Below are 57671 nucleotides of genomic sequence, written 5' to 3'. Positions count from 1 at the left end.
GTACCGCGAGAGTGACCTGGATTTCCTGCAGCGCGTGCTCGCCGAAGAAGGCCTGGGCTGGCGTCTGTACGCCGATGAGGAAGCGCCATGCGGCAATGGCATGGAGATCTTCGCCGACAGCGTCGCGCTGCCGGAAGATGCCACCAGCGCGGCTGCAGGCGTGCGGTTCCATCGCAGTGACGCCACCGAATCCAGTGACAGCGTGCAGGCCATTGGCCTGCGTCGGCGCCTGGCCAGTACTTCGATCAGCCTGCAGAGCGATGATTACCGCCAGGTACGCGCACTGGTGGCACAGTCGCCGATGGAGGGCGGAGGTGGCCAATCGTCGCGCGAAGATTACGATGCGGTAGGTGCCTACGCCTTCAGCGACAGTACCGCCGGTGCGCGCCAGGCCCGCCTGCAGGCGCAGGCGCGCGAATCCCACAGCCGTGGCTGGCAGGGGTCGGGTACGGTTCGCGGCTTCCAGTCCGGACAATGGCTGCGGCTGCAGCAGGCCCCCGGTGCGACACCGCCTGAGCTGCTGCTGGTGGCCGTCGAACATGCCGGCATCAACAATCTCCCTACCGATCTGCGACGAAGCCTCGATGACGCGCTGGGCGTGGCGCCGATCGATCCGGCCGACGCTGCGCTCTGGCAGCAGGCCGAAGCAACCGGGTATGGCAACCGTTTCGACGCGGTGGATCGCACCCTGCCGTGGCGCCCGCTGCTGCGGGACGGTAGTGGCGCACGGCTGAATCCGCGCCCGACCGTGCCGGGTTACCAGACCGCTGTCGTGGTTGCCGGCGACGGAGGCGCCAGCAAGGACCTGCACGCAGACAGCCATGGCCGCGTGCGCGTGCGTTTCCACTTCCAGGAAGGCGAGGGCGGCGGAGCCAACGACAGCGCATGGTTGCGCGTGGCACAGCGCTATGCCGGACCCGGCGTGGGCAGCCAGTTCCTGCCGCGCATCGGCCAGGAAGTGCTGGTGGGCTTCCTCGACGGCGATATCGATCGGCCACTGGTGCTGGGCACCCTGTACAACGGACGTGGCGAGGCGGGCGTGGCACCGACGCCAGCCGGCGGAAGCGGCCAGAGCGACGTATCGCTGTATGGCCAGGCTGCAGACATGCGCGGCAGCGCGCAGGCCAACCTCAGTGGCGGCCAGGCGCCGGCCTGGCATGCTGCCGGCATGGGGGACCAGGCGCATCGGCAGGGCGGTGCGCTGTGGGGTATCCGCTCGCGCGAGTGGGAAGGCGGGCAGGGCGCCAACCATCTGCTGTTCGATGACTCGAACCAGCAACTGCGCGCGCAGCTGGCCAGCAGCCAGCAGGTGTCACAACTGACCCTGGGGCACCTGCGTCACCAGGCAGACAATTATGTCGGCAGCCTGCGTGGCACCGGTTTTGAACTGCGCAGCGACGCGTGGGGCGCGGTGCGCGCCACGGCCGGTGCCTGGTTCACGGCGTACGGGCATCGGTCGACGGCACCTGCGGGCGAGGCAGTGCAGCCCGCTGCCTTGCTCACGCAGTTGCAGGCATTGGGCGAACGCTTCACCCAGGCCGCGCGTACGCACCTGACCAGCCCGTTGGCGATGCAGGAGGGCGCGCGCGCGCCAAAGCGCTCGGAGCTGGTTCCCGATCAGTCGCCGGTTCCCGCGCTGCTGGCGAGCGTACGCACCACCACGGGCGGTGATGGATTCGATATCGGCAAGAGTGGTGCGACCGAGCGCAAGTCGGATGCTGGGCAGGATCGCGTGCCGCATTCGGGTGATCCACTGCTTGGACTGGCCGCACCGCAGGGACTGGTGCAGGTGGCAGGCCAGGGAGTGCACTGGGGGAGCGGTGAAGGCCTGCTGTTGGCCAGTGGCGGTCATAGCGACACGGTTACCATGGGGCAGACCCGTCTGCATGCGGGGCAGGCGATCGGCGTGCTTGCGTCCGTGGTTGAGGGCGCAGCGGCCGCACCCACCGCGCTTGACGTCGTGGCCGGCACTGAAATGCTCGATATCCAGTCCCAGGCGGATGGGGTGCGCGTGCAGTCGCGTGGCGCTCTGCGCGGGGCCAGCGCGCAGGCGCCGGTGGAACTCGCCGCGGCCAATACGATCCACGTGGCGACGTCCGGGGGGGCCAGCCTGACCATTGCCGGTGGCAACATCACCATCGCCTGTCCGGGCACGATCAAGGTGCATGCGGGCAGCAAGTCATTCGTCGGCCCGGCGCAGCAGGGCTATCCGCTTCCCCAGTTCCCGCGCAGCAGCTGTAAGAGCTGCATTCTCGACGCCATGCGCCAGGGCACGCCGGGAGTGCTGGTGTGAATCGTTACGCCGTGATCGACAGCGCGCAGCGGTCGCACTTCCATGAGCGGCTGGAGCGTCTTGGCGCGCGCTATCGCTCGCTGTTCGAAGGCACGGCCGAGGCCGGCCTGCTGGATATTGCTCCCTTGCTGGTGGCTTGGACGGACAGGGGCGTGCACGCGCAGCTGGATGCGGAGATCCTGCAGATGGGGGCGCAAAGGCCGGGCGTGACCCTGCTGTGGAGTGCACTGGAACTGGACGATCTCGCGAAGCGGTTGCGTGCTTTCCATCTGGTGAAGGTGCCCGAGAAGGGCGGTCGTGAGATGCTGTTGCGCTGGTACGACACCCGTATCCTGCCTGCACTGCTGGATCTGTTGTTGCCTGCGCAGCGTGCCGCCCTGCTGGAGGGCGTGCAGCGCCTGCAGTACTTCGATCGCTACGGCGATCTGCAGGAATGGCCGCTGGCCGAGATGCTGGCCGGAATGGATGATGCCGGCCTGCCTGCGCTTCCGCCATTGCGCCTGGACGAAGACCAGTACACGCGCCTGCTGGACGCGTGCGAGCCGGATGTGGCCATTGCCCAGCTTCGCAGGGTCATCCCCGATGAGATCAAGCGGGTGCCGTATCGATCGCTGTACCCGTTCGTCGTCGACCTTATGCAGGATACGATCGCCCACGGTGTGAACCAGGTGGACGATCACGTGCAGTACCTGTTGCTGGCGTTGTACACCTCCGGCGCGTGCCGCGGCCATCCTGCCGTGCAGGCGCGTTTCGCGCAGCCTGCCGGGAGCTGTGAGGTGCCGTTCGCGGACTGGGCATCAGCGCTGCCGGAAGATATCTGGACGACGGGCGTCCCGCTGTGGGACCACACCGCCTCGCCTTTGCAGGCCGAGCCTGCACCCTCGTGGACGTGAAGGAAGAATCATGCGTTTGATGCGGACCCATCTGCTGGCGGCCCTGGCGTTGCTGCTCCTGTTGCCGGCATTGGCGGCCTGCAGGGGACGGACGGCCTCCACGCCGGTGGCGGTGCTCGGGTACAACCATACGGATGCCTACATTGCGCAGTTCCTCGTGAATGGCGGCAGTGGCGGGTCGGCCGATTCCCACTCGGAAGGCGGAACTGTCTGCTGCGTCGTGCTGCCTGATCGATGGACGCCGGACATGAAGGTGGAGATCGAATGGACCACGGATCTCGAAACGTTCCAGAAGAAGACCGTTGCGATTCCGAAGTACAACCAGCTCGGAAACCTGGCCGTCCATTTCCTGCGCAATGGCGAGATCAAGGTCTTCGTCACCAATCTTGTGCTCGGTCATCCCGACTATCCATTGACCGGCCCCGAGGCGCCCTTGCGCGAGGGCGAGAATCCAGTCTGGGAGCACCTTCGGCGCCCGCTTGAAAAGTGATCACGGGGCCCGGTCGCTCACCGGGCATCCGATCCGAATGCTTGGCGTGGGTGACAAGGACAACGATCCCGGCGGGGACCAGCAGCGAATCCAGGAGACAAGGACATGAGTGGACGCACGGCAACCGGCGCGCAACCAATGCCGGCAGATGGACGCAGAGCGCTGAGCGGCGCCGAAGCGCAGCAGCGGGCGCGGGCCATGGCGTGCATGCGCGAGAAGGGCTCCGAATGCCAGGGCCAGGTGCACGTAGGCATCTACTTCGACGGCACCGGCAACAACCGCGAGTGGGAAGGGACCTTTGTAACCGGCAAGACGCGCTCCCCCAAGACCCAGCTGGCCCGCAACGGTCACAGCAATGTGGCGCGCCTGTACGACGCCGCCCTGAAGGAGCGTGGCAACGGCTTCTTCAGCATCTACGTCCCCGGCGTCGGCACGCCATTCGCCGACGTCGGCGATACCAACCAGGATGGTGATACGCTGGGAGGCGGCGCCGCGCGTTATGGTGCGGACCGCATCCACTGGGCCATCCTGCAGGTCATCAATTCGGTACATCAGTACCTGAACGGTGGTGACCTGATCCAGCCCAACGAAGCCAAAGTATTGGTCGCCTCAATGAGCGAGACGCGACTGCTGGAAGGCATGACGCGACGCGCGATGCTCACGGCAATCGCGCAGCGGTTGGAGCGCGTGGTCAAGGGGCACCAGCGCCGCGTCAAGTCGGTGCACGTTTCCGTCTTCGGCTTCTCGCGTGGCGCGGCACAGGCGCGGGCGTTCGTGCACCGGCTGTATGAGACGGCAGAAGCCTGGGGCAGCGGTTGCGGCTACAACATTGCCGGCATTCCGCTCTACCTGAACTTCATGGGCATCTTCGATACCGTTGCGTCGGTCGGCGTTGCTGCGATGAGCCGCGTCTCGAAGGGCAAGTGGGACTGGGCCGCCGGTGACATGATGAGCATTCACCCCGAAGCGCGCCAGAGCGTGCATTTCGCGGCCCTGCACGAGCAGCGGATCAATTTCCCGCTGGACCTGGCGACCAGCGGGAAGGAGGTGCTTTACCCGGGCATGCACTCGGATGTCGGTGGCGGCTACTCGCCCGGCGGCCAGGGCAAGGACTTCGTTTCCGGTGCCGCGAACGGTACCGCCAAGCTTGCGCAGATTCCGTTGATCGACATGCATCATGAGGCCGTCAAGGCGGGCGTGATAATGAAAACGATCGAGGAACTGGGGGCGCAGCCAGTGCTCGCCATGCATTTCGGCTGCCACCCGCAGCTGATCCGCGATTACAACGCCTGGCTGACCGGTCACGGTGTCCCCGGAGGCGCGCACACGCAGCAGATTGCAGGACATTGCCGGCAGTACGTTGCCTGGAAGGGCAAGCGGCTGCCGAATGGTCCACAGAGCGTGCTGCAACAGCCGTTCTTCAAGCAGTCCGATGCCGAGGATCAGGTGGATCTGGCCAATGCGCAGCGCGATTTCGCAAATCTGGTTGGAAAGCTGCGCAGGGGCAAGGAGGAGATGGCGGCCTACCGCAGGCAGCTGGACGAAAGCCAGAAGCGCATGGAGGCGGGTCGCAAGATCGGGCGTCCGGTATTTGAACCTACGCCACGGGCCTCCCAGGCGGCTTACGACTACGCAAAAATCCCGGCCGAGACCAGCACTCTGCTTAACCTTGTGCTGGACGGTGCGCCGGTACCCGATGTGAGTACGGTGCTGTTTGACAACTACATGCATGACTCGCTGGCCGGCTTCTACATCGGGAAGTGGACGGAGCTGAATATTCCTGCCGTCAATACCTACGGCTACCTCCGCTATCGCGAGGTCTTCAGTGTGGCCGGCAGGAGGGCTCAGGAGTGCCGGGATCCGGCTACGCTGCCGCCAGCGAACATCCCCACCATCGGCGGCGCGTTCCAGCAGCTGGGCTCGGCAATGGGCGGGTGAGGCGATGCAGCGTCTGGAATGCCCGTTGCGCTTATGCGCCAATCGGGCGCTTCACCTCTGGGAGGCTGGGAGCCATGCATCAGAGCGGGTCAGTGAATCGTCAGCGCCCCGCTGCGCTGCGTCAGCTGCTCCTGGCCAGCCTTGTGCTGCCGTTGGTGGCATGCCGGCAAACCACCTCACAGGATATCGAGCAGGCAGACACCGCCGGCCGTGCGCAGGCCTCCATCGAGGCAAAGGCAGACGCCCATGCCGCGCAGGCGGAGCCGCCGTTGCCGGGTGATCCGGACAGCTCTGAAACGCTCTTCGACGGATTGCTGGATTGCCAGCCGAAGGGCTGGTACCTCAGCACTGAATCAGGCCAGCCCGCGAATCCTTACCTGGCCCTGCACGCGCCCGAACCCTGCGAACGCGATGAGGAGTTCGGGATGGCGCACTTCTGCGTCAAGGCCGATTTCCATGGCCTGCCGGTCTACAGGGTCGTTGCCCATCTGGGAACCGCACCCACGCCCATCGGCATCATGATCGATCTGCCACTGGACCAGGCGCGTGCGCGACTCCGCATGGCGCTGGGGTCTGAGTTTCCCGATGACGCGCGCAGCCGGCGCGGAGAAAGGCCGATGCTGGGTCCCCAGGTCGGCAACGCGCAGAAGTCGCAGTTGATGTGTGCGCCCGATTGGGCCTGATCAAGATGGGCAGGCGATGGCCCGAACAAGCCAAAGGTTGAGGCTACGTCGGTGGTTCGCGCGCTTCTTGTCGAAGGCCTGGAACGGAGAAATGGTGAAGATCAACGCCCGTGTCTGGCGTGGACTGCAGCCTGTGCTGCTGCTCGGCCTTCTTCTCTCGGTCGCCGCTTGCACCGGGAAGCCGAATTCATCGCAGAACCCAGCTGCAGGTGTGCCGCCAACGGGGGCGGCCACCAAAACGAAGGAAGTGCCTGCATCTACAGCGCGAAGCGCACGATATGCCGGCGTCAAGATGCTCTTACCTCATTCCGGCTGCGCGTACGAATACAGCCCGGTGGACTTCTGTGATGCGCAGCATCGCGCGCAGATCGACCAGGCCATCCTTACCCAGGTGCCGAACTTCAACCGGCATTACATCCTGGCCCAGCTGGACGAGCGCAAGGAGTACTTCCAGCGCTCCATCGTGCTGATCGACAGCCGCGACGGCACCGTGTATCCGTTGCCTATCGATGCGTTCTCGGGCCCATTGGTGGGCAAGGAGGGCGCGCGTACCTATGGCACGGTGGAGACATCCGCTGAGAGCGACACGTTCTGCGTGAACGGCGCACTACTCGTCTACCGGGCATTCGAAGAGGGCCGCTTCTGCTTCGGATTCGATGGTGTCAGATTCACCGGCCACACCACGCAGTACATGCAGTAGCGGCCGCGTTCCCCCGCGAGGGCCGGCCCGGCTGAACGAGCCGGGCTGTCCGACGTGGCGGGCGTCGCACCTTCATGGCATCCTCACGAAACTGATTGGCCACCGGCCATCGACGGATGAACGACATGCAGAAGTGGATCGGACGCACCGCCGGCGGGCTTGCGGTGGCGCTGTGCCTGGCGGCGCCGCTGGCACAGGCCGCCGAACCGGCCTTTGGTGGCTGGCGCAACCTGGACTCCCGCGATGGTGCCGAGCCCGCCTTGCGCGACATCCCGTTCGCACTGCTGCCGACGCCGGTCGCACGCGATGCGCGCTTCTCGGTGTATGACCGCGAGAGCAAGCGGCTGGTGTGCTGCCTGCAGGTGGCCAGCGCCGAGCTGGATGACACCGCACTGCGCAAGGTCTATCAATTGCCAGAGCAGTGGGTGACCGACCTGCGCAACGGCCGCAGCACGGCCCGCCCCTGGCCGACGCGGGTCTACGAAATGCGTCGTACCGATGAGCTTGTCGACTACGGTTTCAGCGACGCGCCCGAAGCCTACAGCGATCTGGGCGGCTTGCTGCTTCCGGCCGACGCACGCCTGCTGCCCGATGGCAGCGTGCAGGCGGGGGCGACCTACCGTCTGCAGTTCCGCAGCACGCCGCTGGGCGATGACAGCAGCGCGCTGGACCGCTTCACTCTGCAACCGGCGCAAGACACAGGCAAGCCGGTGATCGTCGAAGTGTCCTACGGAACCTATTGATCCGGAACGTTAATCCGGCGTGACGGCGGTCGCGTGCGCCGCCGTTTTCCATCTGCTACCGTCGCCCTACAGGGGAAGGACCTGCCCGCCGCGTCGCGGAGGGCAGCAACGGTAGGAACGCCATGGAAGCGATTCGCAACCTCATGGTGCAGGCAGCGGGTCTTGATGCCGGCAGCCGCCTGTATCGGTTGGATCTCCCCGGCATGCCGGCGGTCGTTGTCGACCGGTGGCACGGGCGTGATGCCCTGTCGCAGGGGCGGCATCTTCAGATCGATGTACTCGCGCTGGACGCATCGCTGCCACTGGCTGACTGGCCGGGGCGGCCCGCATGCCTGCATGTGCACCTGGCCGATGGCCAGGATTGGCCGCGTCACGGCGTGATCGCCGATGCGCAGTGCGTGGGCGCTGACGGTGGACTGGTGCGCTATCGCATCACGCTGCGTGACTGGACCTGGTGGCTCGACCAGGCCCGCTGCAGCCGCGTGTTCCAGGAACAGAGCGTGCGCGAGATCGTGGACGCGGTGTTCCAGATGCACCCGCAACATGCGCATTGGCGCTGGAGCGATGAGGTCGACGGGATGCTGGCCGCATCCCGGCCGCGCAGCTATTGCGTGCAGTACCGCGAGACCGACCTGACCTTCGTGCAGCGTTTGCTGGCCGAAGAAGGGCTGGGCTGGTGCGTGCAGGATACCGGGGAGGCGACGGCCGGCCACGGCGTGCTGCTGTTCGCCGATTCGACCCTCCTGCCGGAAGCCGCTGCGTCGCAGTCGGCGGGAGGGATCCGCTTCCATCGCGCCGATGGCACCGAGCAGAGTGATGGCGTGCAGCAGCTTGGCCTGCGACGGCGGCTGCAGAGCACGCACGTGCAACTGCACAGCAGCGACTACCGCAGTGCGCGCTCGCTGGCCGGCCAGTTGCCGGTGCAGGGCAGCGGGCAGGCGCGGCGCGAGGACTATGACCCGGTTGGCGCGCATGCCTTTGCCGACGCGGCCGAGCTGCAGCACCACGCTCGTCTGGTCGCCGAGGCACTGGAAGCGCAGGCACTGCAATGGCACGGCCGTGGCAGTGTGCGCAGCGCTGATGCCGGCCAGGTCTGGTCATTGAGCGGAACGCCGGGGTCGGTGCCGACCGAACTGTTGCTGGTGGACGTCGAGCACGCCGGGGTCAACAACCTGCCGGTGGATCTGCGCCAGGCGCTGGCAACGATGGACGATGCCGCCGCCACCGCGGACACGCTGCAGGTGGCTGCCCAGACGCAGGGCTACGCACAGACATTCGTCGCTCTGCCCCGCGACCGGCGTTGGCGTCCGACGCTATGGGACGGCACGGGCGCGCGACGCAATCCGCGGCCGCTGGCGCCCGGTTACCAGACAGCGGTCGTGGTGGCTGCGCAGGGCGCCGATGGCGCCGAGCTGCACGCCGATGCACTGGGACGGATCCGCGTGCGGTTCCACTTCCAGCAGGAAGAGGGCAGCACGGACAGCGCGTGGCTGCGCGTCGCGCAGCGCTATGCGGGGCCGGGCGTGGGCAGCCAGTTCCTGCCCCGTATCGGCCAGGAAGTCCTGGTGGGCTTCCTCGAGGGCGACATCGACCGGCCGCTGGTGCTGGGCGCGCTGTACAACGGGCGCGGCGAAGGCGGCGTCGCGCCGACCCCGGCGGGCGCCAGCGCGGAGGCCGATACGTCCATGTACGCACAGGCGAGGGATGGCACCGGCAGTGCGCAGGCCAACCTCGGGGGCGGCCAGGCGCCTACGTGGCACGCGGCGGCGACCGGAGAGCAGGCACACCGCAACGCCGGTGCGCTGTGGGGCGTGCAATCACGGGAGTGGCAGGGGGCCGGCTGGAACCGTCTGCTGTTCGACGACAGCGACCAGCAGCTGCGGGCCCAGCTGGCCAGCAGCCAGCAGGCTTCGGCATTGACGCTGGGACATCTGCGCCATCAGGCGGACAACCATCGAGGCAGCTTCCGCGGCAGTGGATTCGAGTTGCGCAGCGACGCCTGGGGCAGCGTGCGCGGACAAGGCGGGCTCTGGTTGAGTGCCTATGCCCGCCGCAGCGCCGAACCGGCAGGTGCGGCGGCACAGCCTGCTGCGCTGCTGCAGCAGCTGGCCACGCTGGCCCGCAGCCATGCGGCGGCGGCGGGTACGCATCTGACAGTGCGGCCGGCCGCGCATGTCGGCGTGCAATCGCCGCAGCGCTCGCGGTTGGACGGTTCGCAGCCACCGCTGCCGGTGCTGCTGGCCAGCGTACGCAGCACGGTGCCCGGTAGCGCGTTGCAGGAAGCGGCCGGGTCGGCGCCGGAACGCAGCGGTGATGCCGGCGAGGGCCGCGTTCCGCATACCGGCGATGCCCTGCTGGGCCTGGCTGCACCTGATGGTGCGCTGATGGTGGCCGGACAGGGGCTGCTTTGGGCGCCGGGCGAGACACTGGCACTGGGCAGCGGCCAGCACGGCGAGGCCGTGGTGATGGGGCAGGCGCGCTGGCATGGACGGCAGGCCATCGGCGTACTGGCCGCAACACTGGAGGGGGCTGATCCGGGCGAGCCGGCGCTGACCCTGGCCAGCGGCGAACAGGTGCTGGACGTCAAGGCGCAACAGGACGAGGTGCGCGTGCAGTCGCGGCAGTCGCTGCGGGGCACGAGCGCACAGGGTGCCGTGGAGGTGGCTGCGGGCCGGACGGTGCAGGTGGCCACCGCAGGCGGGGCCAGCATCACCCTCAGCGGCGGCAACATCGTGTTCAACGCACCCGGGAGGATCGCCGTGCACGCCGGACGCAAGTCGTTCCTGCCCGGCGATCGCGGCCGTTACCCGTTGCCGGTCTTCCCGCAGTCGGTCTGCAAGGAATGCCTGCTGCTGGCCGCACAGCGTGCAGCCCCGCTGACACCGAAGGGAGGCTGAGCGTGGCCAACGACTGGCAGTTCCCACCGTTCTCGCCACCGCCGTTGGAGGAGGGCACCCAGCGTTACGTTCTGCTTGATGGCGCGCAGTGCGAGCAGCCCCTGCAACTGCTGCGCGCGCTGCCCTGGGCACCGCTGCCCCTGTTCGACGGCCTGCTGGCCGATGGCACGGATGACGCCAGCGTGTTCCTCGCGCGCCTGCCGCGTGGCCTGGAGCTTGACGGTTTCCTGCAGCGTGCGGCGTCGTACGCGCGTTCTCCGGGCCTGCTCAGCCTGATCGACACGGCATTGCCTGCGGAAGAGCTGCAGCAGCGGCTGCAGAGACGGCTGGACGCCAGCTACCCGAACGGCAAGCTGTTCCTGGCCCGCTTCTTCGACGCGCGCGTGCTGCCATGGTGGGTGCAGGTGCTGGACGCGGCGCAGTGCCGGGCCTTCCTGGCGCTGGGAGAGCGCTGGTGGTACCTGCGCCACGATCTGAAATGGGCGCACCTGGAATTGCAGGACAGCGTGCAGGATCCGCACGATCCTCCCTGGGTGCTGGAGGCGGCGCAGCGGCGCGCCCTGATCGATGCCAGCTACCCCTACACGCTGATCGATCACTTCCAGCTCTCCGATCCGGAGCTGCTGGCGCGGCTTCCCCGTGCGCGCTGGTATACCTTCTTCCGACGGGTGGTGGCCACGGCCGCGGACGTCGGCATCGAGGACAGCCGACGGCTGGTGATGGTGTCGACCTGGGCGCTGCTGGCCGGTGTCGATCTTGGCGAGGATCCCGCATGGCGGCTTCGCCTGCAGGACTTCGCGGCGGGGCGGCGCAGCGCTGCCGATATCGGTGACGAAGTGTGGCCGCTTGAAGAAAGCTGGGACTGAACGGAGCGCGATCGGAATGATGGGCAACAAGTACCTGTGGTGGAGCGCGCTGGCGGTGATCGCACTGCTGCTGATGGGCGTCGGCTGCAGCCGGGCGATGGCACGCGGTAAGACGCCGATCATGTCGTTGTTCGCCTTCAACTACAGTCCGAACTACCTCGCTGACGTGCGTGTCGACGGGCAGTATCTCGGAGGGCTGGACGGGTACACCAACGGTGGTTCCGGCATGGGCCCCCGCGCGCCACGAGGCAAGGGGCCGCACAGCGTGCGCGTGCGCTGGATCGAGGCCAACCGATACGATCTGGCCACCAACCGCTATCTGGATGAAGGGCACCGCGTGCCGCGTGAAGCCGTGGTACCGCTGAAGACGCCCTATCCGCCCAACCCGGCCACCTTGCTGCTGCACTTCTATGCGGACGGCCATGTCGAGGCCGAGCTGCTGGACAAGGGCGTGAACAAGTGGGACGTACGGCGCATGCCAGTGCCGAAGGAGCACAAGGACCATGACCAGTATTGATCCGACCGCGATTCCCGGGCAGGTGGATCTTGAACCGGGCACCCCGGATCCGGTCGCCCAGGCTGAGGGCACGGCACGCACTGCGCGACTGGCCCGCGGCACACGTCCGCTGAGCGATGCCGAGCGCCGCCGTCGCCAGGAGGCGATGTGTGGCACCGTGCCCGACAAGGAAGCGGCCACTACGGGATGCACGCAGAGCCTGCACCTGGCCGTATTCTTCGATGGCACCGGCAACAATCGCGATGAGGAGCTGAACAAGGCCCAGAATGAGCGCGCATTGTCGAACATCGCCCGCTTGTTCATCGCGCACAGGGACGACACACGGAACATAAAACGGCAGTACCTGTCCGGCGTAGGAACACCGTGCCCGGAGGTCGGTGATAAGGGGGGGCTGCTGGGGCTGTCCATCGGCAAGGGCGGGCGCGAGCGCATCGACTTCGCGCTGCAGTCGCTGGACGAGCTGATAGACAGCCAGCCCGAGCCGATGCGCATCCTGGTGGTCAGCGTGTCGGTACTGGGCTTTTCGCGCGGAGCGGCTTCGGCACGCGCGTTCGCCCGCGATCTGGCCGCGCGCTGCCGACGCCAGGCCGATGGCACCTGGCTGTACCGCGAGCGTATTCCGCTGCGGATCGGATTCATGGGCGTGTTCGATACGGTGTGCTCGGTGTGGCCCAGCCTGACGGCGGCGGCAGTGAACTACCGCAATGGGCATACCGGATGGGCTGAAGGCATGACCATACCGGAGATCGTGGAGCAGTCGGTGCACATGACCGCCGCCCATGAGCTGCGCGGTCAGTTCCCCCTGGATTCCACCCGCGAGCATGCCCAATACCCCGCCAACACGGTGGAAATATGGTTCCCGGGTGTGCACTCGGACGTGGGCGGTGGCTACGATCCCCAGCACCAGGGGCGCCGGAACAGCATCGCGCGCTTTGCCCTGAACGAGATGTATGACATGGCGCAGGCCAGGGGGGTGCTGCTCAACCCGATCAGTCGCCTGGAACAGCACGTCAAGGCTGAGTTCGACAAGCAGGATCCGGAACTGCAGGCGGTGTTCAACGCCTATCTGCAGGCGGTGCGGGTCAAGCGTGGACGCATGGAGGACGTGCAGGCGTCGCATATGGAGCTGCTGTATCGCTGGCTGCGCGTGCGCGTGGCACGTGGTGACCAGTTGCCGTCGATGCAGCGGCTTGCTGCACGCGAAGAGGCCCTGCGCGAACAGGTGCGCACGCTGCGCCGACGGCAGTCGCAGCTGCCATCGCCCTGGGACAACGACAACCTGCATCTGGCCGACCAGGGCAATGCGGAGAAGACCGCCGAATGGAACCGGGTGTCAGACGAGCTGAAGGCGCGCAACGATGAGCTCTCTGCGGTACGCAAGCAGCGCCGGGGGCTGGAGAAGGAGAACGACACGCTGCTGGACAAGATCGTCAGCCTGCGACGGCGCCGGGAGCGCGGCAGAACGCTGACCATGGCCGAGCGGGTCACTCTGGAATCCTGGGACAATACGACCCTGCTGCCGCCGGACGTGGAGACCTTCTTCGACGGGTACGGTCATGACTCGGTGGCGCACTGGTTCATCGGCAACCTGAGCCAATGGCGGGTGCTGTACTTCGGCGGGACCAAGTACACGCCCGGCAAGGTCGAGGAGACGGCGGATACGCGAGAAGCCGTGCCCGGCTGAGGGGGCAGGGTACACTGGCCGGCGCAGCCCTTGGCCGTGCCGTCGATTGTGAGACCCGTGACCCGCCTGATCCTGTTGTTGTCCTGTTCGCTGCTGGCGGCCTGCGCCAGCGCGCCTCCGCCGGCTCCGGTCCCGTCGGATGCGCTGTGGAGGCTTATCGAGCGCGATTGCCGCGGTGCCGATGTGCCGCGTGGCGCCTGCCTGCAACGGGACGCGACCGCGGCCCGCCGCGATGTGCTCATCAAGGACGCCCATGGCGACTACCAGTTCCTGCTGATGCCACTGGACAAGGTCAGTGGCATCGAGAGCGCTGTGCTGTACCAGCGCGGTGCGCCGAACTACTTCGCGGCTGCCTGGCAGGCCCGCGGGCATACCGAACAGGCGCTGGGCCGCCCCCTGCCGCGCACTGTCGCAAGCCTTGCACTGAACTCGCCGCACGGCCGTTCCCAGCATCAGCTTCACATCCACATCGACTGCCTGCGCGCCGATGTGCTGCAGGCGCTGGACACGCACGCCCCGGCGGTCGGAATGCAGTGGGCGGCGTTGCCCGTGCCGCTGCGTGGCCATCGTTACGTTGCGCGCATGCTGCCGGGAGCAGAACTGCGTGCCAATCCATTGAACCTGCTCGCCTATGACCTGAGCGGGCTGCCCGATGTCGGCCAATGGAGCCTGGTGGTGGCGGGCCGCGAGAATGTGCTGGGAGGCCCCGGCTTCATTCTGCTGGCGACCCGCCTGGATCCCGCGACCGGCAATGAGGCCAGCGGTGAGGAGCTGCAGGACCATGCGTGCTCGGTACTGACCGGGGCGGATGCCGCGCTGGAGCGGGTCCGCTAGTCCGGGCGGACCTGTTGTCGCCAGCGCGGCGCGGTCAAGGCCAGCAGTTGCCGGTCCTGCCAGCCATCGATATCCAGATGGTGATCGCGCAGCAGGCCTTCATGCTCGAACCCCACCGAGCGCAGTGCATCGACGAAAGGCGTGCTGCTGGCCACCGGAAGCAGGGTGAACACGCGATGCAGTCCGACCTGGTCGAACAGGAAGGGGCACAGCGCCTGCAACGCCTGCGCGGGATGCTCGTGGCTGTGCTGCATTGAACGCAGCTCGGCGCAACGGGCGTGGGCGGAGTGCAGCTGGATCTGCAGTTGATCATGCAGCATGCCGTGCCGGTCATCGAACACGCCCAGCAGCAGCTGGTCGTTGTCCTGCTGCAGGCGCGAACGGTGGACGCCTGCCAGGAAGCGCGCTTCCTCGTCGACGCCTGACGGGCGGAAGATGCCGCGGCTCCTTCGATCGTCGAAGGCGCGCCAGCGTGGCAGATCGGCGCGGTTGAACAGGCGCAGGGTGATCGGGGCCGCCTGCAGCTGCACGAGGTGTTGGCGCAGCACGGGGCGGAGCGGCGGAATCGGAGGGCCGAAGGAACAGGTCGTCATGGCTTGACGATGCCCGTACATGCGCCGCCACACCATCAAGAATGTTGTAAAACGCACGTTGTCAGCGCGCGGTGTCACTTATCAGGTTCCGGCATAAGCCCATCAGGCCTGGTCATTTCCGCTGAAACTGTCCGTTCGGGACACTTTCGTTACGGGATCGTTATGCGTGCACAGGCCGCCGCGTCCCGTCCAATCGTCCAACTCCCCCAGGAAGCCCATGTCCGCCTCTCCCCAGGCGCTGCGCCATCGTCCGCTGGTGCTCGCGCTGTCGTCCCTGATGCTGGCCTCGTTGCCCGCCTTCGCGCAGGAAAGCGCACCTACATCGCTGCAGGAAGTGAAGGTCACCGGTTCGCGCATTCCGCGCGCCAGCGTTGAAGGGCCGTCGCCGGTGACCGTGATCAGCCGGGAGCAGATCGACGCGCAGGGCTACCGCAATGCATTCGACGCCCTGAGTGCGCTGACCGAGAACACCGGCAACGTGCAGGGCGAGGATTACGGCAATACCTTCACCCCGGCCGCCAACACCATCAATCTGCGCGGGTTGGGGCCGAACCGCACGCTGGTGCTGGTCAACGGTCGTCGCCAGTCCGACTATCCGCTGGCCTACGAAGGCTCGGTCAACGTGGTGAACCTGGCCAACATTCCCAGCGCCCTCATCGAGCGTATCGAAGTGCTCGCCGGCGGCGCTTCGGCCGTGTACGGTTCCGACGCCATCGCCGGCGTGGTCAACATCATTCTCAAGGAGCGCTACGACGGCGTGGACATCAACGTACGTGCCGGCGGTACCGAGCAGGGCGGGGGAGACAACCAGCGCGTGCAGGTGGTGGGAGGTGGTGCCGGTGAGCGATGGGAAGGCGTGTTCGGCTTCGAGCTGGCAATCCGCAAGGCCATCCACGCACGCCAGCGCGATTTCATGGACTCGCTGGACGATGATCCGCGTGGCACGGTCCCGCAGGCCACGGCCATCGCCTATCGGCGCAATGCAGCCACCGGCAGGAACATCGACCCGGGCAGTGACGGCTGCGATGCCGCTTCCGGGATCTACGGCGGGAGCGTGTTCCGCGCCACCAATCCGCGCCTGGGCAGTTACTGCGGCAGCAACGAGGCCGCCGCCAGCTACTGGACCGTGCAGACTGAAAAGCGCAACCTCGATGGCTATGGCCTGCTGACCTTCCACCTGGACGAACGGACCGATCTGTTCGCCGACCTGGCCGTGGGCAGCGCCACCATCTACAACAACACCCGTGCCCCGACGTGGACGTCCGCACGCAATTACTTCTACAACCAGAACAGTGGTGAACTGGAGAGCTGGTATCGCCGGTTCGCACCGGAAGAAGTGGGCGGCCTGCCGCGCAACGCCAATCGCTTCCTGGAAAAGTCGTGGTCGTTCAACGTCGGTGTACGCGGCCAGCTGGGTGACAGTGACTGGGACTACGAGGCCGTCTACAGCCGCTCGCGCTACGAGAACCGGACGCGGCGGCCGGTGCTACTGGCGGGAATCAACGAATACCTGCTCGGCCCGACGCTGGGCGTGCGCGACGGGGTGGAAGTCTACGCGCCGGATCCGGCACGGCTTTACCAGCCGCTGACGCCGGATGAGTACGGGCAGTTGTCCGGTTACCAGGAGAGCCGCAATGCGGCGTGGCTGCAGACCTTCAGCGCCAGCGTCAACGGCCGCCTGTTTGAACTGCCCGGGGGAGACGCGGCGCTAGCGGCCGTGGTCGAGGCCGGCAACCAGGGGTATCGCAACCGACCGGACCCGCGGCTGGGAACCGGAGAGTTCTGGAACACCAGTGCCGGCGTTGGCGCAGGAGGAGAGCGTGATCGCTATGCGGTGGGCGCCGAACTGCAGCTGCCGTTGCTGCCGCGCCTGACCACCACGCTGGCGGGCCGCTACGATCAGTACCGGGCCGCAGGCGAACACATCGGCAAGGCGACGTGGAGCTTCGGCGTGGAGTTCCGCCCGCTGGACAGCCTGTTGATCCGTGGCACGGCCGCCACCAGTTTCCGTGCGCCGGACATGAACTACGTGTTCGCCACTGAAACCCGCGGCTACAACCCGGGCATGACCGATTACTGGCGGTGCCGTACCGCCGGTCAGCCGTATGACGACTGCGACTTCAACGGGCTGTCCATCGACTTCAGCAACCGCGCCAATCCGCAGCTGCAACCGGAAACCGCCAAGTCGTACGGCTTCGGTGTGGTCTGGTCGCCGCTGGCAAGCCTGGATTTCAGCGCGGACTACTACGACATCCGCATCGACAACGAGGTGACCAATCTCGACAGCAGCCGCATCCTGCGCGACGAAGCCGATTGCCGCCTCGGCCGTACCCTGGGCGGTGAAGTGCGCGATATCGGTTCGCCGCTGTGCCAGGACGCGCTGGCCCGCGTGATCCGTAATCCTTCCACTGCGGCGGTGCAGCCGGACCAGGTCACCCGGGTGCTGATCAATCCGATCAACGCGGCATCCGAGTCCGTGCGCGGCATCGATCTGAAGGGCAACTGGCGTTTCGATGCCGGGCGGGCGGGGCGCTTCACCACGCGCCTGGCCTACACCGTCGTGCTTGAGCATGAGTACCGGCAGTTCGCCGATGACGAGGTGCGTGACATCCGCAATTCCCTCGACGACTGGCAGTGGCGCAGCAAGGTCAACGGCAGCGTGACCTGGAGCCGCGGTGACTGGACCGCGACGGTGTACGGCAACCGCTATGGCTCGCTGCCGAAGAGCGACGGCAGTGGCCGCATCGGACCGTACATGACGTACAACGCGAGCGTGTTCCGCACCTTCGGAGACAACCTGTCGCTGGGTGTCATCGTCAACAACCTGCGCAACAGCCGGCCGCCGGCGGACCGCAACGGGGGGGGCTGGCCGTTCTATCCGGTCGGCAACTACGACCCCTATGGCCGCCAGTTCTGGGTGGAGATGGATTACCGCTTCAACTGAGCAGCGCAGGTGGGGCGCCTCTTCGACTCGCGTCTGCGGCGAGCGGAGAGGCGTCGCTTGGTGCCTTCACTACGCGCGGACAGTCGTCACAGCCATCCGCAATCACGCTTACGGCAACGCCTGCACCAGATAGGATTCGATGACGTAGCTGAAAGGTTGCTGCTGGCGGTCGCGCAGCAAGGCGCGTACTTCCAGGATGATGCCGTGGTCGCCCTCGCCACGGGGGGGCCAGAAGGTCTGGTCGGCTTCGGTCTCGCGCTGGAAGCCCAGCGGGCCGACCACGCGGCCGAAAGGCTCGTCGGTGCTGTCCAGCACCTGGTTCATCGCCGTACTGAGATGGCCGGGCAGGTACCAGTTGTCGGCCTCGGACAGCACGCGGTTCCCGCACACCAGCTGCACGCGGCGGTAGCGCAGCGCGGCGCTGGAGTCGGCGCCCAGTGCCTGCAGCACCTCGGCCGGGGCCTGCTTGTCATCGCCATGGATGCGTACCGCGCGGACGCGGGCCTGCTGGGCCAGGCCGTGTTCGGCACACCAGCTTTCCAGCGTGGCCGTGGCGCTCTGCCCGGACAGCACCCGCTGATGCAGCCGTTCGACCAGCGCCGCCGGGGCGATCCGCTGCTGGCCAGGCGGTGCCTGCGGCGGCGGAGCGCCGACGGCATCGCTGGCGGACAGGCTGGCGATCGGCGCGGCGGCAAGCAGTGAAGCGGCCTGCCAGCGGCGGATACGATCGTGGCGGTCGGACGGGCCCATGCGGCATCACAGCGGAAACAGGTGTCTATGGTACCCGTTCAGCGCTGTGTACGGCGCACCCGCCGCGCCCCTGCACCCGGCGATATTCATCGAACGGGCTCATACCGGCTCGCGCTGCACCTGCTGCCACAGCTCGCTGGCCAGCGCACGCACGGCATCATCGGCGTCGCCACGGTGCAGCAGCCCGATCTCGTAGTTGTCGATCACCGGCAGGTTCCGTTCGCCGTCGATGATGCGGTGTCCGCGGCCCACTGCCCGGCGCGGCAGCAGGCTGATGCCGATGCCATCGGCAACCGCGCCCTGGATGCCGCTGAGCGATGAACTGGTGAAGGCGATGCGCCAGCGCAGGCCGAGTGCTTCGACCGCCTGGATCATTTCGTCCCGGTACAGCCCGCGTGGCGGGAAGGTCACCAGCGGCACAGGCTCCTGCAGCAGGCAGCCACTGCGCAGGCTGTCGATCCAGTGCATGGGTTCACGCCGGCAATGCACGGCCTGGCGGCTGTTGCGGCGCTGCTTGACCAGGACCAGATCCAGTTCGCCATGATCGAAGCCATGGGCCAGATCGCGGCTGAGGCCGCTGCTGATCTCCAGCTTCACCTGCGGATGGCGGCGGCTGAAAGCGGCCAGCATGCGCGTGGTCTGCGCGTTGACGAAGTCCTCGGGCACACCGATGCGGACCGCTGTTTCGACCGTGGCGCCCGCCAACGCCTGTGCCATTTCCTCGTTCAGGTCGAGCATGCGCCGGGCATAGCCCAGCAGCGTGTGGCCGGCGTCGGTGGGCTGCACATCGCGATGGCCACGCTCGAGCAGGCGATGACCGGCCAGGTCTTCCAGACGACGCACCTTCTGGCTGACCGTGGACTGGGTCGAGTGCAGGCGGGTGGCCGCAGTGGTGAAGCTGCCGCAGTCGGCCACCATCACCAGGGCCCGCAGCAGGTCCAGTTCGAACAGTGACCTATTCGATTTTGAACTTTCTTGCATTTGAACATTTCATTTCTGGATACCCGTGGCGACTTCTACCATGCGGCCAAGGTACCGGCAACGTCCGGCCGACTGATTCCGGAGGGTTCATCATGTACCTGCAACACCGCTGCCTGCGCTGGGCTGCGCCCTCACGGCGCGCGCTTCTGCTGTGCCTGCTGGCCGTGGCATTTCCGGCCTGTGCCGCAGACCCGTCCGGCCAGGCCGACGTGCGGTTGCGGGAGGCCGCCAGCCGCGGCGATGCCGGAGCGGTGCGCCAGGCACTGGCCGATGGCGCGGCGTTGGAAGCGCGCGACGCACAGGGCCGCACCGCGCTGCTGCTGGCGACCCATGGCAACCGCGTGGACGCGGCGCGCGTGCTGATCGAGGCGGGGGCCGATGTCAACGCCAAGGACAGGCTGCAGGACAGCGCCTATCTGTACGCCGGTGCGCGCGGACTGGACGGAATCCTGGCCTTGACCCTGAGCCATGGTGCAGACCTGAGCAGCACCAACCGTTATGGCGGCACCGCCCTGATTCCCGCCGCCGAGCGTGGCCACGTCACCACGGTGCGCATGCTGCTGCGTGCGGGCGTGGCAGTGGACCACGTCAATCGACTGCAGTGGACGGCGCTGCTGGAGGCGATCCTGCTCGGCGACGGAGGGCCGCGCCACACGCAGATCGTGCAGCTGCTGCTCGAAGCGGGCGCCGATCCTGAGCTGGCCGACGGCGAGGGCGTGACGCCGCTGGCTCACGCGCGCCAGCGCGGCCAGGCCGCGATCGAAACCTTGCTGCGCCAGCATGGCGCGACACGCTGATATCTGCTCCTTCCATTCCGCACGCTGGCCGTGCCCATCAGGATGTTCTCCATGTTCTGTTTCCGCCCGTTGTCCCTTGCTGTGCTGTTCGCCTGCGCACCGCTGTCCGCAGCTGCGGCCGAACGTGCCGATCTGCTGATCCGCAATGCCACCGTGGTCGATGTGGAGCACGCCCGCACCCTGCCGGGGCAGAGCGTGGTGATCCGCGGCGAGACGATTGTTGCGGTCGGCCCTGACGCAGGGCTGGAGGGCCAGTGGCGCGCGGACCGGCAGCTGGATGCGCAGGGGAAGTACCTGATTCCGGGACTGTGGGACATGCATGTGCACTTCGGTGGAGGCCCTGCGCTGATCGAAGAGAACAAGGCACTGCTGCCGCTGTACGTCGCCCATGGCATCACCACCGTGCGCGACTGCTCGGGTGATCTGCCGCAGCAGGTGCTGCAATGGCGGGGCGAGATCGCCGCCGGCACCTTGTTCGGTCCACGCCTGCTCAGCTCCGGCGCCAAGATCGAAGGCATCAAGCCGGTGTGGAAGGGGACGATCGAAGTCGGCAGCCGCGCCGATGCCGATCAGGCGATCACGCGCCTGCAGCGCGACAAGGTCGACTTCGTCAAGATCACGGACAGTACGCTGACACCGGAACTTTTCCTGTACTCGGCCGCCGCCGCGCGCAAGGCAGGATTCAGGGCATCGGGCCATATCCCAATGGCACTGACCGTGGAGCAGGCGGTCGATGCTGGCCTGGCGTCGATCGAACACCTGGACTATGCGTTCAAGGCGGGCAGCAGGGATGAGGCGCGGATTGCAGCCGATTTCGGCGCCGGACGTATCGATCGTGCGGAAGCCAACCGGCAGCTGGATGCCAGTTTCGACCGTGACACCGCGATGCGCGCGTATCATGATTTCGCCCGTCGAGGCGTGTTCGTGACGCCCACACTCAACGGCGGACGCATTCTCGACTTCCTCGACCAGGACGATCATGCCCACGATCCCTATCTGGCCTACATCGGCCCAGGCCTGCGTGCCACTTACCAGTGGCGCGTGGAGCGCGCGGCCAAGGCCACGCCGGCACAGATCCAGGCGCGGCATGCGCAGTACCGGCAGGTGGCCGCGGTGCTGCCGATGCTTCAGGACGCGGGTGTGACGATCATTGCCGGCACCGACGCCGGCTTCCTCAATTCGTTCAACTATCCCGGGATCGGACTGCACCAGGAACTGCAGCTGTTCGTGCAGGAAGGGCTGACACCGCCCCAGGCCCTGTCAGCGGCCACGCGGTCTGGCCCGGCCTGGTTCGGGCAGATGGACCGCTACGGGAGCGTGGCCGACGGCAAGGCGGCGGACCTGGTACTGCTCACCGCCAATCCGCTGCAGGACATCGCCGCGACCGGGAAGATCGACAGCGTGATCCTGCGCGGCCACGTGCATGATCGTGCAGCGCTGGACAAGATGCTGGCCGACACCCGCGCGCGCGTGGCCGCGTGGAACGATGAAGCAGACAAGGCCCGATCAGCGGACTGAACGCAGTCATCGTTGTAGTGATGAGGGGAACGGGGGAGTCGCCACGCGTTGCTGCGGGCACTCCCGACCGTTCCTTCGTTCGTTTTGCGCTGCGCAAAACGAGCATGAAGCGTCAATTGGGATCGCATTTTTTCCCCCTGAAAACGGGTGTTCCAGCGTAATGACGTGCCAACTGCGTCACAGAGCTTTCAACGACCTGCGCGATGAAGGCCGCATGCACGCGATCTGCATGGAACGTTCACTTCGACGCGGTGTATACCCTCCCGCAGCGGACGGGGAGCAATGGCCGACGTCCGACGGCCCTGACCGCGTCGCTGAACGCGCGTCGGCGATTCCAGACAAGAGGATTGTCGTTCATGCATCTGCATCTCGCGCCCACGCTGTAGCGCTGCATCGCACCACGACCGGGCGCGTCGCATCGCTGCATCCGGTCGCCTGAAGATTCCGAAGCACGTATCCGGCAGCAGGCGTTTTGCCCGTTGGCGGTGGCTTCGCGCGAAAACATATCCATTCCGTGCCGCCGTGCCAGCGTGATCGCTGTGCGTGACGTCGTTGTGCGCATGGCGGTGCGCCTGTAGAGAGGAATGTCCCATGGCCATCCGCGTCAAGGTTGTCCCGGCAAGCGAATCGATCAGCTCCGATACCGCCGCCACCACCGTCCTCAATGATGTCGTGACGCTGCAGCAGAGCAGCAACGTCGCACTGGACATCGATCCAGACCAGGTCGCCGGCTACGTGAAGGACGGCCAGGATCTCGTGGTGCAGCTGAAGACCGGCGAGAACGTCCGCATCGTCAACTTCTATGCTGAAGGACAATCGCCCAGCCATCTGTTCCTGGTGGATGACAAGAAGCTCGTGGCCGTCGATCTGCCGGCGGTGGCCAGCGATGGGCCGTTGGCGGCCAGCTATCTGCCGCAGGAGACGCTGGCTGGGTTCGAGTCGCTGACGGCAGCGGGCGCGGGCGCGGGCAGTGGCATCAGCGGCGCGATGGTGCTGGGCGGGCTGGCCGCGGTCGGCGCAGCGGTGGCGTTGGCCGACAGCGGCGGCGGTGGTGGTGGCGGATCGGCGAATCCACCGCAGAATCCCCCGGTACCCGATACCACGCCGCCGGCCGCACCCACCGGGCTGGCATTCAGTGCAGACGGCCGGACGCTTACCGGCAGCGGTGAAGTCGGTGCCACGGTGCGCGTCGATACCAATGGTGACGGGCAGCCTGATGCGACCGGAACGGTGGGTGCCGATGGGCGATTCAGTGTCACCCTGTCGCCGCCGTTGACCAACGGCGAGAGCGTCAGCGTGACGCTGGTCGATGCCGCCGGCAACGTGAGCGGACCGGGGCAGGCGACGGCCCCCGATACGACACCGCCTGCAGCGGCCAGCAACGTGGTGGTGGCTGACGACGGCAGCAGCATCAGCGGCAGCGGTGAGCCGGGAGCAACGGTGGGCGTGGATACCGATGGCGATGGCCAGCCCGATGCCACCGTGGTGATCGGCGGCGACGGCCAGTTCACGGTGCCACTGGATCCACCGCTGACCCAAGGCGAGACGATCAGCGTGGTAGTGACCGATCCGGCCGGCAACAGCAGTCCGCCGGTCACGGTGCAGGCGCCCGACTATCCCGACGCGCCGCTGGTGAATGCCAGCAATGGCAGTGTGATTTCCGGAACGGCGGGCGCGGGCCTGACCATCCTGCTTACGGATGGCGATGGCAATCCGATCGGCCAGACGGTAGCGGATGCGAGCGGCAACTGGAGCTTCACGCCGCCTGCGGCGCTTGCTGATGGAACCGTGGTCACTGCCGTGGCCCAGAATGCGGCCGGCAATACCAGCCCCGCCACGTCGATCACCATCGATGGCGTTGCGCCTGCCGCACCGGTCATCGATCCAAGCAACGGCACGACGATCAGCGGTACCGCCGAGGCCGGCAGCACGGTGACCCTCACCGACGGCAATGGCAACCCGATCGGCCAGGTCACCGCCGATGGCGATGGCCACTGGAGTTTCACCCCGGGCACGCCGTTGCCGGACGGCACGGTGGTGAATGCCACCGCAACCGATCCGGCCGGCAACACCAGCGGCCAGGGAAGCATCACGGTCGATGCGGTCGCGCCGTCCACGCCTACCGTGGAGCCCAGCAATGGCGGCACGCTCACGGGCACCGCCGAGCCCGGAAGCACGGTGGTGCTGACCGACGGCAACGGCAATCCGATTGCGGAAGTCGCCGTCGATGGCAGCGGCAACTGGAGCTATACCCCCGGCACGCCGCTGCCCGATGGCACGGTGGTCACGGTGGTTGCCCAGGATGCCTCAGGCAACAGCAGCCCGCCGGCAACGGTCACCGTGGATTCGCAGCCGCCTGCCGCGCCCATACTCGAGGCCAGCAACGGCACCACGCTCAGCGGAACCGCCGAGCCCGGCAGCACGGTCACCTTGACCGATGGCAACGGTAATCCGATCGGGCAGGTCACCGCCGACGGCAACGGTGACTGGAGCTTCACCCCGGCCACGCCGCTTCCGAACGGCACCGTGGTCAACGCCAGTGCCACGGACGCCACCGGCAACACCGGCCCCGGCGCCAGCATCATCGTTGACGCGGTCGCTCCGGCCGCCCCGGTCGTCCTTCCCAGCAACGGCACGAGTATCAGCGGTACGGCCGAGCCCGGCAGTACCGTGACGCTGACTGACGGCAGCGGCACTGCGATAGGCCAGACCACCACTGACGGCAACGGCAACTGGAGCTTCACCCCGGCCACGCCACTGCCGGACGGTACCGTGATCAATGCCACCGCCACCGACGCGGCAGGCAACACCGGCGGGCAGGGCGGCACCACGGTGGATGCGGTGCCACCGGCCGCGCCTGTGCTGAACCTGAGCAACGGCAGCGCAGTCACTGGCACCGCCGAGCCTGGCAGCAGGGTGATCCTCACCGATGGCAATGGTGATCCGATTGCCAGCGTAACGGTGGATGGAAGCGGCAACTGGAGCTACACGCCCGCCACGCCGCTGCCCAACGGGACGGTGGTCAACGCCGTGGCAGTGGATGGCTCCGGCAACGCCAGCGTCGGCAGCAGCGTCACCATCGACTCGCAGGCGCCGTCGGCGCCCGTGCTCGACGTCAGCAATGGCACCCTGATCGTAGGCACCGCCGAGCCGGGAAGCACGGTGACGCTCACCGACGGCAATGGCAATCTCATTGCGCAGGTCACCGCCGATGGCTTTGGCGACTGGACCTTCACTCCGGCGACGCCGCTTCCTGATGGCACCGTGATCAACGCCACGGCCACCGATGCCACCGGCAACACCAGTGCGCCTTCGTCGATCACGGTCGATGCCGTCGCACCTGCCGCACCCGTGGTCAACCCGAGCAATGGCATCACGCTCACTGGCACGGCCGAGCCGGGCAGTGTCGTCACGTTGATCGATGGCAGCGGTAATCCCTTCGGTCAGGCCCCGGTCGACAGCAACGGCAACTGGTCGTTCCCGCTCGCTACGCCGCTGCCCGATGGCAGCGTCGTCAGCGCGACCGCCACCGATGCCTCTGGCAATACCAGCGGCGCGACCAGCATCACCGTGGACGCGCTGCCACCGGCGACGCCGGTGCTGAATCCCAGCAACGGCAACACGGTCAGCGGTACCGCCGAGCCCAACAGCACGATCATCCTCACTGATGGCAACGGTGGTCTGATCGCGGAGGTCACCGTCGATGGCAGCGGCAACTGGAGCTACACGCCGGCCACCCCGCTGCCCGATGGCACCGTCGTCACGGCCGTGGCGGTGGACGCGGCAGGCAATACCAGTCCGCCGTCCACCGTCTCTGTCGATGCCAGTGCGCCGCCGGCGCCGGTCATCGATCCCAGCAACGGCACCACCGTCAGTGGTACTGCCGAAGCTGGCAGCAGGGTCATCCTGACCGACGGCAGCGGCAATCCGATTGGCCAGGTTACCGCCGACGGCAGTGGCAACTGGAGCTTCACTCCCGGCACGCCGCTGCCGGACGGGACGGTGATCGTGGCGACCGCCACCGATGCCACCGGCAATACCGGTCCCCAGGCGGCCATCACCGTCGATGCGCTGCCGCCGCCGGCCCCCGTGCTCGAACCGAGCAATGGCACGACGATCACCGGCACCGCCGAGGCCGGCGCCACGGTGATCCTCACCGATGGCAACGGCAACCCGATCGGGCAGACCACCGCCGACGGCAGTGGCAACTGGAGCTTCACCCCGGCCACGGCACTGCCTGACGGCACGGTGGTCAACGCGGTCGCGCAGGATGCGGCCGGCAACACCGGCCCGCAGGGCAGCACCACGGTCGATGCGGTGGCGCCGCCAACGCCGGTCGTCAATGCCAGCAATGGCAACGTCCTCACCGGTACCGCCGAACCGAACAGCACCGTGACGCTGACCGACGGCGACGGCAATCCGATCGGGCAGGCCACTGTCGATGGCAGTGGCAACTGGAGCTTCAGCCCCGCCACGCCGCTGCCCGATGGCACGGTGGTCAACGTCACCGCGACCGATGCCGCAGGCAACACCAGCGCACCGGCAAGCACCACCGTCGACAGCTCGCTGCCCTCGATTCCGCTGATCGATCCCAGCAACGGTTCGGTGATCAGCGGTACTGCAGATCCGGGCAATACGGTCATCATCACCGATGGCAGCGGCAACCCGATCGGCCAGGTCACGGCTGATGGCAGTGGCAACTGGTCGTTCACCCCGGGCGTACCGCTGCCCGATGGGACCGTGGTCAACGTGATCGCGCGCAGTCCTTCGGGTGTCGACAGTGCGCCGGCGGCCATCACCATCGATGGCGTTGCGCCGCCGGCGCCCGTGATCGATCCCAGCAATGGGGTCGAGATCAGTGGCACTGCGGAAGCCAATGCGGTCATCGTGCTGACCGACGGCAGCGGCACTCCGATCGGGCAGACCACGGCCGATGGCAGCGGTAACTGGAGCTTCACCCCGGCCACGCCATTGCCCGACGGCACGGTGGTCAACGCCATCGCGACGGACCCGGCCGGCAACAGCAGTGGCCCGGCCAGCATCACCGTGGATGCGGTGGCACCGCCGGCACCGGTGATCAACGCCAGCAACGGCGTGGTGATCGGCGGCACCGCCGAAGCCGGTGCGATAGTGATTCTCACCGATGGCAACGGCAACCCGATCGGGCAGACCACGGCCGATGGCAGCGGCAACTGGAGCTTCACCCCCGCCACAGCGCTGCCGGACGGCACGGTGATCACCGCGGTCGCCCAGGATGCGGCGGGCAACACCAGTGGCCCGGCAAGCACCACGGTGGACGCGGTGGCACCGCCGGCACCAGTGATCGACCCGAGCAACGGCAGTGCGGTAAGCGGTACGGCCGAAGCCGGTGCCACGGTGATCCTCACCGATGGCAGCGGCAACCCGATCGGGCAGACCACGGCCGATGGCAGTGGCAACTGGAGCTTCACTCCGGCCACGCCATTGCCCGATGGCACGGTGGTCAACGCCATCGCGACGGACCCGGCCGGCAACAGCAGCGGCCCCGCCAGTACCACCGTTGATGCGGTGGCGCCGCCAGCGCCTGTGATCAACGCCAGCAACGGTGCGGTGATCAGCGGTACCGCCGAAGCCGGCGCGACGGTGGTCCTGACCGATGGCAATGGCGATCCGATCGGGCAGACCACCGCCGATGGCAGTGGCAACTGGTCGTTCACGCCCGGCACGCCGCTGCCCGATGGCACCGTGATCACGGCGGTGGCCCAGGATGCGGCAGGCAACGCGAGTGGCCCGGCCACGACCACCGTGGATACGGTGGCGCCGCCGGCACCGGTGATCGACCCGAGCAACGGCAGTGTGGTGAGCGGTACAGCCGAAGCCGGTGCCACAGTGATCCTGACCGATGGCAGCGGCAACCCGATCGGCCAGACCACCGCCGATGGCGCCGGCAACTGGAGCTACACGCCGGCTACACCGTTGCCGAATGGCATGGTGATCACTGCGGTGGCACAGGATGCGGCGGGCAACGGCAGCGGCCCGGCCAGTACCACGGTCGATTCGGTCGCGCCGCCGGCACCGACGATCGACGCGAGCAATGGCAGCGTCATCAGCGGCACCGCCGAAGCCGGTGCGACAGTGATCCTCACTGACGGCAACGGTATTCCGATTGGGCAGACCATCGCCGATGGCAGTGGCAACTGGTCGTTCACGCCCGGCACGCCTCTGCCCGATGGCACCGTCATCAATGCACTGGCGCGCGACGCGGCCGGCAACAACAGCAGCCCGGTCAGCACGACCGTCGATGCGGTCGCGCCCTCGGCGCCGACGCTCGATGCCAGCAACGGCACGGTGATCACCGGCACCGTCGAGCCCGGCGTGAAGGTGATCCTGACCGACGGCAACGGTGATCCCATCGGCGAAGCCATCGCCGATGGCAGCGGCAACTGGAGCTTCACCCCGGCTACGTCGCTGCCCGACGGCACCGTGATCAATGCCATCGCGCAGGATGCGGCCGGCAACAACAGCGGCCCGGTCACCACCACGGTGGATGCGATGGCGCCGCCGGCCCCGGTGATCGATCCGAGCAATGGCAGCGTCATCAGCGGTACGGCTGAAGCCGGCGCCACGGTGATCCTCACCGATGGCAATGGCGATCCGATCGGGCAAGCTATCGCCGATGGCAGTGGCAACTGGAGCTTCACCCCTGGAGCGCCGCTGCCCGATGGCACCGTGATCAACGCGGTGGCGCAGGATGCGGCGGGCAATAGCAGTGGCCCGGCCACCACCACGGTGGACGCTGTGGCGCCGCCGGCCCCGGTGATCGACCCGAGCAATGGCAGCGTCATCAGCGGCACGGCTGAAGCCGGGGCCACGGTGATCCTCACCGATGGCAGTGGCAACCCGATCGGGCAGGCTATCGCCGATGGCAGCGGCAACTGGAGCTTCACCCCTGGAGCGCCGCTGCCCGATGGCACCGTGATCAACGCGGTGGCGCAGGATGCGGCAGGCAATAGCAGCGGCCCGGCCACCACCACGGTGGACGCGGTGACGCCGCCGGCCCCGGTGATCGATCCGAGCAACGGCAGCGTCATCAGCGGTACGGCTGAAGCCGGTGCCACGGTGATCCTCACCGATGGCAATGGCGATCCGATCGGGCAGGCTATCGCCGATGGCAGTGGCAACTGGAGCTTCACCCCTGGAGCGCCGCTGCCCGATGGCACCGTGATCAACGCGGTGGCGCAGGATCTCGCAGGCAATAGCAGCGGCCCGGCCACCACCACGGTGGACGCGGTGGCGCCGCCGGCCCCGGTGATCGATCCGAGCAACGGCAGCGTCATCAGCGGTACGGCTGAAGCCGGTGCAACAGTGATCCTGACCGATGGCAACGGCGATCCCATCGGCGAAACCACCGCCGATGGCAGCGGCAACTGGAGCTTCACCCCTGGAGCGCCGCTGCCCGATGGCACCGTGATCAACGCGGTGGCCCAGGATGCGGCGGGCAATAGCAGCGGCCCGGCCACCACCACGGTGGACGCGGTGGCGCCGCCGGCACCGGTGATCGACCCGAGCAACGGCAGTGTCATCACTGGCACGGCCGAAGCGGGTGCCACGGTGATCCTCACCGATGGCAACGGCGATCCGATCGGGCAGGCTATCGCCGATGGCAGCGGCAACTGGAGCTTCACTCCTGGAGCGCCGCTGCCCGACGGCACCGTGATCAACGCGGTGGCACAGGATCCCGCAGGCAATACCAGCGGTCCGGCCACCACCGCGGTGGATGCGGTGGCGCCGCCGGCCCCGGTGATCGATCCGAGCAACGGCAGCGTCATCACTGGCACCGCTGAAGCCGGTGCAACAGTGATCCTCACCGATGGCAACGGCGATCCCATCGGCGAAACCACCGCCGATGGCAGCGGCAACTGGAGCTTCACCCCTGGAGCGCCGCTGCCCGATGGCACCGTGATCAACGCGGTGGCCCAGGATGCGGCGGGCAATAGCAGCGGCCCGGCCACCACCACGGTGGACGCGGTGGCGCCGCCGGCACCGGTGATCGACCCGAGCAACGGCAGTGTCATGACTGGCACGGCCGAAGCGGGTGCCACGGTGATCCTCACCGATGGCAACGGCGATCCGATCGGGCAGGCTATCGCCGATGGCAGCGGCAACTGGAGCTTCACTCCTGGAGCGCCGCTGCCCGATGGCACCGTGATCAACGCGGTGGCCCAGGATGCGGCGGGCAACAACAGCGGCCCGGCCACCACCACGGTGGACGCCGTGGCGCCGCCGGCGCCGCTGCTCAGCGTGAGTGCTGACGGTGCGCTGCTGAGCGGCACGGCCGAGCCCAACAGCCAGGTCCGGATTGTGGTCAATGGAGACACCGCGAATCCGATCACCGTCAATGTGGATGGCAGCGGCAACTTCAGCCTGCCGTTCGCACCACCGTTGATTGCCGGCGAGCTGATCTCTGCGGTCGCGATCGATCTGGCGGGCAATACCAGCGGTCCGGCGACGATCAATGCCCCCGATCTTGCGCCACCGGACATCAGCGTGCCGGAGGCCGCCGACACGTGGATCAATGCTGCGGAAATCGGCGACGGCATCCAGGTCGACGTGACCGTTCGCCCGACGATGCAGGTCGGGCAGGTCATCACCGTCAGGTTCGCGGGCCAGAACGGCTACGAGGCCGATGTCAGCCACACCCTGACCGCTGCGGACATCGCGGCCGGTTCGGTGACCGTGACCTTGACGCCGCCCGCTGGCATGGGGCCGTTCCCGGAAGGCGCATCGACCATCACCGCCGAAGTCGCCGGTGGCACCGCATCGGCGCCGGAAGCCTTCACCATCGATACGGTTCCACCCGCAACCCCGGTGCTGTCGCTGGTCGGCAATCTGCTGACCATTTCCGCCGAACCCGGCACCGAGTTGACGGTCACGCTGACGGTAGGAGGTGTGACGGCCACGGCGACGGTCACCGCCGACAACAGTGGCCTGGCGTCGCTGAACCTGCTCACCGATCTGGATATCGACTTCACCTGGGACCAGCTGCTCAACGCACAGGTGTCGGTCGTGGGCAGTGATCCGGCTGGCAATCCGAGCAACGTGGCCAGCATCGGCATCGGCACCAGCATCGAACAGCCGGTCACCATCGGCAACTTCGGGGTGGACGTCAGCCTCAATCCTCTCAGTCCGCGCTTTGGCTTCAGTGGCACCACCGAGCCGGATTCGAGCGTTGTGATCCGGGTGATCACGCCTGCGCTGAACGTCGAGCTGCTGCCGATCCAGGCCGATTCCTCCGGCAACTTCTCGCTGAACCTGCTCAGTCCGACCATCCTCAGTCAGCTCGGGTTGAACATCACCGATATCCTCAACCTTGGGTCGCAGATATCCTTCAATCTGGTATCTACCGATTCCAACGGCAACGACAGCGCTGCCTACGGCGTCACGCTGAGTCCGAACGGCCTGTCGTTGAACATCGGTCAGATCGATGTCAACGGTACATCCGGGAATGACGTACTGTCCGGCGCCAACGGCAGTTCCGAGCACATCAACGGCGGCGATGGCAGCGATCTGATCTTCAACGTCGGCAGCGGCGATCACGTGGTCGCCGGCAACGGCGACGACGCGATACAGATCACCGCCACCAACTTCGTCAGCATCGATGGAGGGGCTGGATTCGACACCCTGATCCTGGCCAATGGCATCGACCTGGACTACAACTCGGCCGGTGTGGGCACGCTCAGCAACATCGAGCGCATCGATCTGGGCACGGGAGATTCGGGCAGCGTGCTCACCCTCACGGCGGCGGAGGTGGCGGCAATCACCGATGGCAACGACACGCTGCAGATCACCGGCGAGAGCAACGATGTGCTGAACGTCATCGGTGCGGTCAACACCGGAACCACCCAGTTGATCAATGGTGTGACCTACGACGTGTACACCTTTGGCAGCACCACGCTGCTGGTGGAGGACAACTCGGTGCAGGTGGTGGCCTGATGCCGCAACGGCGGAGCCGAAGGCGGTGGGCAGGAGGAGCGTTCGCGCTCCTCCTGCTGTGCGGCCTGCCGGCGGGGGCCAGTGCGATGAGTGTGGAGCAGGCTGTGGAGACCGGACTGGCGATCCATCCCCGGGTGCGTGCGGCGCTGAGCGAAGCGGAACGGGCAGGCACCGACGTGAAAATCGCACGGGGGGGCTACTTTCCCGCACTGCAGATCTCCGGCGGACCGCAGGCCGGACACATGTCCGAGATGGTGTACGACGTCACGCTGTCGCAGATGCTGTTCGACTGGGGCCGGACGCGCAGCCAGGTCGAGGCCGCCAGTGCGACCCAGCGCCGCTATCTGGCAGCGCTGGAGGTCGCCCGGGACGATGCAGCGCTGGATATCATCGAGACCTACCTGGACGTGCTGGTCGCCCGCGAAAGAGTGGTGGCCGTGCGTGACTTCCTGCAGCGGATCGAGGGCGTCCGCGGCATGGCACGCGACCGCAGCGGCAGCGGCTACGCCGACCGCACCGAGCTGGATCGCGCGCAGCTGGAGTTCGCGCGCGGCCAGGACCAGCTGGCGTTCGAGGAAGGCGCGTTGCGCGATGCCAACAACCAGCTGGCCCTGCTGCTGGGCCGGGATCCTGGCCCGCTGCAGGCGCCGGACCTGCCTGCCGGACGGCGGGCGTGGCAGCGTGACGGCCTGGATGCAGCAATCGAGGCCGCGCCGCTGCTGCGGGAATCGCGCGAGGATGCCGCGGCAGCCGAGGCGGAGCTGGCCGAATCGCGCGCGGCATTGAAGCCACAGCTCAACGTGGAGGCATCGGCGCTGCGCCGCGAGATCGGCGGGCAGATGGAGAACGATTCGGTGGTTTCGCTGCGCCTGCGCATGGATGTCCTGCGCGGCTTCAGCAATTTCCAGCGGCCGGCGGCGGCCCGGCAGCGACTGGAGGCGGCGCAGTGGAGTGCCGACGCCACCCGTCGTGATCTGCGGCGCAAGATGCGCACCTTGTTCGACAACGCCGACGCGCTGGTACTGCGTGAGCAGGCGCTGCAGCAACAGGTGGAGGAGTCCACGCACGTCGGCGGCCTGTATCACGACCAGTTCCAGGTCGGACGCCGCGACATCATCGATCTGCTCAGCGTGCAGCGCGAGCGGATGGAGGCCGAACGCCAGCTGGCAACTCTGCGCATGGAGCGTGTCCGTATCGATTATCGCGCTGCCGCCCAGATCGGGCAGCTGGGTGAGTTGCTTGGAGGGAGGACGCATGCAGACGCCGCGCATTGAATCGACCACCACCGGCAGCGGCAACACGCCGCGCGACCCGCTGCAGGATGGCCTGCTGCTGCTGTGCGAGCGGCTGGGCCGGCCGCTGGGTGCTGCCGAGCTGGTTGACGGCATCGCTCTGGAGCAGGGGCGGCTGCCATTGCAGCGGGTACCACGCGCGCTGCGGCGGGCGGATCTGAACGCCCGCGTGGAGGCCTTCGAGCTGACCGACATCGACGCCTATCTGCTGCCGGTCCTGCTGCTGCTGAACAATGGGAACACGCTGTTGTTGACGGCGATCAGCGATGACCAGGCGCAGGTGGAGGTGCCACAGGCCGAGGGTGGCACACAGGCCATGCCGCTGCAGGCACTGCAGGCGCTGTACAGTGGTACTGCAGTGTTCGCCAAACCGCGCTTCCGCTCGGATGGCCGGGTCGGCGATTTCGCCGCGGGCCGGGGCGAGCACTGGTTCTACGGGCCACTGCGTCAGCTGTGGCGCTCCTATGTCGAGGTGGGGGCCGCCGCATTCGTGGCCAACCTGCTGGCCATTGCGACGGCGATCTTCGCCATGCAGGTCTATGACCGGGTGGTGCCGGTGGCAGCGTTCGACACGCTATGGGTGCTGGCCAGTGGCGTTGCCCTGGCGGTCATCATCGAAGGGGTGCTGCGCGTCCTGCGCGGGCAGCTGCTGCATGTGCTCGGCAAGCGCATGGACCTGCAGCTGGGAACGCTGCTGTTCGCCCGCGTGCTGGGGACCCGGATCAACGCCAAGCCGGCGTCGATGGGGGCATTCAGTACGCAGGTGCGCGAGTTTGAGGGCGTGCGTGATTTCTTCACCTCGTCCACCGCTGCGCTGCTCAGCGACCTGCCGTTCGTGTTCGTGTTCCTGCTGCTGATCGCGCTGATCGGTGGGCATGTGGTCTGGGTGCCGGTGGTGGCCTGTGTCCTGATGGTGCTGCCGGGCGTGCTCGCGCAGCGCCGGCTGGGTGAGCTGTCGCGGCAGAATCTGCGCGAAGGGGCGATGAAGAACAGCGTGCTGCTGGAGGCCTTTGAACACCTGGAATCAGTAAAGGCCACGCGTGCCGAAGGCCGCAGCCTGAAGCACTGGGAAAGCCTGACGGCGCAGCTGGCGGGAACGGCATTGAAGACAAGTACGCTCACCGCCAGCCTCAGCCATGGCGCGGCCGTGGTGCAGCAGCTTGCGTATGTGGGTGTGGTTGCCTTCGGTGTCTACCGCATCAATGACGGTGCGATGACCGTGGGCGCACTGGTGGCGTGCTCGATCCTGTCATCGCGGGCGATCGCGCCGCTGGCGCAGGTTGCGGCGGTGCTGGGGCGCTGGCAGCACACCCGCGTCGCCATGGAGGGGCTGGACCAGTTGATGGGCGCCGAGCAGGAGCGCCCACAGGGCGCCCGGTTCGTGCACCGGTCGCGCCTGCAGGGTGCCTACCAGCTTCACGATGTCCGCCTGGCGCTGGGCGAAGGGCCGTGGGTGGTCGACGTGCAGGCGCTGTCCATCGCACCTGGGCAGCGGGTGGCGCTGCTGGGCGGCAACGGTGCCGGCAAGTCCAGCCTGCTGCGTGTTCTGTCCGGACTGGTGACGCCGCAGCAGGGACGCCTGCTGCTGGACGATGTGGCGCTGGCACAGATCGATCCCGGTGACCGCGCACGCAACATCGGCTATCTGCCGCAGGATGTGGCGCTGTTCCATGGCAGCCTGCGCGACAACCTCAATCTGGAAGGTGCCGCCTGGCGGGACGAGGAACTGCTGGAGGCGCTGGATGCGGTGGGCATGGGGCCTTTCGTGCGCGGCAATCCGTTGGGGCTGGACCAGCTGGTGATGGGCAACGGCAGCCTGTCCGGTGGCCAGCGCCAGGCCATCGGCCTGGCCCGGGTGATCCTGCAGGATCCGCCTGTCGTGCTGCTGGATGAGCCCACCGCCGCCTTCGACCAGCAGAGCGAGACCCATGTCATCCAGTTCCTGCAGCGTTGGCTCGGCCAGCGCACGCTGGTACTGACCACCCACAAGCGCAGCATGCTGGCCCTCGTCGAGCGTGCCGTGGTGATGCGCAACGGCAGGATCATCATGGACGGCCCATTGGAGCAGGTGGTGCAGGGCAACCAGGTGCAGCCGATCGCCGCGGTCGCGGGAGGACATCATGGTTGAGCGGCAGAAGCGTTCGCAGCGACTGCGGCGCGAGCTTGCGGATCCACTGCTGGCGTCCACGCATCCCGTGTACCGACCGCTGTTGTGGGTGCTGCTGGCGACGGTGGCCATCGCCGTGGGCTGGGCCGCGCTTGCGCAGCTGGACCAGGTGACCCGTGGCGAGGGCAGGGTGGTGCCGTACAGCCGCATGCAGAAGATCCAGAGCCTGGAAGGCGGCATCCTCGATCGCCTGCTGGTGAAGGAGGGAGACCTGGTCGAAGTGGGCCAGCCGCTGGTGCGGCTGGAGGAAACCCACTTCCGCACCAACTACGAGGAATCGGCCAACCAGTCGCAGGTGCTGCGGGCCGCAATCGCGCGACTGGATGCGGAGGTGCTGGGCAAAGGTGCCATCGAGTTCCCGGACGACATTCCAGCCGGGAGCGCGCTGGCACGTTCGGAGCGGGAGCTGTACCAGTCCCGCCGTGCGACATTGCAGCAGAGTTCGGCAGCCATCGGCCAGCAGCTGTCGATCGCACGCGACCAGCTGCGGATCGTGCGGCCGCTGGTCGCGCGCAACGCCGTCAGCCAGATGGAAGAGTTGAAGCTGACCCAGGAAATCGCCACGTTGACCGGCAAGCTCAGCGAGTTGCGCAACACCTATTTCCAGGAAGCCTATACCGAACGCTCCAAGCTGAAGGCGGAGTTGTCCGCACTGGAGCCGATCGTGCACCAACGGCAGGACCAGCTGCGGCGCACCGAGATCCTGTCGCCCGTGCGTGGGCGGGTCAACACGGTGCTGATCAATACCCGCGGTGGCGTGATTCCTCCCGGCGAGCCGATCATGGAGGTGATTCCGGTGGAGGAACGGCTGCTGGTGGAAGCCCGCGTCAAGCCGCGCGACGTCGCGTTCCTGGTGCCGGGCATGCCGGCCAAGGTCAAGATCACCGCCTATGACTACACCATCTACGGCGAACTCAGCGGCACCGTCGAGCAGATCAGTGCCGATACCATCGAGGAGGATACGCCGCGGGGCAAGGAATCGTTCTACCAGGTGCTGATCCGCACCGATGGCAGCCAGCTGCGGCGGCACGGCGAGGCCCTGCCGATCATTCCCGGCATGGTGGCGGATGTGGACATCCTGACCGGCAAGCGCAGCGTCCTGAACTACCTGCTCCGACCGTTGATCAAGGCGCGGTTGAACTGAGACCGGGAGTCGGCCGCATTCCATGCAGCTGCGGCAGGGCGGCCTTCATCGCATCGATGAAGGCGCGCAGCCGCGCCGGCTGCTGGCGCGCGGCAGGAAACACCACATGCACCGGCAGGGGCGGCGCTTCCCAGCCCGGCAACAACTGGACCAGGCGGCCGTGCGCCAGATCCTCGGCGACCAGCCAGGCCGATACCACCGCCGCACCCAGGCCCGCACGCGCCGCCTGCTGGACCACGAACAGGTTGTCACTGAGCAGGCGCGGCGTGATCGACAGTGTGTGCGGACGCCCGCGTGCGTCGTACAGCAGCAGGCGTTCGCGGTAGTAGGTGACGAGGGAGATCCAGGGCAATGCCTGCGCCTGTGCAGCGGTGGTCACCGCATCGGGATCGACCAGCGAAGGCGCGGCGACCACGATGCGTGGGACTTCGGCCAGCGGCAGCGCGACCATGCGTGGCTCGTCCACCGGGCCGACCCGCACCGCACAGTCGACGCCCTCGGCAATGAAGTCCGGGCGCCGGTCTTCGAGGATCCACTCCAGGCTCAACTGTGGATGCCGGGCGAGGAAGGCGAGCATGGTCGGCAGCAGCTGTGCCTGTCCAAACGCATGCGGCACCATCACACGCAGGCGCCCACGCAGCACGTCGGGTTGTCCCTGCAGTTCGGCCTGGAGCGTTTCCCATTCTTCCACCACCCGCTGCGCGTGCCGCTGGCAGCGCATGCCCTCCTCGGTCAGCTGCAGACCATGCGTGGACCGGTGCAGCAGTCGCAGGCCCAGTTGCCGTTCCAGTGCCTGCAGGCGGCGGCTCACGGTGGGCTGGGTGGTACCCAGCTGCACGGCGGCGGCAGACAGGCTGCCGGCGTCGACGATGCGCAGGAAGGTGCGCAGCAGGTCGAGCCGGTCGGCGCCCGGGGCCATGTCCATCATACGCACCATGTATGAAAATTATTCATTTGATCCTACTACAGACGTGAGGCGAATAGGCGCAGGCTGCCTCCCGTTCCCTGACTGGAGTTGCTGATGTCCACCCCCACGCTTTCCGTGACCGCCCCGCCGGTCGTGGCTCCTTCCACCTCCCTGGTACTGGCGATGGCGGCCGGTGCCGGGTTTTCGGTGGCATCGCTCTATTACAGCCAGCCGATGCTGGGACTGATCGCCCAGGACCTGTCCGCGGGCGAGCGCGCGGCAGGTCTGGTGCCGACCCTGACCCAGCTCGGCTATGCGCTGGGCATCCTGCTGCTGGCGCCCTTGGGGGATCGTTTCGACCGCCGGTCGCTGATCCTGCTGAAGTCCGCGCTGCTGTCGGTTGCACTCGCCGCAGCGGCCGGGGCGGGGCACCTGCCGGGCCTGCTGATGGCCAGCCTGCTGGTCGGGTTGATGGCAACGCTGGCCCAGGACATCGTGCCTGCCGCTGCGGCGCTGGCTCCGGATGCGCAACGCGGGCAGGTGGTCGGACGGGTGATGACCGGTCTGCTGCTGGGCATCCTGCTGTCGCGCGTGGTCAGCGGGATGGTGGCCGAAGCCTGGGGCTGGCGCACCCAGTTCGTGCTGGCGGCCGTGTCCGTGGCGGCGATGGGGGTGGTGATGGCGCGTGCACTGCCCCGCTTCGCACCCACCAGCACCCTGCGCTATCCGGCGCTGCTGGGCTCGTTGCTGTCGCTGTGGCGGGAGCAGCCGCAGCTGCGCCGGGCGGTGGCGAGCCAGTCGTTGCTGGCGGTGGGTTTCAGCGCGTTCTGGTCAACCCTGGCGCTGATGCTGCATGCGCGTCTGGGACTGGGCAGTGCTGCCGCCGGCGCCTTCGGTATTGCCGGTGCGGCGGGCGCGCTGGCGGCGCCGTTCGCCGGTCGCTTCGCCGACAGGCTGGGCAGCCCCGCAGTGGCACGCCTGGCGATCATGGTGGCATTGCTTGGCTTTGCACTGCTGCTCGCCGAATCGTGGCTGCCCGCAGCGGCACTGCTGCCGCTGCTGGTGGCCAGCGCACTGCTGTTCGATTTCGGCTTCCAGTCGGCCCTGGTGGCCCACCAGACACTGGTGTATGGCCTGGCGCCCGCCGCACGCAGCCGTCTCAATGCAGTGCTGTTCACCGGCATGTTCATCGGCATGGCGGCCGGAGGGGCACTTGGCAGCCTGGCATTGGCGCAGTGGGGGTGGCATGGGGTGGCATGGCTGGCGACGCTCTGTGCCGGTGGCAGCCTGCTGATCCGCCTGCGCTGAGCGCTGCGCGCGCAGCCGCGCGTCAATCGTGGCCGCTGTCGTCCAGGCTGATGATGCCGCGGCGCAGGGCCTGGGTGACCGCATGGGTGCGGTCGCCGACGCCCAGCTTGTCCATCAGGCTCTTCATGTGCGCTTTCACCGTCTGCTCCGAGATCTGCATGCGTTCGCCGATGCGCTTGTTCGAGAGTCCGCCGGCAACATGCCGCAGCACCTCGGTTTCGCGCGGCGACAGCCGGTCCTCCACCACGTGCGCGGCGATGCTGGCGGCCACCGCGGGTGGAATAGGCGCACGGCGACCACCGGCCACCATGCGGATGGTATCGATCAGTTCATGGCGCAGCATGTCCTTGAGCAGGTACGCGCTGGCACCGGCCTGCAGGGCGCGCACCGCGCGCACGTCGCCGCGGTAGGTGGTCAGCACGATGATGCGGGCACGCGGGTCGAGCGCGCGGATCCGCATGATGGCCTCGACACCGTCCAGCCGGGGCATCTGCAGGTCCATCAGCACCACGTCCGGTTGCAGATGCTGGTACTGCGCGATGGCTTCTTCACCGTCGGCAGCTTCGCCCAGCAGCCGCAGGTCCGGCTGGGCGCCGAGCAGGGCCGCCAGGCCGTCGCGCAGCAGCGGGTGGTCATCGACCACCAGCACGCCGATGGGAGGGGAGAGCTCAGTCATGGTCAGGTCTGCTCCAGGGCCAGCGCCAGCGCGACGGCCTTCGGTGATAGAGGCGGCGCGCGGGGACCGACAGCGCCACTTCAGTGCCCAGGCCGGGCCGCGTCCACAGCTTCAGCGCCGCGCCCAGCCGCTGCGCGCGCTCGCGCATGCCCTGCAGCCCCCAGTGGCCGGCACCGGCATGGTCGTCGGCAATGCCAACGCCGTCATCGCGGACATGCAGCAGGAAGCAGCGGGCACCGTAGGACAGCTCGACCTCGATGGCGCTGGCGTGCGCATGCCGCAATGCATTGCGGATCGCCTCGCGGCCGATCAGGAACACCTCCTCGGCAGCATCCGGCTGCAGGCGGGGCGGGGTGCCTTCCACGGTCAGGCGCAGTGGGTTGGTGCCCTGGCCGGCGTACTCAGCGTGCACATCGGCCAGGGCCGAGGCCAGATCACGACCCGCGAAGGGACCGTCGCGCAGGGCGTTGACCCGTTCGCGGCCCTCGGCCAGATTGCGTTCGGCCAGCTGCATCGCCGATTCCAGCTGGCTGCGCACGGTTTCCGGTGTCTGTGGTGACTGGCTGATCGCGTGCAGGCGCAGGATCAGGCCCTGGCTGCCCTGCAGCAGCGTGTCATGCAGGTCACGGGCGATGCGCTCGCGTTCGCCGTTGCGCTCCTGCAGCCGGGCCCGGAACAGCGCGGCCAGCTGTCCGCTGCGGATCCGTACGGCCATCACCAGCACCGCCAGCACCAGCAGCGCGCACAGCAGCTTGAACCAGACCGTCTGCATGAAGGTCGGTGCGATGCGGAAGCTGCGATGCGCCGGCACCCGGCTCCAGATGCCGTCTTCGTTGGCGGCCTCCACCTCGAAGCGGTAGCTGCCGGGGGCCAGGTTGGTGTAGTAGGCGCGGGTGCTGCTGCCGGCGTCCTGCCAGTCCTCGTCGACACCCGACAGTCGATAGCGGTAGCGGTTGCGTTCGGGCCGGGCCAGTGAAAGGGCCACGTAGTCGATCTGCAGCTGGGTGGTACCAGCGGGCAGGCGCATATTGTCACGCAGTGGTTCGTGCACGTTGCCGTACAGCACATCGCCGATGCGGACGCTTGGCGCCATGCTGTTGACGTGCGCGTGGGTCGTGTCCAGCCATGCCAGGCCCTGGTTGGTGGCCAGCCAGAGCAGCCCGTCGCCGGCCAGCACCGCCGTGGAGATCGGACCGCTCTGCAGGGCGACGCCCGGCATGCCGTCCACGGCATCGAACAGGCGCGGCGTCACCGGCAGGCCGGCGCGCAGCGCGTGCCGCAGATGCGCGCTGTCCAGACGCACCAGGCCGCGGCTGCCGTTGAGCCAGAGCCGGCCCTGTGCATCGGCCACCATGCCGGTGATGCCTTCGAGCACGCCCGCAAGGTCGGTGCGTACCGGCATGAAACGTCCGCCGCCCAGGCGTGCGGCCAGGCCCGATTCGCCGGCGACCAGCAACAGATCGCGCTGCTGCAGCAGGGCAGTCACCGGCCCCACTGACAACCCCTGCGCGGCACCGAAGGTCTCGATCGTGCTATCACCCAGATGGCGCAGGCGTCCATCGGCATACCCCAGCAGCAGCTGGCCGTTGTCGTCCATTGCCAGGGAGGAACAGGCCTGCTCGGGCAGGCGCGTTTCGCGCTGCCAACGGCCCTGCGCGTAATGCAGCACGCCGCGCTCGCCGGTACAGACCCAGGCCTGCTCGTCATCGGGAAACAGCAGCGCGTGCAGTGGCTGGCCGGTGAACGGCGCCGGCAGTGCGATCCGTGCGGTCCGGCCGTTACGCGTGCGCGCGAGATTGACCCAGTCGAATTGCCAGATCGGCGTCGGCGCGCCGCGTGCAGCGGCTTTCAGTTGCGCGCCACTGCCGTCGAGCAGCTCCCGGCGCAGGTCATAAGGTGCCAGATCCTCGCCGTAGCCATACACGCGGCCATCGCTGGCACGGACCAGCGAGCGATACGGATCGGCAGGACCGGCCGACAGCGTTTTCACGCTGCGCGCGCGGAAGCGGTTGAGGCCGAGATTGGTGCCGACCCAGATATTGCCTTCGCGGTCGGCCATGATCGGCACGGCCGACGTTGCGGTCAGGCCATCCGGTGAATCGAAACGTTCCATGCGCACGGCGCGCCTGCCATCGAACGTGACCCTGGCGACCCCACCGTGCGGGCTCATCGTCGCCCACAGCGCGCCATCAGCGGTGAACTGCAGCCGCGCAGCGACCAGCTCCGGCAGGCGGCGTGCTTCGCGCTCGTGCTGTGGCAGCACACCCTCCGCGTTGGCCAGCGGCGAGGTGCCGCGCACGCGGTCGGCCAGCCACACCTCGCCCAGCGGGCTCTCCACCAACGTGGCCATCTGCGAGACAGCGATGCCGGTGTCCTGGAAGCGGACGGCACCCGGCGCGCGTTTCCAGATCTTCAGGTCGGCCAGCACCCAGAAGGTATTGCGGCTGTCCTGCAGGACCCACTGCACGCGCCGCTCGGGCAGGCCTGCGCTGGCCGGTGGCGGCCGCCAGCGCTTGCCGTCGAACCAGCGCAGCCCGCCGTTGATGGCGGCCCAGCGGCGTCCCTGCTGGTCGCGGCTGAAGCGTGGCACCACGCCGACCGGAACCCCTTCCGCGCGCCCGAAGTTGCGCAGCTGGCCATTGGCGAACTGGCTGATGCCCGCCTGGAAATAGCCGATCCACAGCGCATCGCCATCGCCGGGCACCAGGGTGACCATGTTGGTGGAGGGAAATCGGCTGCCGGGCGGTGCGGGCTGCCGCTCGAAGCGACGCCCGTCGAAGCGGTACAGCCCGGAGCCGGTGGCCAGCCAGAGCAGGCCGTCGCGATCCTGGGCGATGTCCCAGATATCGCCGGGTGCGCCCTGTCCCACCCGCCAGGCGGTGTGCTCGTAGCCGGGCAGCCCGCTGCTCACTGCCGGGCGCTGCACGGCGTGGGCGGGCAGGGCGATGCACAGCAGCAGGCACATCAGCAACGCCGTCAGGCGACGCAGGGAAGGGAAGGGGCAGCCATGCATGCAGCGCATTCTCGCAGGTGCGGGGCAGGGCGGGGTGACCCGAACGGGGTAGGCGCCTGCCGCGGCACTCGGCTATCACGCCGGCATGGACCACAGAGACTCTCCATGCAGCGCCTGTTCGTGATGTTTCCTGACCGCGGTCCCGGCGCCGGCCTGTTGTGGCTGCGGCTGTGCGTGGTCGCAGCGCTGTGCGCGCGCCCGTCCGACGCGGGCTGGCTGACGGCTGCCTGCCTGCTGGTCGCCCTGTCGCTGCTGCTGGGGGTGCTGACGCCGCTGTCGGCGCTGCTGGCCGTGCCGTGCCTGTTCTGGCAGTCCGTGCCGTGGGCCCTGGCGTTGCTGCCGTTGGCCCTGCTGGCACTTGGGCCGGGTGCCTACTCGCTGGACGCGCGGCTGTTCGGACGACGTGTGCTGGAGCGACGGTCTCCCCCATTCGGGTAGGTGCTGCCCTCGTCCGTCGGGGGTAGGGCATCGTGCCGGCGCCCCGCACCATGGGGCACCCCGTCGTGGCACCCCTCCATGGCTACCGTATCCCGCCCTGTTCCGACCGTCGCGGCGCTGCCGCCCCGGCAGGCTGCCGCTCTGCAGCGTGCGCTGCATTACATCGATGAACACCTGTCACAGCCGATGCGGGTCACCGAGCTGGCTGACGCGGCCTGCGTGAGCCGCTTCCATCTGGTGCGGCTGTTCCGCACCGGAACCGGCGCGAGCCCACTGCGCTACGTGCGCCGCCGCCGTATCGAGCGTGCCCGCCAGCTGCTGCCCGTCGTGCAACTGCCGATGTCCTGCCTGGCGCAGCAGCTGGGCTTCTTCGACCAGAGCCATTTCGTCCGCAGCTTCCGCGCGGAGACCGGCTGCAGCCCCGGCCAGTACCTGGCTGGAGATGCAGCCCTGTCCCTTCCCCCTGCCCTTGTTCGCAACGGAGTCCATCCATGAGCGTCGCTACCGCAATTCCTGCCAAAGGCCTGCTATCGCCCACCGATCACGCACTGGTCCTGATCGATTTCCAGTCGCAGATGGCATTTGCAACCCACACGATCGACATCTCGGCGCTGCGCAACAACGTCGCGCTGATCAGCAAGGGCGCGCAGGGTTTCAATGTGCCCGTGGTGCTGACCACGGTCGCGGAGACCTCGTTCTCCGGCCCGATGTTTCCGGAGCTGCCGGTGATCTTCCCCGGGCAGAAGGTGTTCGATCGCACCTCCATGAACACCTGGGAAGACCAGCCGGTGATCGATGAGATCAATCGCATCGGCAGGCGTCGCCTGGTGATGGCCGGGCTGTGGACCAGCGTGTGCATCGTGGGGCCTGCGCTGTCAGCGCTGGAGCAGGGTTTCCAGGTGTACGTGATCACCGACGCCTGCGGCGATGTCAGCGTGGAAGCACATGAGCGGGCGATCGCCCGCATGGTGCAGGCCGGTGCGGTGCCGATGACCAGCGTGCAGTACCTGCTGGAGCTGCAGCGCGACTGGGCGCGCGGCGAGACCTATGGCCTGACCACCGGCATCGCCCGTGATCACGCGGGCGGTTACGGCATCGGCATCCAGTACGCCAAGACCATGTTCGGCGCCCAGGAAGGCGGGCACTGACCATGGATCCGGGGCTCGACCTGGCGCTGCTGATCCTGCGCGTGGCGGCGGGCGGCTTCCTGCTGCCCCACGCGCTGGGCAAGCTGTTCGGCTGGTTCGGTGGCCCTGGCCTGAGCGGTTTCGCGGCCGAACTGCGTGGCTTCGGCCTGCCGTCGGCGGCGCCTCTGCCATTGCTGCTGGCCGGGCTGCAGGTGCTGTCCGGAATGGCCGTACTGCTGGGCTGGCAGACACGCATCGCTGCGCTGGCCGCAGCGGCGTTCATCGGCTTCACCGTGCTGCTGGCCGTGCCCAAGGGCTGGTTCTGGATGCGCGCCGGCGCCGAGTACCCCCTGATGTGGACCCTCGTCCTGCTGGCCATCGCGCTGGCCGGGCCGGGAGCCTGGGCGCTGGACAGCCCCGTATTTCCCGGAGACATCGCATGAACCATGAGCCACTCGATCCCGGCCGCCGCAGCGTCGTACTGGGCACCGGCGCTGCCGTGGCGCTGGGCCTTGCCGGACAGGCCGGCAAGGCCCTCGATTCCGCCCCCAAGGAGCGCCGCATGCACACACTGGTCATCCGCAACGCCCGCATCACCACGCTCGATCCACACCGTCCGCATGCACAGGCGCTGGCCGTACAGGAAGGGCGCATCATCGCCGTAGGCAGCGATGAAGAGATCATGCGTGGTTGGGGAGCCGAAGCCACGCTCATCGACGCGCAGGGCAGGCGACTGGTGCCCGGCCTCAACGACAGTCACACCCACCTCATCCGTGGTGGCCTGAACTACAACCTGGAGCTGCGCTGGGACGGGCTGCGTTCGCTGGCCGATGCAATGGCCATGCTCAAGGCACAGGTCGATCGCACCCCGGCGCCGCAATGGGTGCGCGTGGTGGGGGGCTTCACCGCCGCCCAGTTCCACGAGAAGCGCCTGCCGACCCTGCAGGAGCTCAACCAGATCGCACCGGATACGCCGGTGTTCCTGCTGCACCTGTATGACCGCGCGCTGCTCAACGGGGCGGCGCTGCGTGCATGCGGCTACACCCGCGAAACGCCGGACCCGCCCGGTGGCCAGATCGTGCGCGATTCGCTGGGCAACCCCACCGGCCTGCTGCTGGCCAAGCCCAATGCGTTGATTCTGTATGCGACGCTGGCCAAGGGGCCACGCCTGCCGGTCGAATACCAGGCCAACTCCACCCGTCACTTCATGCGCGAGTTGAACCGGCTCGGCATCACCTCGGTGATCGATGCCGGGGGAGGCTTCCAGAACTATCCCGAGGACTACCAGGTCATCGAGCAGCTGCACCGCGACGACCAGCTGACCGTGCGTATCGCCTACAACCTGTTCACGCAGAACAAAGGCAAGGAAGTGGATGACTTCCGTGGCTGGAGTGAGATCCTGCAGCCCCGCCAGGGCGATGATCTGCTGCGCCACAACGGCGCCGGCGAGATGCTGGTGTTCTCGGCAGCGGACTTCGAGCTGTTCAGCGAACCACGCCCCGAGCTGCCGCCGGAACTGGAGCCGGAGCTGCATGATGTGGTGAAGCTGCTGGTGCAGAAGCGCTGGCCGTTCCGCATCCACGCGACCTATGACGAGAGCATCGGCCGCATCCTCGATGTCTATGAGCAGGTCAACCGCGAAGTACCGTTCGATGGACTGCACTGGTTCATCGATCACGCCGAGACCATCACCCCGCGCAACATCGAGCGGATCCGGGCACTGGGTGGAGGCATTGCGGTACAGCACCGCATGGCCTACCAGGGCGAAGCGTTCGTCGAACGCTATGGCGTGCAGGCGGCACGGCACACGCCGCCGGTGAAGCGCATGCTGGCCGAAGGCGTGCCGGTCGGCGCGGGCACCGACGCCACCCGCGTGGCCAGCTACAACCCCTGGGTCGCGCTGTCGTGGCTGGTCACCGGGCGCACCGTCGGCGGCCTGGCGCTGTATGGGGAGGAGAACCTGCTGGAGCGCGAGCAGGCCTTGCGCCTGTGGACGCAGGGCAGCGCATGGTTCTCCGGCGATGAAGCGGTGAAGGGCACCTTGAGGGAAGGCCAGTTGGCCGATTTCATCCTGCTCTCCGCCGATTTCTTCCGCGTCGAAGATGCCCGCATCGCCGACATCACCAGCGTGCTTACCGTGGTCGGTGGCCGCATCGTGCATGCCGGCGAAGACTATGCCGGACTGGCGCCGCAGCTGCCGCCGGCGATGCCGGACTGGTCGCCGGTCAACCGGTTCGGGGGGTATCACGTGAGCGGCGCGGCCACCGGCCTGGCGAAGGCGCATCACCATCACCATGGTGCGGCCTGCAGGACCCACGGTGCACACGACCATGCCGCGCGCCATGCAGCACCCAGCAATGATCTGACCGCATTCTGGGGTGCGATGGGATGCTCGTGCTTCGCATTCTGAGCCTCGCCCTGCTGGCCGCGCCGTCCCTTGCGCTCGCCTGCGAGGGGGGCTACTGCAGCGATGCCGCTGACGGCACGTTGCAGTTGGATGCCTCGATGCGTCTGCGCGGCATGTACTACGACCCGACCCGCTTCGGTATCGGCGGCGGCGAGGATGGCTACGGCCTGCTTCGCGCATTGGCGTCGGCCACCTACGGTGAACGCGACTGGAAGGCGATGCTGCAGCTGGGCGTGCACGGCGAGCGTGGGAGGGCCGGTGGACCTGGCAGGACCGATCGGGGTGCGCTGGATGTGCAGCAGGCGTACTGGCGCTGGCAGCGCGGCGGCCTGCATGTGCAGCTCGGGCGGCAGGAGGCGGGCCATGGCAGCTCGCGCCTGCTGTCGGTGCGCGACGGGCCGAATATCCGCCTGGCCTTCGATGGTGCCAGGGTCGGATGGCAGGGCGGACTGGGCATGCTGGAACTGATGGCACTGCGTCCGGTGGAGAACCGGCCGGGTGCGTTCGATGACAGTGGCGAACGCGGTGCGCATCTGTGGGGTGCCTATGCAACCACGGCGCCAGGCCAGGGTCCGGGCCAGTGGGACCTCTATCTGCTGGACTATCGCCGGGAGGACGCCCGCTTCGCGGCAGGCGCCGGCATCGAGCGCCGGCAGACTCTCGGGGCGCGCTGGTTCGGCCAGGCCGGATCGTTGGACTGGAACAGCGAGCTGGTCGTGCAGGGCGGTGAGCTGCGGACCAGCAGCGAGCAGCTTGATATCCGCGCGTGGACGCTGGCCACCGATACCGGTTGGCGTTGGCCGCAACTGCCCTTGCAGCCACGGTTGGGACTGAAGGCCGACATCGCCAGTGGTGATGGCCGCCCGAACGACGCCCGGCTGGGCACCTTCAATGCCCTGTTCCCGAAATCGGCCTACTTCAGCGAAGCCAGCCTGCTGGCGCCGGCGAACCTGATGGACGTGCAGCCAACCCTCACACTGCGGTTGCACGAATCCGTCACCACTGAACTGGGCATGCAGATGGCCTGGAAGCACCGCCGCGCCGATGCGGTGTACACCACGCCCGCACCGCTGGTGGCGTTGCCCGGCAGCGCAGGCGGCGCGCGCAGGATCGGCCGCCAGTACAAATCCGAAACCCGCTGGCAGGTCAGTGCACACTGGCAGTGGCAGCTGCAGCTGGCCTGGGTCGATGCCGGTCCTGCGCTGACGCAGGCCGGTGGCCAGGACACGTTGTTCGCCTCGATCGTTGGAGCATGGCAATGGTGAATGCACGCACATCGCAACCTCCCGCACCGGCCGCAGGTGCCTGGTCCCCGCTGAAGATCCGCATGTTCCGCTCGATCTGGCTGGCGATCCTGGCCAGCAACATCGGTACGTGGGTCAATGACGTGGCCGCGGCCTGGGTGATGGCCGAACGCACAGGATCACCGTTGATGGTGGCCCTGGTGCAGTCAGCCACAACCGTACCGATCGTGCTGCTGGCACTGGCCGCAGGAACCCTGGCCGACATCGTCGATCGCCGCACGTACCTGCTGGCCACCCAGGGATGGATGCTGGCAGTGGCGGCCTTGATGGCGGTGCTGACCTCGCTCGGCATGCTGACGCCGCAGCTGCTGGTGCTGCTCACGTTCTGCATGGGATGTGGCGCGGCGATGGCGATGCCGGCGCAGGCAGCGATCGTCTCCGAGCTGGTTCCGCAGTCGATGCTGCCGTCGGCAGTGGCGCTGAATTCGATCGGCATCAACATCGCCCGTTCGATCGGGCCTGCTGTCGGTGGCCTGATCGTCGCCCAGCTGGGAGCCGTGTGGGCCTTCGGCTTCAATGCCATCACCTTCGCTGCGATGCTGTTCGTGGTCTGGGGCTGGAAGCGTGACCCGAAGGCATCGAGCCTGCCGCCGGAAGGTTTCGGTGCCGGACTGAAGGCCGGACTGCGCTATGCCAGCCGCGCCGGGCGTCTGCAGGCGGTGCTGATCAAATCGGTCGGCTTTTTCTTCTTCGCTGCGGCGATGAACGCATTGTTGCCGGTGGTGGTGCGAGGGCAGATGCATGGCGGTGCAGGGCAGTACGGCATGCTGCTGGGCTGCATCGGCATCGGCGCGGTTGCCGGGGCGCTGCTGCTGCCTAGATTGCGCGCACAGCTGGACCGCGATCTGCTGGTGTTGCTGGCGACGCTGGCGCTGGCACTGAGCCTGGTTGGACTGGCGCTGACCCGCAGCTGGTACCTGCTGCCGGTGGTGATGCTGGTGAACGGTTTTGCCTGGATCACGGTACTGTCCTCGTTGCAGATCGCCGCACAGACGGCGGTTCCGGCGTGGGTGAGGGCACGAGCGCTGGCGCTGTACATCATGGTGTTCTCGGCAGGCATGGCCGCCGGCGGCCTATGCTGGGGCGCGCTGGCGCAGCGAACATCGCCGGAACTGGCGCTGCTGGTTGCGGCAGCAGGCGCGGTCATCGGCGGGCTGCTGGTGTGGAGGGTGCGAATCGCTGGCACCGAAGATCTCAACCTGCGCCCTGCGGGTCATTGGCCGGCGCCGGAACTGTCGGTGCCGGTCTCCAACGATCGCGGGCCGGTGCTGGTGACGATCGAATACCGCATCGATGCCGCCGACCGTGCATCGTTCCAGGCGCAGATGCGCGCGCTGGGCACGGTCCGGCGCCGCGACGGTGCGGTGGTGTGGGGCGTGGTCGAAGATGTGGCCAGCCCGGGCATCCATCTGGAGTATTTCGTGACCCCGTCCTGGCTGGAGCACCTGCGCCAGCACGAACGCATTACGGCCGACGACAAGGCGATCCAGGAAGTGCTGCGTGCCCTGCACCGTGGTGAACGCGCGCCGGTGGTACGTCATTTCGTCGGCGGGCATGACCCGTTGCCCACGGCGGTACCGCACCATCACAGCGATATCTGACAGGTAGCGCCGGGCCATGCCCGGCGGATGCTGGATACGTTCGCTGGGCAATACCCGTCGCTACCCCGCAGGAGCGGCGGCGCAGTGGGGCGCCGCCGCGGGACATCATTTGCGGGCGAACGCCAGCAGGTCGGCGTTGAAGCGATCGGCATGGGTGACGGTCAGGCCGTGCGGCGCGCCGGGGTAGACCGTCAGTTCGGCGTCCTTGATGATCTGCGAGGACAGCTTGGCCGACGCATCGAAGGGGACGATCTGGTCGTCGTCACCGTGCACGACCCATGCCGGCACGTCGATCTTCTGCAGATCTGCGGTGTAGTCGACTTCCGAGAATTCATGGATGCAGTCGTACTGGCCCTTCACACCGCCCAGCATGCCCTGCAGCCAGAACGAATCGCGCATGCCCTGGGTGACCGTGTTGCCGTCACGGTTGGCGCCGAAGAAGGGTGTGGCCAGGTCCTGGAAGAACTGCGAACGATCACCGCCGGTGCCCTTGCGGATGCCGTCGAAGACCTCCAGTGGCGTTCCGGCCGGGTTGCCCGCGGTCTTCAGCATCAGTGGCGGTACCGCACCGACCAGCACCACCTTCGCCACGCGCGCGCTGCCATGGCGGCCGATGTAGTGGGCCACCTCGCCACCACCGGTGGAGTGGCCGACCAGGATGGCGTCCTTCAGGTCCAATGCGTCGATCACCGCGGCCAAGTCGTCGGCGTAGGTGTCCATGTCGTTGCCGTCCCAGGTTTGGCTGGAACGACCGTGGCTGCGCCGGTCGTGGGCGATCACGCGGAAGCCGTTCTGGCCCATGAACAGCATCTGCGGGTCCCAGGCGTCTGAGGACAGTGGCCAGCCGTGCGCGAAAACGACCGGTTGCCCGGTGCCCCAGTCCTTGTAGAAGATGCGGGCGCCGTCGTTGACGGTGATGTAGTTGCTCATTGCGGTTTCCTTGGCGGAAGGGAAGGACGGCGGCGGCGAAGGTGGCCGTCGCCTGTGGCAGTACAGCGCAGAGGCGATGCAGTGGCTTGCACGGCTGTGCTGGATGAGCACGGATGTGACGCGGATCGCTCTGGCGCGCGGCGCTCGCCGTACCGACCATGAGTGCTGGTCGTGGGAGGGGGTGAAGATGAGGACTCTGCCGGAATGGGGGCTGCTGGCCATGCTGCTGGCGACATCCGCAGCGGCGCAGACCCAGGTCTACAAGTGCACGGACGGCGGGCGTGCGCTGTACCAGCAGACGCCTTGCCAGGGGCAGGCGGAGTGGCGCTGGGAAGTGCCCGCCGAGCAGTCGCTGCCGCGCGGCAGTGCGCCGCTCACCGCCGAGGCAACCCCCACGGGTAACGGTGGACGCAGGCCGACGCGGCGATCGGGCCGTGCACAGGGGGCGTTGATTCCGATCAGTGCGGATGCTGCGGCCTGTGCACGGGCGCGCAGGATGCGCACGGAGGCGCTGGCCAGAACGCGCCGGGCGGATTTCGTCCAGCGCAGGCAGTGGGACGATGCCGTGTTCGAGGCCTGCCGCTGAAACGGGTCGCAATCAGGCCAAAAACGACAACGGCGCCGTTCGGCGCCGCTGTCGGGTTCTGTCGGGGGATTCAGCGAACGTCGCTGGCCGCTGCCGGCGCGGGTGTGCTGTCCGGCTTCGGCAGGCTCAATTCGGGGTTGCCCTGTTCGGCCTGCAGGATCTGGATGCGGCGCTGCAGGGCGTCCAGCTGGCTGTTGGTGCTCTGCACATCGGTGCTCAGGCTGACGGCCTGCTGCTGGGCCTGCTGCAGTGACGCGCTGACCTGGGCCGACTGCGCCTGCTGCTGCTCCATTTCCTGCTGCAGGGTACGCAGGCGCTCTTCGTTGTAGGCCACCAGGCGCTCGGTATAGCGCTTGCCGGCTTCCAGGCGGGTGGTATCGATGTAGACCTGCGCGAGCTGTTCGGTCTGCTGCACGAACGTGCGATAGACCCGCTCGGCGTTGTCGACGGCATCGGTCTTGATGACGCGCCAGAAGTTCTTTTCCTGGAACAGGGCGACGTAGTAGGTCAGGGTACTGGCATTGAAAAGCAGGCTGGCGCCGTAGTTGCCGTTGTACGTGGTACGCAGTTCGGTCAGCTGGCGTGCGTCCATCAACTGCTTGAGCTCGTCCACCGTGTTGCGTACCACGGGTGCGCTGCTGCGTACCGGTTCGGCTGCGGCTTCGCGGCTGCTGCGCGCCGCCAGTGCGGACGGTGCCGCCAGCAGCATGGCCACGGCCAGCAGTGCCGCGCCGCGCGCGTGGCGGGCGAAGACGGTGCCCCCTGAAGTTTCTCGCATGTCTGGACCATCCACGGATGAGTGTGGGTTGAGATGGAAGTGTTCCCCGCCCGGGAGTCTAGCATGCGCGGCGGCGGCGCCAAGGGCGCCGGCCCGGCTCAGAACACAAGCTGTGCGCCATTGCACTGGATGGACTGGACGTTGACATCGGTGCGGCCCAGCTCCAGCCCCAGCAGGCTGGCCAGGGTCGTGCTCAGCAGGGAGCCGACGGTGTTGAGTACCGGCTTGAGCGCGGCCAGCACCGGGTTCAGCACGGTGCACAGCACACCGCTGCAGGACACGTTGTTGCCGGGCGCGGTGACACCGCCGCCGGCCGCCGCGTCGAGGAAGCCGTCCGGGGCGGTCTGGATGTACGAGGCCAGATTGGTGCGGACGCAGCCGTTGTAGTCGATCAGACTGCCCAGCAGGCTGTCGCAGCGGTTGATGAGCAGCCCGCCGACCAGTGAGCCGAGCAGCCCGTCGAGCAGACCCAGGCCCTGTCCCGTCACGGTGGCGCGGTAGCCTGCCCAGACCGAGCCATCTTCCCAGCAGGTGCCCAGCCCGATCAGGCAGGGTTTGGGCACGCCCTTCTTGACCGTCCAGTTGCCCAGCGGTGCCAGGTTGCGCGACGGGTCGCCGTCGCGCAGCAGGGGAATGAGCTGGTCGACGTTGTAGCGGCCGCCCGAGGGGAACGCTGCCTGCAGGTAGCGGTCGGCCAGTGCCTTGGCCGTGTCGTTGGCATTCATGCCCTGTGCCGGCGAGCTCAGCATGCCCGACAGGACACGCAGCAGCTCGTTGACCAGGTGCGAGACCGCGTCACCGACGGCCAGGGGATTGATCCGGGTGGTGCCGGTCTGGCCGGCGGCCAGGGTCAGGCTCTGCGTGCCGGTCAGCGCCGGCAGGGTGATCTTGTCGTTGATCAGCGGCCGTCCCAGCAGTGTCAGCAGTTGTTCGTTCTGCAAGGTGGCGTCGCAGACATTGCTCTTGGAGAAACGGTCGGCGGCATTGACCTTGCCGACGCACGCGCGCAGTACCGAGGAGTCCACCTGGATGGTGGCCGTGGGCGGTGCCGCGCTGCATTGGATGCTGGTCAGTGTTCCCATCGCGTTGGCCACGTCCACATGCAATGGCAGGTGCAGGCGCGTGCCCAGCAGGTTGAGCAGTGGCCCCACCCCGAACAGGCGGTCGCTGTCGACGTCGACCATCAGCCGGACCTGTGCGTTGTAGGCCCGCGAACCGACACCGCCGATGGCGATCGACGGCGGTTCGACAACACCTGCCTTGATATCCATGCCGAGCAGGTTGAGGTTCGGCACCGCTACGCCATTGCCATCATTGGCGATGGAGATGGCTGCATTGACCAGGTCAAGCACGTTGATCTGCGACTGCAGCGCACTGCCCACCGTGCCGTCGGGAGAGATCACCTCGGCGAACAGTCCGCCGCCGCCGTTCTGGCTGCCCAGCGCGATATTGACCCGATTGATGTCAAGGCGGGTGGCCACCAGGTCGGACAGCGCACGCAGCTGCACGCCCGCGGTGGTGCTGCGGCCGACCACCGTGGCGGTGGCGTCCACCAGCCGTGCCAGTGAAACCTGGTTCAACGACAGCAGGCGATTGAAGTCGGCCACGCTGAGATTGGCGGTGACCGGAATGCCGAGCGCATTGAGCAGGCCTGACGGTGTGATGTTGGCCTGCGCCAGTCCGTCGTACGACAGCACCGTGGCGTTGGTGACGTCCAGCCCCACCAGGCGCAGGGTGCCCATCAAGGGCGAGTTGCCGTTCGTGCGCAGCAGCTGCGAACCCACCGCGAACACCGCCGTCGGTTCCGAGCGGCGCGCCACGGCCTGTACGGTGATGGTCGGCAGGCTCTCGTTCTGGCCGAAGAACGGCAGCACGCTGCGGGTCGCAACCACCCGCACCGCATTGCGCGGATTGCTGGCGTCGACCGTCTCGCTGAAGCGGTTGCCTCCGCGTGCGGCGCTCCAGTTGCCGCAGCGGACCTGCACCGTGCCCGGGAACTGGTTCTGCGTGAGTGCGCTCTGCCGCGCTGCGCTGTTGTCGCCGTTGTTCGATGTACACAGCTCAAGTCGCTGTGCACCTGCCAGCGCCGCCAGGTCCACGACCTTCTGCGCATCGCGCTTGGCCCAGAACAGGAAGCCGACCTCGATCAGACCCAGCATGGCCACCAGTGCCAGCATCACCAGCATCATGGTGACGGACATGCCGCCGCGCGGGCGGTGGAAACGGGGCTGGCGAGAGCGGTTCATGGCATGCCTCAGCGTCCGGAGTTGGAGGTGCTCTTGGAACTGCCGACATCCGTGTCGAAGAAGGCGGGGATGTCCTGCTCGAAACTCTTCAGGTAGCGCGCGTAGCTGGCGGTGGCCTGATCACCGAGGATCGGCAGCCGCGGGCCGGCCTGTTGCCCGGACGCCTGCAGCTGGAACAGCTGGCGCGTGGCATCACCGACCTCGTTGCGCCGCGGCGCAGCCGGTGCAGCGGCCACCCGGGCAGGAGGCGCGGGCGGCATCGCGGGGGGCGGCGCAGGCGCCGCGAGGTCGACGGTTGCCAGTGCTTCGGCCTGCTGCGGCGCGATGGCAGGGGCCGCTGCCGGGCTGCCTCCCAGCATCTGGCCGGTCAGCGGCGCCTGTGGCGCCTGTGCGTGGGCTCCCGTGGCAAGCAGGCAGCAGGTGACCGCAGGCAGCAGGCGTCGGATCAGGGTCATCGCGGTCATGGCGTGTTCTCGGTCGGGTGGTCGGACGTGCCGAAGCGCTCCAGCATCGACGGCGGCAGACGGGAGGGATCGCGATCGCGGGCGTCACGGCGTGTTTCGGCCGCCAGCCGGCTGCCGGCGGGGGCGGGGGCGCGGGATGGCACAGTGGCGATCCGTGCCGTGCTGCTGGCCGCCGATGCCTGGGCTTGGCGCTGCTGCAGCCGGCTGCGGATCTGCTGGGCCTGCTGCTGGATGCTGCGCCGGGTGTCTTCGTTGAGGTTGGCCTGCGCAGCCAGGCGTTCGGCCGTGGCGTTGTCGCCGCGCAGGACCGCCCACAGCGCCAGGTTGGCGGTCGCCTTGGCGTTGCCCGGTGATAGTTCCAGTGCTTTGGCCAGCGGCTCGCGGGCCTGATCGAAGCGGCCGGCACGCAGACGCGCATACCCCAGGTCACCCAGGTAATCGGTATTCAACGGCTGCAGCTGGGTGGCGCGGGCCAGCGACAGTTCGCTGCCGGCCTCGTCATCGCGATGCGCGGCGATCAGGCCCAGGCCATGTGCCGCGGCGGCGGCCTGCGGCCCGCTGCTGAGTTCGCGGTACAGCGCGGCCGCGGCGTCGGTCTGGCCGGTCTCGCGCAGTGCATTGGCCTGCAACAGGCGCAGCGCCGGAGGATCGCCGTAGCGCTGGCGGAATGCATCCACATGCGCCAGCGAGGCGTACCAGGCCCCTTGCAGCTGCATGCGCTCGATCAGCTCAAGGTAGGCATTGCGGCTGTCCTGCGGCGCGGGCCCGGGCTCGGCCAGGGTGGGCGCGCGCAGGTACTTCGGGGTGGACGAGGCGCATCCCGCGACGGCAGCGGCAAGAGCAAACAACAGACAGGCGTGGCGCAGAGCAGGCATGACGGTCATCCCATGTTCGACAGGGTTTTGGCCAGCGCGACCAGCGCAGGCCCGGCCAGCACCAGCATCAGTGCAGGCAGCAGGGTCAGCATCATCACCACGGTCATCTTCACCGAGAGCTTGCCGACCTTCTCTTTCAGAGCATTGCGGCGCTGTTCGCGCAGCCGGATGCTGAACTGGCGCAGCGGCTCCTGCACCGCGCCGCCGTGGGCGTGCACCTGCAGGATCAACTGCACCAGGCTGGACAGGTCGTCATCGCCGTAGACATCGCTGAGCCGGCGCAGCGACTGGGCGCGAGTGCGTCCATGGGTGTAGGCGACGTTCGCCTCCTGGATCTCGCCACCGAGCACCGGCAGTGCGTCGCGCAGCTTGTCGCCCAGGGTCTGCAGGCTCTGATCCATGCTGAAGCCAACCCCCTGCAGCAGGCGCAGCAGGTCGATCAACAGCGGCAACTCGTTGTTGACGGCGCGCCGCCGCCGCTTGACCCACGCGGCCAGCACGAACTTGGGCAGCAGCAGGCCGGCGGCGAGCGCGCCGACGATCACCATGATCCGGGCCAGGCCGGTGGCATCGCTCACGGCCAGGGTCAGCGCCAGCACCAGTACTGCCAGCAGCAGGCGCAGGCCCAGATAGATCGCCGTGCCGCGACGGGTGTTCCAGCCGGCCAGATCAAGCAGCAGGCGATCCTCGCCTGCCAGCAGTGCGGCTTCCAGGCGCCCGCCGCTGAGCGTCCGGCCGAAGCGCTCCAGCCAGCCCAGTGAATCCCTGCGGGCCGCGTCCTCGTCGGCGATCGGATCACGTGGCTGCAATGCGGTCTTCAGCGTTGCCGCACTGCGGTCCTCGCGATGGCTGCGGACCCAGCCGCCCACACCGAGCAGGGCGACGCCGGCGGCCAGGACCAGCAGGGCAAGTGCGAACCAGGCAGTTGCGCTCATCGGGAACCTCCGCTGCGGATGCTCATAGCGACTTGGCCAGGCGATACAGCAGGAAACCACCGAGCAGTTCCAGGCCCAGGGCGATCAGCAGGATCTTGTGACCGAGCGGATCGTGCAGGACGGGCTGGAAGAACTCGGGGCTGGAGATCGCCATCAGTACGGCGCTGGCGGGCGGAAGCAGTCCCAGCACCCAGGCCGACATGCGGGTCTCGGACGTGGTGGCGGACAGCTCCTGCTGGGCCTGCTCCAGGTCGCGCATGAAATCGCCCATGCGCTGCAGGATCTGATCGGCGCGGCCGCCGATGCGGACGCTGACGCCCATCACCACGGCCAGCACCTTCAGCACCTCCATCCGATAGGGCTGCGCGGCGAGGTTCAGTGCGCGGTCCAGGTCCATGCCGCCCCGCGCGTATCGCACCGTGGTGTCCAGCAGCTCACGCAGCGGCGGCGTCGCCTGTTGCGACGCGACCTGGAAGGCCGACTGCAGGCTGTTGCCGAGCGCGGTCAGGCGGACCAGGTTGTCGAGGAAGTCCGGCAGCTGATGAAGCAGCTTGGCCTGCAACTTGGCGGTGCGGCGCATGATCCACAACCAGCAGCCCAGCAGGTACAGCAGCAGCGTCAGCGGCAGCATCCATGCCGTTCCCAGCCGCAGCATCGCGAACAGCGAGAGGGCCAGGCCGGGCACCAGCAGCATCAGCGGCACCTTCCAGCCGGTGGCGAGGCCCGCGCGTTGCAGCAGGCCATTCCAGGGCAGCGCGCGACGGCCAGCTGCTGCCGGCAGCGGCCGCGATCCATCGTTGGCCGCAGCCGCGTTGCTGCCCGGGCCCGCGCTGCCACGTGCCAGCTGCTGTTCGGCATGCTGCAGGGATGCCTGCCGCTGTTCGCGGCTGTTGGCGGTGCCCCACAGCCATACCGCCAGCGCCAGCAGCACCGACACGATGCTCAATACGCCCAGCAGCAGGCCGGTCCCCATGTTCAGTAGTCTCCGTAGAGGGATTCGCGCAACAGTTGGCGGAACGGCTCGAGCTTGTGCGAGTGCGGCTGGAAGCCCAGCCCGATCCAGCGGTCGGTCTCCTTGCCACTGCCGTCGATCTGCACTTCGTGGCGGAACATCTCCTGGGTGGTGATCAGGTTGTCGCTGACGCCGGTGATCTCGGTGATCGATACCAGCACGCGCCGGCCACTGCCGAGGCGCGAGATCTGCACGATGAAATCGATCGCGCTGGCGATCTGCCTGCGCAGGCTGTCTTCGCTGCCCTGGAACCCGGCGAAGCCGGCCAGCATCTCGATGCGATAGAGACAGTCGCGCGGCGAGTTGGCATGGATGGTGGCCATCGAGCCGTCGTGGCCGGTGTTCATCGCCTGCAGCATCTCCAGCAC

The 57671-nt window shown here is 67.6% G+C and carries 42 protein-coding genes (2 of these 42 only partly in view); 28 read left to right on the top strand and 14 right to left on the bottom strand.

Annotated features, from left to right (window positions below):
* From ACZK08_RS11790 to ACZK08_RS11735, 12 genes are all read left to right on the top strand, one after another.
* Positions 1-2293, top strand: partial view of a type VI secretion system Vgr family protein gene (locus ACZK08_RS11790; protein WP_065182767.1) — the 3' portion only. The gene continues 491 nt to the left of window position 1, outside the view; only the last 2293 of its 2784 coding nucleotides appear in the window; its start codon lies off the left edge, out of view; the stop codon is at positions 2291-2293.
* A complete protein-coding gene (locus ACZK08_RS11785) occupies positions 2290-3186 on the top strand; it encodes a DUF4123 domain-containing protein (protein ID WP_065182768.1) in 897 nt (298 codons plus the stop codon). Before ACZK08_RS11790 ends, ACZK08_RS11785 begins: the two co-directional genes overlap by 4 nt.
* Before the next feature lie 10 nt (positions 3187-3196).
* A complete protein-coding gene (locus ACZK08_RS11780) occupies positions 3197-3676 on the top strand; it encodes a DUF3304 domain-containing protein (protein WP_231107796.1) in 480 nt (159 codons plus the stop codon).
* Positions 3677-3781: 105 nt separating this feature from the next.
* Positions 3782-5614: a T6SS phospholipase effector Tle1-like catalytic domain-containing protein gene (locus ACZK08_RS11775; RefSeq protein ID WP_229765839.1), complete on the top strand. Its 1833-nt coding sequence runs from the start codon at positions 3782-3784 to the stop codon at positions 5612-5614.
* Between the two features lie 92 nt (positions 5615-5706).
* A complete protein-coding gene (locus tag ACZK08_RS11770; protein ID WP_053518388.1) occupies positions 5707-6297 on the top strand; it encodes a hypothetical protein in 591 nt (196 codons plus the stop codon).
* A 91-nt stretch (positions 6298-6388) separates the two neighbouring features.
* Positions 6389-6997 (top strand): hypothetical protein, encoded by a 609-nt coding sequence (locus ACZK08_RS11765; RefSeq protein WP_196768762.1) that lies wholly within the window; start codon positions 6389-6391, stop codon positions 6995-6997.
* A 125-nt stretch (positions 6998-7122) separates the two neighbouring features.
* The gene (locus tag ACZK08_RS11760; RefSeq protein ID WP_053518402.1) at positions 7123-7740 is read left to right on the top strand and encodes a hypothetical protein; all 618 of its coding nucleotides are present in this window, start codon (positions 7123-7125) and stop codon (positions 7738-7740) included.
* Between the two features lie 122 nt (positions 7741-7862).
* A complete protein-coding gene (locus tag ACZK08_RS11755) occupies positions 7863-10637 on the top strand; it encodes a type VI secretion system Vgr family protein (protein WP_065182770.1) in 2775 nt (924 codons plus the stop codon).
* Positions 10638-10639: 2 nt separating this feature from the next.
* The gene (locus ACZK08_RS11750) at positions 10640-11503 is read left to right on the top strand and encodes a DUF4123 domain-containing protein (RefSeq protein ID WP_065182771.1); all 864 of its coding nucleotides are present in this window, start codon (positions 10640-10642) and stop codon (positions 11501-11503) included.
* 16 nt (positions 11504-11519) lie between these two features.
* The gene (locus tag ACZK08_RS11745; protein WP_065182772.1) at positions 11520-12020 is read left to right on the top strand and encodes a DUF3304 domain-containing protein; all 501 of its coding nucleotides are present in this window, start codon (positions 11520-11522) and stop codon (positions 12018-12020) included.
* Positions 12007-13704, top strand: coding sequence for a T6SS phospholipase effector Tle1-like catalytic domain-containing protein (locus ACZK08_RS11740; protein ID WP_065182773.1), 1698 nt, complete (start codon positions 12007-12009; stop codon positions 13702-13704). The genes ACZK08_RS11745 and ACZK08_RS11740 overlap by 14 nt, the downstream gene beginning before the upstream one ends.
* Before the next feature lie 57 nt (positions 13705-13761).
* A complete protein-coding gene (locus ACZK08_RS11735; RefSeq protein ID WP_053518376.1) occupies positions 13762-14538 on the top strand; it encodes a CDP-diacylglycerol diphosphatase in 777 nt (258 codons plus the stop codon).
* Here ACZK08_RS11735 and ACZK08_RS11730 read toward each other — a convergent pair.
* Entirely contained in the window at positions 14535-15086 is a 552-nt protein-coding gene (locus ACZK08_RS11730) for a GNAT family N-acetyltransferase (protein ID WP_309250431.1), read from the bottom strand. The two genes, ACZK08_RS11735 and ACZK08_RS11730, sit on opposite strands and share 4 nt — an antisense overlap.
* A 262-nt stretch (positions 15087-15348) precedes the next feature.
* Here ACZK08_RS11730 and ACZK08_RS11725 point away from each other — a divergent pair, with 262 nt between their 5' ends.
* Positions 15349-18075: a TonB-dependent receptor plug domain-containing protein gene (locus ACZK08_RS11725; protein WP_065182774.1), complete on the top strand. Its 2727-nt coding sequence runs from the start codon at positions 15349-15351 to the stop codon at positions 18073-18075.
* A 108-nt stretch (positions 18076-18183) separates the two neighbouring features.
* Here ACZK08_RS11725 and ACZK08_RS11720 read toward each other — a convergent pair whose 3' ends face one another.
* Positions 18184-18825 (bottom strand): hypothetical protein, encoded by a 642-nt coding sequence (locus tag ACZK08_RS11720; protein WP_065175273.1) that lies wholly within the window; start codon positions 18823-18825, stop codon positions 18184-18186.
* Positions 18826-18924: 99 nt separating this feature from the next.
* Positions 18925-19806 carry a LysR substrate-binding domain-containing protein gene (locus tag ACZK08_RS11715; protein WP_065182775.1) on the bottom strand — a complete coding sequence of 294 codons (882 nt, stop codon included), beginning with the start codon at positions 19804-19806 and terminating at the stop codon, positions 18925-18927.
* Between the two features lie 92 nt (positions 19807-19898).
* Here ACZK08_RS11715 and ACZK08_RS11710 point away from each other — a divergent pair, with 92 nt between their 5' ends.
* From ACZK08_RS11710 to ACZK08_RS11685, 6 genes are all read left to right on the top strand, one after another.
* Positions 19899-20603: an ankyrin repeat domain-containing protein gene (locus ACZK08_RS11710; protein ID WP_065182776.1), complete on the top strand. Its 705-nt coding sequence runs from the start codon at positions 19899-19901 to the stop codon at positions 20601-20603.
* Between the two features lie 51 nt (positions 20604-20654).
* Positions 20655-22121 carry an amidohydrolase family protein gene (locus tag ACZK08_RS11705; protein WP_065182777.1) on the top strand — a complete coding sequence of 489 codons (1467 nt, stop codon included), beginning with the start codon at positions 20655-20657 and terminating at the stop codon, positions 22119-22121.
* Positions 22122-22712: 591 nt separating this feature from the next.
* Positions 22713-32093, top strand: a complete 9381-nt coding sequence (locus ACZK08_RS11700; RefSeq protein ID WP_478452190.1) for an Ig-like domain-containing protein — start codon at positions 22713-22715, stop codon at positions 32091-32093.
* Positions 32094-32179: 86 nt separating this feature from the next.
* A complete protein-coding gene (locus ACZK08_RS11695; RefSeq protein ID WP_231107804.1) occupies positions 32180-33367 on the top strand; it encodes a TolC family protein in 1188 nt (395 codons plus the stop codon).
* Entirely contained in the window at positions 33348-35513 is a 2166-nt protein-coding gene (locus ACZK08_RS11690) for a type I secretion system permease/ATPase (protein ID WP_065182967.1), read from the top strand. The genes ACZK08_RS11695 and ACZK08_RS11690 overlap by 20 nt, the downstream gene beginning before the upstream one ends.
* Positions 35506-36696: a beta-barrel domain-containing protein gene (locus ACZK08_RS11685; protein WP_005414746.1), complete on the top strand. Its 1191-nt coding sequence runs from the start codon at positions 35506-35508 to the stop codon at positions 36694-36696. Before ACZK08_RS11690 ends, ACZK08_RS11685 begins: the two co-directional genes overlap by 8 nt.
* Here the strand turns inward: ACZK08_RS11685 and ACZK08_RS11680 are convergent.
* The gene (locus ACZK08_RS11680) at positions 36677-37624 is read right to left on the bottom strand and encodes a LysR family transcriptional regulator (RefSeq protein ID WP_065182966.1); all 948 of its coding nucleotides are present in this window, start codon (positions 37622-37624) and stop codon (positions 36677-36679) included. The two genes, ACZK08_RS11685 and ACZK08_RS11680, sit on opposite strands and share 20 nt — an antisense overlap.
* Before the next feature lie 93 nt (positions 37625-37717).
* Here ACZK08_RS11680 and ACZK08_RS11675 point away from each other — a divergent pair, with 93 nt between their 5' ends.
* Positions 37718-38911 (top strand): MFS transporter, encoded by a 1194-nt coding sequence (locus ACZK08_RS11675; RefSeq protein ID WP_065182965.1) that lies wholly within the window; start codon positions 37718-37720, stop codon positions 38909-38911.
* Between the two features lie 22 nt (positions 38912-38933).
* Here ACZK08_RS11675 and ACZK08_RS11670 read toward each other — a convergent pair whose 3' ends face one another.
* Together ACZK08_RS11670 and ACZK08_RS11665 are read right to left on the bottom strand one after the other, a co-directional pair.
* Positions 38934-39587: a response regulator gene (locus ACZK08_RS11670; protein ID WP_065175264.1), complete on the bottom strand. Its 654-nt coding sequence runs from the start codon at positions 39585-39587 to the stop codon at positions 38934-38936.
* The gene (locus tag ACZK08_RS11665) at positions 39580-42609 is read right to left on the bottom strand and encodes a sensor histidine kinase (RefSeq protein WP_065182964.1); all 3030 of its coding nucleotides are present in this window, start codon (positions 42607-42609) and stop codon (positions 39580-39582) included. The genes ACZK08_RS11670 and ACZK08_RS11665 overlap by 8 nt, the downstream gene beginning before the upstream one ends.
* 96 nt (positions 42610-42705) lie before the next feature.
* Between ACZK08_RS11665 and ACZK08_RS11660 the strand changes: the two genes are divergently transcribed.
* The 7 genes from ACZK08_RS11660 (at position 42706) to ACZK08_RS11630 (ending at position 49477) form a co-directional block, all read left to right on the top strand.
* Complete coding sequence (locus ACZK08_RS11660) at positions 42706-43038, top strand: hypothetical protein (RefSeq protein WP_065182961.1); 333 nt, start codon at positions 42706-42708, stop codon at positions 43036-43038.
* Between the two features lie 78 nt (positions 43039-43116).
* Positions 43117-43533, top strand: a complete 417-nt coding sequence (locus tag ACZK08_RS11655) for a helix-turn-helix transcriptional regulator (protein WP_065175261.1) — start codon at positions 43117-43119, stop codon at positions 43531-43533.
* Positions 43530-44186 (top strand): hydrolase, encoded by a 657-nt coding sequence (locus ACZK08_RS11650; RefSeq protein WP_065182959.1) that lies wholly within the window; start codon positions 43530-43532, stop codon positions 44184-44186. The genes ACZK08_RS11655 and ACZK08_RS11650 overlap by 4 nt, the downstream gene beginning before the upstream one ends.
* A 2-nt stretch (positions 44187-44188) precedes the next feature.
* Positions 44189-44608 (top strand): DoxX family protein, encoded by a 420-nt coding sequence (locus ACZK08_RS11645; protein ID WP_065182957.1) that lies wholly within the window; start codon positions 44189-44191, stop codon positions 44606-44608.
* Positions 44609-44727: 119 nt separating this feature from the next.
* Positions 44728-46575, top strand: a complete 1848-nt coding sequence (locus ACZK08_RS11640; protein WP_196768765.1) for an amidohydrolase — start codon at positions 44728-44730, stop codon at positions 46573-46575.
* Positions 46554-47837 (top strand): alginate export family protein, encoded by a 1284-nt coding sequence (locus tag ACZK08_RS11635; protein WP_065182954.1) that lies wholly within the window; start codon positions 46554-46556, stop codon positions 47835-47837. Before ACZK08_RS11640 ends, ACZK08_RS11635 begins: the two co-directional genes overlap by 22 nt.
* Positions 47831-49477: an MFS transporter gene (locus tag ACZK08_RS11630; protein WP_065182952.1), complete on the top strand. Its 1647-nt coding sequence runs from the start codon at positions 47831-47833 to the stop codon at positions 49475-49477. The genes ACZK08_RS11635 and ACZK08_RS11630 overlap by 7 nt, the downstream gene beginning before the upstream one ends.
* 105 nt (positions 49478-49582) lie before the next feature.
* Here ACZK08_RS11630 and ACZK08_RS11625 read toward each other — a convergent pair whose 3' ends face one another.
* Positions 49583-50407 (bottom strand): alpha/beta fold hydrolase, encoded by an 825-nt coding sequence (locus ACZK08_RS11625; protein WP_065175255.1) that lies wholly within the window; start codon positions 50405-50407, stop codon positions 49583-49585.
* 187 nt (positions 50408-50594) lie between these two features.
* Between ACZK08_RS11625 and ACZK08_RS11620 the strand changes: the two genes are divergently transcribed.
* Positions 50595-50993 (top strand): DUF4124 domain-containing protein, encoded by a 399-nt coding sequence (locus ACZK08_RS11620; RefSeq protein ID WP_155761065.1) that lies wholly within the window; start codon positions 50595-50597, stop codon positions 50991-50993.
* A 70-nt stretch (positions 50994-51063) separates the two neighbouring features.
* Here the strand turns inward: ACZK08_RS11620 and ACZK08_RS11615 are convergent, their stop codons facing one another.
* The 7 genes from ACZK08_RS11615 to ACZK08_RS11585 all read right to left on the bottom strand — a co-directional run.
* The gene (locus ACZK08_RS11615) at positions 51064-51771 is read right to left on the bottom strand and encodes a DUF2968 domain-containing protein (RefSeq protein ID WP_065175254.1); all 708 of its coding nucleotides are present in this window, start codon (positions 51769-51771) and stop codon (positions 51064-51066) included.
* Positions 51772-51869: 98 nt separating this feature from the next.
* On the bottom strand, positions 51870-54017 hold the full coding sequence (locus ACZK08_RS11610; protein WP_065182950.1) for a TadG family pilus assembly protein: 2148 nt from the start codon (positions 54015-54017) through the stop codon (positions 51870-51872).
* Positions 54018-54025: 8 nt separating this feature from the next.
* Entirely contained in the window at positions 54026-54481 is a 456-nt protein-coding gene (locus tag ACZK08_RS11605; RefSeq protein WP_065182949.1) for a DUF3613 domain-containing protein, read from the bottom strand.
* On the bottom strand, positions 54478-55356 hold the full coding sequence (locus ACZK08_RS11600; RefSeq protein ID WP_065182978.1) for a tetratricopeptide repeat protein: 879 nt from the start codon (positions 55354-55356) through the stop codon (positions 54478-54480). The genes ACZK08_RS11605 and ACZK08_RS11600 overlap by 4 nt, the downstream gene beginning before the upstream one ends.
* Positions 55357-55361: 5 nt before the next feature.
* Complete coding sequence (locus ACZK08_RS11595) at positions 55362-56291, bottom strand: type II secretion system F family protein (RefSeq protein ID WP_065182948.1); 930 nt, start codon at positions 56289-56291, stop codon at positions 55362-55364.
* A gap of 22 nt (positions 56292-56313) precedes the next feature.
* Entirely contained in the window at positions 56314-57264 is a 951-nt protein-coding gene (locus ACZK08_RS11590) for a type II secretion system F family protein (protein WP_065182947.1), read from the bottom strand.
* Positions 57265-57266: 2 nt separating this feature from the next.
* Positions 57267-57671, bottom strand: the final stretch of a protein-coding gene (locus ACZK08_RS11585; RefSeq protein WP_065182946.1) for a TadA family conjugal transfer-associated ATPase. Its footprint extends 945 nt past the window's final position; the window shows 405 of its 1350 coding nt (coding positions 946-1350); the start codon falls outside the window, past its right edge — the gene reads right to left on this strand; its stop codon occupies positions 57267-57269.

It is taken from the genome of Stenotrophomonas sp. 112478_Sma (assembly GCF_056479905.1).
The sequence above is the reverse complement of the archived record's forward strand: the minus strand, read 5'-3'. Positions and strand labels throughout refer to the sequence as shown.

Bases quoted from the DNA above. Each gene is read 5' to 3' on its own strand.
- ACZK08_RS11780 (WP_231107796.1), top strand. From the start codon at position 3,197: ATGCGTTTGATGCGGACCCATCTGCTGGCGGCCCTGGCGTTGCTGCTC.
- ACZK08_RS11775 (WP_229765839.1), top strand. From the start codon at position 3,782: ATGAGTGGACGCACGGCAACCGGCGCGCAACCAATGCCGGCAGATGGA.
- ACZK08_RS11765 (WP_196768762.1), top strand. From the start codon at position 6,389: ATGGTGAAGATCAACGCCCGTGTCTGGCGTGGACTGCAGCCTGTGCTG.
- ACZK08_RS11760 (WP_053518402.1), top strand. From the start codon at position 7,123: ATGCAGAAGTGGATCGGACGCACCGCCGGCGGGCTTGCGGTGGCGCTG.
- ACZK08_RS11755 (WP_065182770.1), top strand. From the start codon at position 7,863: ATGGAAGCGATTCGCAACCTCATGGTGCAGGCAGCGGGTCTTGATGCC.
- ACZK08_RS11745 (WP_065182772.1), top strand. From the start codon at position 11,520: ATGATGGGCAACAAGTACCTGTGGTGGAGCGCGCTGGCGGTGATCGCA.
- ACZK08_RS11740 (WP_065182773.1), top strand. From the start codon at position 12,007: ATGACCAGTATTGATCCGACCGCGATTCCCGGGCAGGTGGATCTTGAA.
- ACZK08_RS11725 (WP_065182774.1), top strand. From the start codon at position 15,349: ATGTCCGCCTCTCCCCAGGCGCTGCGCCATCGTCCGCTGGTGCTCGCG.
- ACZK08_RS11720 (WP_065175273.1), bottom strand. From the start codon at position 18,825: ATGGGCCCGTCCGACCGCCACGATCGTATCCGCCGCTGGCAGGCCGCT.
- ACZK08_RS11715 (WP_065182775.1), bottom strand. From the start codon at position 19,806: ATGCAAGAAAGTTCAAAATCGAATAGGTCACTGTTCGAACTGGACCTG.
- ACZK08_RS11710 (WP_065182776.1), top strand. From the start codon at position 19,899: ATGTACCTGCAACACCGCTGCCTGCGCTGGGCTGCGCCCTCACGGCGC.
- ACZK08_RS11705 (WP_065182777.1), top strand. From the start codon at position 20,655: ATGTTCTGTTTCCGCCCGTTGTCCCTTGCTGTGCTGTTCGCCTGCGCA.
- ACZK08_RS11700 (WP_478452190.1), top strand. From the start codon at position 22,713: ATGGCCATCCGCGTCAAGGTTGTCCCGGCAAGCGAATCGATCAGCTCC.
- ACZK08_RS11695 (WP_231107804.1), top strand. From the start codon at position 32,180: ATGAGTGTGGAGCAGGCTGTGGAGACCGGACTGGCGATCCATCCCCGG.
- ACZK08_RS11690 (WP_065182967.1), top strand. From the start codon at position 33,348: ATGCAGACGCCGCGCATTGAATCGACCACCACCGGCAGCGGCAACACG.
- ACZK08_RS11685 (WP_005414746.1), top strand. From the start codon at position 35,506: ATGGTTGAGCGGCAGAAGCGTTCGCAGCGACTGCGGCGCGAGCTTGCG.
- ACZK08_RS11680 (WP_065182966.1), bottom strand. From the start codon at position 37,624: ATGATGGACATGGCCCCGGGCGCCGACCGGCTCGACCTGCTGCGCACC.
- ACZK08_RS11675 (WP_065182965.1), top strand. From the start codon at position 37,718: ATGTCCACCCCCACGCTTTCCGTGACCGCCCCGCCGGTCGTGGCTCCT.
- ACZK08_RS11670 (WP_065175264.1), bottom strand. From the start codon at position 39,587: ATGACTGAGCTCTCCCCTCCCATCGGCGTGCTGGTGGTCGATGACCAC.
- ACZK08_RS11665 (WP_065182964.1), bottom strand. From the start codon at position 42,609: ATGCGCTGCATGCATGGCTGCCCCTTCCCTTCCCTGCGTCGCCTGACG.
- ACZK08_RS11660 (WP_065182961.1), top strand. From the start codon at position 42,706: ATGCAGCGCCTGTTCGTGATGTTTCCTGACCGCGGTCCCGGCGCCGGC.
- ACZK08_RS11655 (WP_065175261.1), top strand. From the start codon at position 43,117: ATGGCTACCGTATCCCGCCCTGTTCCGACCGTCGCGGCGCTGCCGCCC.
- ACZK08_RS11650 (WP_065182959.1), top strand. From the start codon at position 43,530: ATGAGCGTCGCTACCGCAATTCCTGCCAAAGGCCTGCTATCGCCCACC.
- ACZK08_RS11645 (WP_065182957.1), top strand. From the start codon at position 44,189: ATGGATCCGGGGCTCGACCTGGCGCTGCTGATCCTGCGCGTGGCGGCG.
- ACZK08_RS11640 (WP_196768765.1), top strand. From the start codon at position 44,728: ATGCACACACTGGTCATCCGCAACGCCCGCATCACCACGCTCGATCCA.
- ACZK08_RS11635 (WP_065182954.1), top strand. From the start codon at position 46,554: ATGCTCGTGCTTCGCATTCTGAGCCTCGCCCTGCTGGCCGCGCCGTCC.
- ACZK08_RS11630 (WP_065182952.1), top strand. From the start codon at position 47,831: ATGGTGAATGCACGCACATCGCAACCTCCCGCACCGGCCGCAGGTGCC.
- ACZK08_RS11625 (WP_065175255.1), bottom strand. From the start codon at position 50,407: ATGAGCAACTACATCACCGTCAACGACGGCGCCCGCATCTTCTACAAG.
- ACZK08_RS11620 (WP_155761065.1), top strand. From the start codon at position 50,595: ATGAGGACTCTGCCGGAATGGGGGCTGCTGGCCATGCTGCTGGCGACA.
- ACZK08_RS11615 (WP_065175254.1), bottom strand. From the start codon at position 51,771: ATGCGAGAAACTTCAGGGGGCACCGTCTTCGCCCGCCACGCGCGCGGC.
- ACZK08_RS11610 (WP_065182950.1), bottom strand. From the start codon at position 54,017: ATGAACCGCTCTCGCCAGCCCCGTTTCCACCGCCCGCGCGGCGGCATG.
- ACZK08_RS11605 (WP_065182949.1), bottom strand. From the start codon at position 54,481: ATGACCGCGATGACCCTGATCCGACGCCTGCTGCCTGCGGTCACCTGC.
- ACZK08_RS11600 (WP_065182978.1), bottom strand. From the start codon at position 55,356: ATGCCTGCTCTGCGCCACGCCTGTCTGTTGTTTGCTCTTGCCGCTGCC.
- ACZK08_RS11595 (WP_065182948.1), bottom strand. From the start codon at position 56,291: ATGAGCGCAACTGCCTGGTTCGCACTTGCCCTGCTGGTCCTGGCCGCC.
- ACZK08_RS11590 (WP_065182947.1), bottom strand. From the start codon at position 57,264: ATGGGGACCGGCCTGCTGCTGGGCGTATTGAGCATCGTGTCGGTGCTG.